The sequence below is a fragment of the Acidimicrobiia bacterium genome, assembly GCA_040880805.1.
GTDB lineage: Bacteria > Actinomycetota > Acidimicrobiia > IMCC26256 > DASPTH01 > DASPTH01.
On the sequence record JBBDHW010000054.1, the window covers coordinates 1 to 57,671 of the forward strand.

Here is a 57,671-nt window from a genome sequence, read left to right on the forward strand (position 1 = left end):
AGCTGTCGGCGCCCGTGCTGCTCGAGTCGCCCACGGTGGCAGGCCTCGCACCTCGCCTCGTGAGTCAACGCGAGCGGAGCGCGCCCACCGTGGTGCAGCTCCGCACCGGCTCTCCGCTCGGGCACGGAGCCGACGCCGGAACTCCCTTCTTCTGCGTCGCCGGCGGTGGCTCGCCCGCGACATCGCTCCGAGCGCTCGCCGAGCTCATCGAGGATCGCCCCTGTTACGGCATCCAGGCACGCGGGCTCGAGGAGCGCGCGCTGCCGGACCGCAGCGTCGAAGCGTGCGCGCGCCGCTACCTCGCCGAGATCCGCGCCATCCAGCTTTCGGGGCCGTATCTCATCGGTGGGTTCTCGTTCGGCGGGCTGGTCGCGTTCGAGATGGCCTGCCAGCTGCAGGCTGCGGGTGAGCAGATCACGCTGCTTGCGATCATCGACACGACCGCGCCCGGCCGGAGGCCGAACGCCGCTGCGCGCCGAGCCGAGCGGCTCGAAGGAACCTCGCTCGCAGCCAAGCTCCGCAAGGTGCCGCGAGCGATCACCGGACGCGCGCAGTTGAGCTTCGAGCTCGCGAGTGCGGGGCTCCTCCGCCGTCGCCTCCGTCAGTACCGAGTGTTCTTCCTGCTCTCGCGACGCGCGGGGGAGCGATATCGGCCGTCGGCGCGCTTCGACGGCCCTGCGCTCGTCGTTCACGCGAGCATCCGCGACGCCGACGAGCCCCACCTCGAGGAACCTGATCTCGGCTGGGGGCCGTTCCTGCGCGGCCGGGTAACGACGACCGAGGTCACCGGTGATCACCTCGGGATCATGCGCCGACCCCACGTCGCGACGCTCGGTCGGGAGCTTGGTCGCGCGCTCGACGACCACGGGGCCGGGAGTTGACGGTGGAAGCGCCGCGGCACGTCATCGAGACTGCGCCGTGGCAGCGCACCGTCATGTTTCCCGAACGCCGGGATCGGTCGCTGCGGGGGGCGCTACGTACCCTCGCCGACACGATTCCCGACGAAGTGGCGCTCCGGGAAGACGACCGAACGGTCACCTACGCGGAACTGGCGTGGATGACGGACGCAGTTGCGCATGCAGTGTACGAACCCGTCGGCTCCGGGCCGGTGACCGTGATCGTCGGTCACGGGATCAACGCCGTGGTGATGACCTACGGCGTGATCGCGGCGGGCCAGACGATGGTGCCGCTCGACGGAGAGGATCCCGTCGACCGGCTCGCGCTCGTGCACCGCGAGACCGGCGCGAGCGTCACCGTCACCGATCGTGCCCACCTCGAGACCGCGAAGTCGGCGATTGGCGGGCCGCTCATCGTGCTCGAGGACGTGCTCGCTCGCGGTCAGCAATCCTCGGCGCTGCCAGACCCCGATCCCTACGACCTGGCGTTGGTGCTGTTCACGTCGGGCTCGACCGGAACCCCAAAGGGTGTGATGCGCGACCACGCGACGATCCTGCAACACGGAATGTCGTCGACATACATGAACGGGATCGTCCCCGGCGATGCGATCTCCTTCATCGGTTCGTTCGCGTTCATCGGTGCGTACAGGTCCTCGCTCGGCGTGCTGCTCGGCGGCGCGACGCTCTGCATGCACGACTACCGGACCGATGGCCTCCGGAACCTCCCCGACTGGGTAGTCGCCAACCGCATCGCGGTGATGCAGTTCGCGCCCTCGGTACTGCGCGCGCTGACCGACGCGGCCACCGCGAGCGGCGCGCCCCGTATGGACTGCGTCCGCCTCGTCACACTCGGCGGTGAGGCGCTCTACGGGCGCGACATTCTTCGCGCGCGGCCGATCTTCGGACCCAACACGGTGTTTTGCAATCGCTTCGGTTCCAGCGAGACCGCTTTGATAGCTGGCTGGACCATCCCCCTCGACATCGATCTCGACGAAGACAGCACCCTGCCGATCGGTGAGCCGGAGCCCTGGACCGAGTTGCGGATCGTGGACGAGGACGGGCAACCGGTGGCAGATGGCGAGCCGGGCTTGGCCGACGCGATCAGCGATCACGCTTCGCTCGGCTACTGGCGTGATCCGGAGCTCACCGCCCAGAGGTTCTGGACCCTCCCTGACGGCCGGCGCGGCTTCCATACCAGCGACCGCGTCCGCATGCGTCCCGACGGTCTCCTCGAGCATCTTGGGCGCGCCGACGACCGCGTGAAGGTCCGCGGCGCGATGGTCAGTCCGAGCGAGGTCGAGCGCTTGCTCGTGCGACTTCACGATGTCGTGCACGCCGCGGTGGTACCGGCGCCCGCGCGCGACGGTGGCACGCGCCTCGTCGGGTACGTCGTCCCCGAGGTCGGTGCAACACCGAGCGCGTGGCAGCTCCGACGCGACCTCGCGGGAGGGATGCCGACGACGATGGTGCCCAGCGCGATCGTGCTGCTCGACGAATTGCCGCGAACCCCACGCGGCAAGGTCGATCGCCGTGGACTTCGTCCGCCGCCCGACATCGCGCGCCGTCCGTACCGCGCGCCGGTCGGCCGTGAGCAGATCCTCGCCGACCTGCTGGGCAGTGTGCTCGCGGTGGAGCACGTGGGGCTCGACGACGACTTCTTCGACCTCGGCGGCGACTCGCTCGCCGCGATCGAGCTCATGTCCGCGATCGACGAGCAGTTCGGGATCGACCTACCGCCGTCGACGTTGCTCGAGGCGCCGACCACTGCCGAGCTCGCGCCCCTGCTCAACCATCGGCGCGCGCGCGGCTCCTCCACGGTGGTCGCGCTCCAGACCGGTCCTCCGTTCGGGCCCAGAGCCGGCACCGGCACCAGGACGCCCTTCTTCTGCGTCGCGGGTGCCGGTTCACCCGCGACGTCGTTGCGCGCGCTCGCGCACGCGCTTCCCGGCGATCGCCCGTGCTACGGCATCCAAGCGCGCGGACTCGAGGAACGTGCGCGCCCCGATCGGAGCGTCGAGGCGTGCGCGCGCCGGTACCTGGCCGACCTGCGCGCGGTCCAGCCCAGCGGGCCGTATCTACTCGGGGGACACTCGTTCGGCGGGCTCGTCGCATTCGAGATGGCGTGCCGGCTCGAGGCGGCCGGCGAGCAGGTCGCGCTGCTGACGATGCTCGACGCCCTCCCGCCGGGCTCCCGCCCTCCGATCCCTTCTGTCACCGAACGCTTGCAACGCCCCCGCGAGGAGAAGACCCGCGCTCTGCGCGTGCAGGAGCTCGCCAAGTCGGCGATGGGTCACGCGCAGGTGGAAGTCGAGCTCGCGTGGGCAGGATTGGTCCCGCGGCGGCTTCGGCAGTACCGCGTGTTCTTCCTGCTTGCGCGTCGGATGACGCGCAAGCATCGAACGCAGTCGACCTTCACCGGACCGATGCTGCTCGTCCACGCCACGGTCCCCGACCCCAACCTGCCGAGCCTCGGTTCCCCCAGCTCGGCATGGGCACCGTTCGTCCGCGGACCGATCACTTCGATCGCGATCGCAGGGACGCACACCGGAATCATGCGCCGTCCGCACGTCGCCGAGCTGGCGAGCACGATCGACGCCGCGCTCGACGCTGCCGACCACGCCCAACCCTCAACAACCTTCGGCGCCGCGCATCCGCTCGCGTCAACGTAGGCTCACGCGTGTGACGGAGAGCACACTCGAGTACCCGCCGTTCGAGTATCGGCCGTTCGGGCGCGACACGTGGCGTGATCCGTACCCGCTCTACCGCCGCCTGCGCGACGAGGACCCCGTGCACCGGACGTCTCGCGGCTACTGGGTGCTCACGCGGTTCCAGCACGTGTTCGACGCCGCGCGCGACACCGGCACGTTCTCGTCCGCGCACGGGCTCACCTTCGACGACGAGGGCGCCAACCTCGGTGTTCAGACGATGGTGTTCATGGACCCGCCCGACCACACGCGGTACCGGCGGCTCGTGAGCCGTGGCTTCACGCCGCGCAACGTCGCAGCGCTCGAACCCGCGCTGCGCGCGCAGGTGCGCTCTCACGTGCAGGCGCTGCGGGAGGGCAGGCGCGGCGACTTCATTACCGGCCTGGCGCGTCCGATCCCGAGCTGGGTGGTGGCGCATTACCTCGGCGTACCCGAGGAAGATCGCTTCCGCTTCGACGAGTGGACCCAGGCGATCGTGCAGGCGAGCTACGACGCGGGCATGACCGCGGCCACCGCCGTCGCCGACCTGTCCGCCTACTTCATGGGACTGATCGAGGTGAAGCGCCGCTCGCCGGCCGACGACGTCGTGTCCGACCTGATCCGCGCCGACAACGAGGGGCACGGCATCGGGCTCGAGGGAATCCTCGGCATGGCGTTCGTGATGATCGCCGGCGGCAACGACACCACCACCGGGCTGCTCGGCGGCGCTGCCGAGCTGCTCACCACCTATCCCGACCAGCGGCAGCGCCTGCTCGATGACCCGTCGTTGATCCCGAACGCGGTCGACGAGCTGCTCCGGCTCACATCACCGGTGCAAGGGTTGTGCCGCGTGGTATTGCGCGACGCGGAGATCGACGGCACCGCGATCGCTTCGGGCGACCGGGTGCTGCTGTGTTACGCGTCGGCCAACCGCGACGAGCGCGAGTTCGGTGACGACGCGGCAGAGCTCGACGTCGGTCGTTCGATCGAGCGGTTCGTCGCGTTCAGCGTTGGCTCGCATTTCTGTCTCGGCGCTGCCGCGACCCGGTTACAGGGAAGCGTCGTACTCGAAGAGCTGCTGCGCGCGTGCCCCGCCTTTACTGTCGACGCCGACGCGGGTGTGTTCGCCGACGGTGGCTTCACCCGTCGCTACGAGTCGCTGCCGTTCGATGCCGGCGCGCCGTAGCCATACCGAATCGCTGAGATCGGTTCAGATGGGCCAGGAAAGCATCAGGTCCTTGACCGACCGGAGGCCGGGGGGATACACGAGCTCTTCGTGGCCGGGCTTCAACCCGTACACCGGGATGCGGCGGTGCCACTCGCGCAGCGTGAGGCGCAGCTCGCGGCGGGCGAGGTGCGAACCGAGGCACCGGTGGATGCCGGCGCCGAAGGCGATATGCGGGTTCGATTCCCGGTCGAAACGCACCTCGAACCCGTCGGGGAACTCGGCAGGGTCGACGTTGGCCGTGCCGTAGCCGGGGAGCACCATCGTGCCCGCCTCGATCGCGAAACCGCACACCTCGGTGTCCTTCAGCGCCTTCCGCGGTACGCCGCCGGGGACGGGCGTCTCCCACCGGAGGAGCTCCTCGACCGCGTTCGGGATGATCGACGCGTCGTCGACGATCAGCTGTCGCTGCTCGGGATGCTGGGCCAGGTACGCGAAGAAGCACGTGAGCGAGTCGCTCACGGTGTCGAGGCCGGCGATGAGGAAGAGGAAGCAGATGTCGAGGATGTCCTCGCGGGTGAGCCGGTCGCCGTCGACGTCGGCCTGCAGGAAGTGGGTGAGGATGTCGTCCTGCGGGTTCCGCTCGCGGTCGTCGAGGAACTGCCCGAAGTACTCGTAGATCTCCTTGCCGGTCTCCTTCTGCTTGGCGAGCATCTCCTCGAGGGTGAGGTCGACGCCGGCGACGCGCAGGATGCCGTCACGGAGCCGCAGGAACGTGTCGAGCTCTTCCCACGGCAGGCCCATCAAACCGAGGAACACGGCCGAAGGGAACAGCTCCGCGAACTCGTCGGTGAAGTTGCACTCGCCGCGGTCGATGAACTTGTCGATGAAGTAGTTGATCCGCTGCGTGAGATCGGCCTCGGCTGCGTCCATTACCTTCGGGGCGAACAGCGGGTCGAGCAGCTTCCGGAACTTCGAATGCTCGGGCGGATCGATCTGCAACGGGATCATCGGGCGGATGTTGCCGAGCTCCATGGTGCCGGCACTGGAGAAGTTCTGCCGGTCGCCGAGCACCGTGACCACGGCCTCGCGACTGACGGCCTGGACGAAGCCCGGGAACGGACACGAGATCCCGCCACTCTCCTCGAGCAACTGGAGGTAGCCGGGCTGCGGCCCCGACCGGTCGGCGGCCGACATCATCTCGTTTCGATACAGACCGACCATTGTCGCGGTCTCGTCGCTCATCGGGTCGGTCGCCTCGTCAGTCATCGGCCCCCACTCCTCAACATCACTCGATCCATTCCGGGTGCCCAGGATACGGGCACTCGGCGGTACCGTCGCACCCGCTGGACTGCAGGTTCGGACGGGCGGGAGACCGTGCAAGACGACGAGTGCTCTCGAGCGCGGCGACCGGATACACGCGAGCGAGTGAGGTGCTCCGGTGAGCCCCGTTCGGGCTCACCGCTATCGTGACCGCCATGAATCGCTGGGGCCGAGCGGCGCGGTCCCTCGTCCGGCGCCCCCAGCTCTTCGGCCGGCTCGGGCTCTACGCAGGCAACGACGACAGCGCGGGAGTCGCCTGGGCGCTCCGGCGACTCCTCAGTCCGGCGAGTCGGCACCGGCTTGCAGCAACGCTGCTGTTCGACGCCACGGTCATCATGGACTTCGAGGCCGGCGGGTTCCGCTGGCTGGTCCCGACCGGCGACGAGATCACCGCGGAGCTGCTGGCCCACGGCGAATACTCCGCGACCGCGGTCCGTTCCCTCACGCGATGGGTCCGGGCCCACCCGCGCACACGCGGTTCGCTCGTGATCGAGGTCGGCGCCAACGTCGGCACGAGCACATTGCCGCTCACGCGGGAGGGTTGGAACGTGCTCGCCATCGAGCCGGTGCCCACCACCTTCTCGTTCCTCGAGACAAACGTCGAACGCAACGGTCTCTCGGATCAGGTCACCTGCGTGCAGGCCGCGGTCGCCGAGCACGACGGAGAGGTCTTGATGCAGGTCTCACGCGCCCACGGCGCGAGCCGTGTCGTGGACCACGGGCCCGGCGCCATCCCAGTCCCCGCTCGGCGTCTCGACGGTTTGCTCGCAAGCTGCGGCGTGCCCGAGACGGACGTCGCGTTCGTTTGGTGCGACGCGGAGGGGAGCGAGGCGGCGGTCGTCGCGAGCGGAATGGCACTGTGGGCGGCCGGTGTTCCGCTGTACGCCGAGATCGACTCGACGACCGACGCCGCGGCCGTCCAGCACGTCTTCTCACATTTCGTCGTCGCACACGATGAGATGCCGTACACCGCCGTCGCTCGACCCGTCGGCGAGCTCGCCGAGCACATCTCCCGCCTCGAGCGCCAGGACAACGTGTTGCTCCTCCCCGCCGGCTGAAGGGGGCTCCTCTCCGCGACGCGACAGCGCTGGCGAGTTCCCGTCCGCAGATAACACCAGACGGCCCGGCGCCGGGCTCGAGTCTTCAGTCGGCGGCGTCGATCGGATTGGCGACGTGCAAGCCGCGACGACCGGCGGCGCCGCACAGATCCGAGTCCGCGCTGGTCAGCAGATCTGCACCGAGCTGCAGCGCCGCGGCGAGGTGGATCGCGTCGTACCCGCGGAGACCCTCCTGCTCCGCGAGATCCCCGGCCGCGTCCACGAGTTCTGCTGTGATTTCCACAATCGTGAACTGCTGCCACAGGCCCGCGAGCTCGGTTGTCGTGCGTCGCACTTGCGCGCGAGAGAGTCGCCCTCCGCGATCGGCGGCCGCCAGCGCGGCGCGCGCCTCGACGTGCAAGACGCGGGCAGCGGCAACGACGTCAGCGCTGTCCCAGATGACGGCGGCGCTCGCTGACCCCGGTTCTTCGATCAGCAACTTCAGCAGCGTCGAGGTATCGACGTACGTGATCACCGCCGCTGTTCACGCACCAGATCACTGATCGTCGTTGTGGCACGGACACGACGCGCCGGTCGGTGTCGCGTGCTGTCCTTGGGTGCCTGTACGACACCCGCCGCAACGAGCGCGGCCAAGCGATCAGTGCCCACATCTATTGACGTGAGCCGAGCCACCGGGCGGCCGTGATCCGTCACCACGACCTGATCACCAGCACGCACTCTCTCGAGATAGCGGCTCAAGTTGTTCTTCAACTCCCTCACCCCGACCTCGACCGACACACCACTTGTAGCTACCGTCATGCATTAAGTGTAGCCACAATCCGAGCGGATACACGAGCTGGCCTCGAGCAAGTGACGGGCGATCCGACGACGGGCCTTCGTAGACGCCATCCGTGATACATCGGCTTTCCAACGAGCGAGGCTCCGCTGGAAGCCGAAGTGGAGACGATGGGACTCGAACCCACGACCCCCTGCTTGCAAAGCAGGTGCTCTAGCCGGACTGAGCTACGTCCCCAGAAGACCCGCAAGCGTAGCGCCGGCAGTGTGCAAGTTCAGCCGTCCTTACCGCGGTCATCGAGCGTCGCCGCCACCCGCTTCGGTGCCTTGCGCAGCCATGCCTCCATGATCAGCTCGCGCACGCGCGCAGGTTTCGCGCCCTCGAGGTCGACCCGCAGGCACAGGCTTTTCCCGGTCCACCACTCCTCGAACGCGTCTGGATCCTCGGCGACACATGCCCTCGTCTCGTCGTCATCGACGGCGAGGTGGAGGGAGCGCTCATCGGGCGTGGCGGACGCGAACCGCTTGCCGCGCACTTTGAACGACGTCCAGTCATCGTGCGGTTCGTCGGCCGACTCGGGAAGAAACCGAACGAGCTTCGTGACGGAGTCGAGCCTCACGACCCTGACCCGTCACCGAGGGTGTGCGGGATCCATTCTTGGGGATCGACGTCGGCGACGGACTGCGTGAACGTCCAGGCGTGACGGCCGACGTCGCGCGCCGAGTACTGCCGCTCACCGAATCCGTAGGTCTCCACTGGCAGCAGGATCTCGGCCCCGCAGCCCATCGCGTGGTCGTGATGCCGGTCGACGTCCTCGACCTGCACCATCAGGGTGTGGCTGAGCTCGTCGGGGCGGGGCGCCCGGAACGTCAAGCGCTCAGCCGTTCCATGACCAGTTCGCGGGCCGCGTACGAAGATCGAACCGCCACCCACGTCGAGCTGCGCGGTGAAGTCATCGGGTGGTCCCCAGCGAAGACGCTCGCTGAAGCCGAAGACCTCGCAGAGCCACTCGACCGCCGCGGCGACGTCGTCGTACACGAGGCTCGGCACGATCGGCCCGGGCGGTGCCGACCGGTTCTCGATCACGGTTCCCCCGTTGCGTCCCGATCGGCAGGACGTGCGCCGGTCGCCAAAGCCGCCGCGGCGCGCGCGTGTTCGTCGACGTGGCCTCGCACCACGTCGAGGCTCGCGGCCCAGAAGGCGCCGTCGTGTACGTCGACGCCGAACCGTGCCGCGAGCGCGGCCGCGTCGGCCATCCCCGTCGCGGACAACAGCGCGTCGTATCCGTTGCGGAAGCGTTCGGGATCGTCGACGTAGCGCGCGTAGAGACCGATGCCGAAGAGGAGCCCGAAGGTATACGGCCAGTTGTAGAACGGCGTGAAATAGTGCGGCTTCACCGCCCACATGTACGCATGACGAGCGTCCGGGTCGAGGCCGTCGCCGTACGCACACTCCTGCGCGTCGAGCATCGTGGTGCACAGTTCCGACACCGAGAGGGCAGTGCGTTGCCGGCGCCGGCACAGCTCGCTCTCGAAGAGGAACCGGCTGTGGATGTCGACGACGACCTGCGTGGCCCCGACGAGGTACGTGTCGAGCAGCGCCAACCGCTCGGTCACGTCGGTCGTGTGGGCGAGTGCAGTCTCGAAGAGCAGCGTCTCGCAGAAGATCGACGCGGTCTCCGCGAGCGCCATCGGCGTGGTGCGTTGGATGGGCGTGCGGTCGGCGAGCGCGACGTTGTGGTACGCGTGACCCAGCTCGTGCGCGAGCGTCGACACCGAGTCGTGACTGCCGTCGAAGTTCATCATCACGCGACTGACATCGTCACCCACCGACATGCAGTACGCGCCGCCGCGCTTGCCGTCGCGGATCTCGGCGTCGACCCACCGCTCCGAGAACGCGCGTTGCGCCAGTGCCGCGAGCTGCGGCGAGTAGCCATCGAACGCGGCGTGAACCAACTCGGTCGCCCGGGGCCATGCGACCTCCCCCGCGTCACCGAGCGGTGCGAACAGATCCCACCACGGGAGCCCGCCGTCGTGGCCGAGCACACGTGCCTTGGTGCGCAGGTAGCCGCGAAAGCTCGGGAGCGAGGCGACAACGGCTTCCGTCATCGCGTCGAGCGTGCTGCGGTCGACATTGTTGAACCTGAGCGCAGGCTCGAGATCGTCGGCGTACTCGCGGCGCTTGTTCAGCACCGCCAGCGCTCCCTTGGCGCCGTTGAGCGCCGCCGCGAGCGGCACCGCAGCACTCTCCCACGCGGCCAGTTCGCCCTCGTACGCGGCGCGCCGGCGTGCCCCGTCGGGATGCGTCGCGAGCCCTCGGGCCAAGGCCATGGGCGCCCGTTCGACCGTGCCGCCAGGCACTGCGATCTCGACGACGAGCTGCGAGGACACATCGCCATGCAGCCGTTGCCACGCGAGCACGCCCGACGGCCCGAGCTCTGCGGCGAGCGATTCCTCCGCCTCGCCCATCTGGAACTGCGCGTCGGCGGCCGCTTTCTCGAGCGCGAACACATGATCGGCCGCCGCGTCGCCGCCGGCCGCAAGTTGCTCGACGCCGAGCGCTGCCAGCCACGCGCCCAAACGCTTGCTCAGCGGTCCGAGCGCAGCCGTGCGGGTCTGCAACTCGACGGACAGCGCCATGGCGCGCTCGTTCCGGCTGTCGGTCGTCACCAGCCCGTGGAGGTACGCGCTGACTGGCCGGAGCTCCGTGTGAGCTTCGTTCGTCGCGTTCAGGACCTCGTCGAGGGCGGCGATGTCGGCGGCGGTCGGCTCGCGGCACTCCACGTTTCGGATGCCGAGCTCGTCGTAGAGCGCGCCGAGCCGGTCGACGTTCGCGAAGATGCTCTCGAGTGCGTCGGTGAACGCGCGATCGTCGAGGGCGGGAAAGATTGGCGTGAGGTCCCAGCGCGGCGCTGGATCGGTCTCAGCCACGCGAGGGCTCTACCGGCGGAAACTCTACCGGCGGAAACTCGACGGGCCGAAACTCGACGGGCCGAAACTCGACGGGCCGAAACTCGACGGGAAGGTGCGCGACCTCACAGCTGCCCACGGCGGTCTTCAGGCGCACGCCGGTTCCGAGACGAGGTTGGACCCAGCGCGTGGTCACGGCGCGCAGCACCTCCTGGATCTCCATTCGGGCCAGCGCGGCCCCGATGCAGTAGTGCCGTCCGATCCCGAAGATGAGCTGCGGTTGCGGAAGCCGACGGGTCACGTCGAAGCGATCGGGATCCTCGTACACATCGGGGTCGCGGTGCGCGGCGTCGAGGTACGCGGTCACCAGCGTTCCCGCGGGAACCGCAACACCGAGCAGCTCCGCGTCGTGTTCGTTGAAGTGCTTACCGTGGCGGATCACCGGTTCGAAGCGCGCGCACTCCTCGACCGCTCGCTCGACGAGCTCACCGTCGTCCGCGACGAGCCGCCACTGCTCAGGGTGCTCGCAGAGGAGCCAGACCACGAGACCCATCGAATGCGTGGTGTTGTCGACCGACGCACTCAGCACCTCGGTGAGGAGCGATCGCGCATCCCCGTGCGTCAGGACACCGTCCTCGATACCCCTCACGAGAGCACTCGTGATGTCGTCTCCCGGTGCGCGTTGCTTGGATTCGAGGAGGTCGTCGGCGAAGTGCCGCAGGACCCGGAGCGCCTCGCGCACGTCGTCCATGACCGCGGGGTCGCCGGAGAACGCCTGCAGCGCGATCGCCGACCAGTGCGCGAGCTCCGGCCCGCGCTCGACGTCGCATCCGACCATCCAGCAGAAGATCGTCGGTGGGATCCGAGTCGCGACGTCGGTCATGAACTCGCAGCCCCCCGCGTGGGCCACGCTGTCGAGGAGCTCGCTGACCAGGTTCGCGGTGTGCTCACGGAGTGTCTCGATCCGTCGCGGAGTGAACCAGGGCATCACGACGCGGCGCAGATCCTGGTGGTCGCGGCCTTCCGAGCCGAGCAGGGTCCGAGGACCTTCCACCGCACCACCTTCGCGACTGGCTTCGCGACTGGCTTCGCGACCGGCATCGGGAGCCGCACGGCGCATCATCTCGAAGATGCCCGGCCGGAACGCGGCGTCGAGCAGCAGCGCGTTGCATCCGGCATACGAGAGCACGCCGAGCCCGGTCGGTGTGCGGACGATCCACGACTCCTCACGCGCGGTTCGCAACTGCCCGTGGGGATCGGCGGCGAAGGCGTCGGTCGTGTGGTCGAGGAACGGCAGCACGCGGCAGCAGCGTATCGGGCAGCTATGACGGCCGGCCCGGGGTGGTTTACGCTTGCGCCAGCCAGAGAGACGGGGGAAGCAATGAGCGCTCAGCGACCGGTCATCATCTCGTGCGACGGCCACGCCACGGGGCGTCCCGAGGACTATGTGCCCTATATCGAACCCGCGTACCACGAGCAGTACGACGAGTTCGTTCGCGTGCTCGAAGCGGCACGAGCGGCGCGTACGAAGGCCACCGAAGAGGATCGCTCGTTGTTCTCCAAGGAGGGCTCCGAAGCATTCGAGGCCGAGACCGGCAACGCTCGGGACGGCGAGTGGAACTCACCGCTGCGCACCGAGGTGCTCGAGGGTGAAGGCGTCGTCGCCGAAGTGCTGTTTCCCAACGGTGGCGTGCCGTTCGGGGGGTTCGGCGAGTCGGCCCAGCACGAGCTCCGTGGTGCGGGCAACCGCGCGTACGACCGCTGGCTGCTCGACTTCGCGAACGACACACCCGGTCGGCGCGCCGCGCTCGCGATGGTCACCGTGCACGATCTCGATGCAACCGTCGCCGAGATCAAGTGGGCGCGTGAGAACGGGATGAAGGGCGTGATCATCCCCACCCTTCCGGGTGAGGGGCTGCCTCCGTACTACGACGAGTGCTACGACCCGCTGTGGGCAGCGTGCCAAGACTACGACATGCCGGCGCACATCCATGGCGGGAGCGGCACACCGAACTACGGCGACTATGGCGCCGTGAGCATGTTGATCTATGCCACGGAGACCGTGTACTTCGCGCACCGCCCGCTGTGGTTCCTGATCTGGGGTGGTGTCTTCGAACGGTTCCCGCGCATGAAGTTCGTGTTCACCGAATCGCGCTCCGACTGGGTACCGAGCACGCTCACGTACCTCGATGGCATCTACTCGCAGCGGTTCTTCAGCCATATTCGCCAAACGGTGAAGCTGAAGCCGAGCGAGTACTGGGAGCGGCAGTGCTACGTGGCCGCGTCGTTCATGGGTCCCGACGAGTCGGCGATGCGCCACGAGATCGGCCTCGAGAAGCTGATGTGGGGCGCCGACTACCCGCACGTCGAGGGCACGTGGCCGCGCACTCGCAAGTCGCTCGCGCGGTGCTTCCATGGTGTCCCGCTCGACGAAGCACGCGCGATCCTCACCGACAATCCGGCGAAGCTCTACGGGTTCGACGTCGACGCACTGCAGCCCGTCGCCGACCGCGTCTGCCCCTCCGTGCAGGAGTTGACCGGCGTCGCCTGAGAAGCCTCGTCCTTCTCGCGCATTGCCAGACGAGCCTCGCTCCTACAACGGATGCGTGGGGCCGTCGACCGCGTTGCTGTCGATGTTGATGGTCACGCCGCCCCAGGTCTCGTTGTGGCCACCCTTGAACTGGTGCACGCGCTGGTGGTTCGCCCACAAGCTGTCTGACAGCGGGCAGGTCGACGTGTTGAACCCGAAGATGTTCGGCGTGTTGTTCCACGCCGCGATCCAGATCGCGTTGAGCTTGTACGTCGCGGTCGGATATCCGGCGGCTGAGTCGACGATGCCGGAGCAGAGGCTGCTGTACAGGCCGGCGAGGTACCCCCGGGTGTTGAGCCCTCGAGTCCAACCGTTGTCGAACGCCAGGATCGCCTTCGTGCAAGCGGCGTTCTTCGGGTAGGCCTCGAGGTCGTAGTAGACCGGAGTGAGCCAACCGAAGCCGAGCGAGGACAAGCGGGTGGCCGCGGCCAGCCCTTCGTTGTATCCGGCGGTGAATGCGGCAGACTCAGTGGCCGGGAGCTTCGTCACGCTGCTCAGCGCGGTGCACGGTGCCTGCGGGCCGACCCAGAGCGGCAACAGCTTCCAACCGTACTCCTCCACCAGGCTGATCCACCGAGCGGTGAGGTTGGGTTGCGCGCATCCTCGGTTCGCGCCGCCGACGTAGACGCCGATGCTGGTGAACGGCGAGAACGTCCACCAGTTCTGCATGGTCGCGGACGACGGCGCCGCGCACGCATCGAATCCCTGTGGCGGGGTGGGTGGCGAGGTTCGCGGCTTCGGCGGGAAGCAACCCGCGAGCGCGAGTGCCAGCACCACCGCGAGCAGCGGCAGTGCGCGCTTCACGCTGCCGCTTTGAAGGTTTGGAGGAGCTGTTGCCCCGCGGCTTCGTCGTTGAACGAGATGGTGACGGCGACACCCGCGCCGGGGAGCGCGGCGCGCACCTCGTGCTCGATCGCGGCGCGCGGATCCGTCGCGACTGCGAGGCCGTGCGCGTTGGCCGTACCGACGGTGTCGGCGGCCGTTACCGTCGCACCGTCGAGGGGTTCGACGAGCACGGCCTCGGACCGCCCGAACACATTCGCCGGGCACTGCATGTCCTCGCCCGGATGACCGAGGTAGACCGCGTGCACGTCGAAGCGCACGCAGGTGCTGGGGTCGGCGTCAAGGTCGTAGACCGGCCAGTCGCCCGGAACCGTGAACTCGACGCCGCGGTACCGCACCGTCTGCGTACCCGCAGCCGCCGTGGGCTCCGCTTGTGGGCGTGCGTTGCGAGCGCTGACCTCGGGACCCGCCGAGCCGCAGCCGAACGCCGCGACCGCGACGAACGCGGCCAACGCGACAGTGACCCATCGGGGATTCCTCAACGTGCGGTTCATTTGGGCTCTCCTCAGCGCTCGCGCTGGCCAACGAGGATACAGCGTGCGTTCAGGCGACCGCGACCCCCTCGAACACGGCTGCCTTCACACCCCGTCGCGCGAGTTCGGCAAGGAACGGCGCCGGCTTGACCGCGGTTCCGAGCCCGAACGCCCCGGGCACCGCCTCACCTACGTCGGGGAGCGCGCCCGCCAGCCACGCCGTCGCGACGCCGAGCACAGTGCCTGCCGCGACCGCCGTGCGCTCGATCACGCCGTAGACGACCGTTGCCCGCTCGCGACCCCGCCATCCCCAAACCTCTGCGCGTACCGCTCCGAACCCCGCAGCCGGATCGCGGCGGCCCGGCGGCGTGAAGCGCCGCACCACGGGAACACCAAGGCGCACCGTCACGCGTGCCACGCCGGGAGATGCGGCCGCGAGCAGTTCGACGCCAGTCGCGACAAGCTCGCACTCGCGCGCACCGACCGGGTCCGGGAACCAGATGAGCTCGGCGCTGCGGTGACGGCCGATCTCGACGGGTCGGTCGCGCCACTCGACGCTCGGCTCGCGTTGCGTGCGACGCGCGAGGCCCGCGCACGCGGGGCCACCGATGCCGAAGCGGGCGACGTGGACCTCGTCGACTGAGTCGAGCACTCCCGCCGCGTGTCGCACCAGCACGTCGGCCAGCCCGGGTGCGAGACCACAACCGGCGACGACGAGTGTGCCCCGAGCGCGCGCCGGCTCGTCGAGCGCAAGCAGCGCGGTGAGCGCAGCATCGTGGTCCGCAACCGAGGCGAACGGCACCCCGCGTTCGACCGCCGCGCGCGCGAGCGCGGCGTCCGCACCTGCGGGCACCGCCGAGGCGATCGCCTCGATCGACGGTGGGAACACCGCCTCGTCGGAGAGCACCCATGCGTCGGCACCGTCGTGCAACGCGTCGGCGACGGCACGGGCGCGCGCCTCGGTTCGAGCTGCAACCACGACGCGGTCGATGCCAGGCGTGTCGAGCAATTGACGCGCCGCGCGCACACCGGTCTCGCCGAGACCGGCGACCAACACGGAGGTCACCGGAAGTCGGGTCCCTGCAGCTCCCGCCAACCGCCGCTCGTGGGCGGCACCCGGCCTTTCCCCCGTACCTTCACGACGACGCTCACCGCGACCGCGATCGCCCCAACCAAGAGGCCGCGCTGGTAGGCCTTCATCAGACGCGGGAGTCTACCGACCTGCCCCAGACCGCGAACAGGGGGTCCCCCCGATGGGCGGGCGGTGTCCGGCGATCGATGGCCGGCTCCGCGAAGCCGCCGGACCGGCGGAAGTACTCGGCCACGATGACACAGTGCTCCTCGTCCGACGCGGCGAGCCAGCCGCGGATCGCCTTGGTCGGGAAGCACCGATTCGAGAAGGTGCACACGAAAGGGCCACCCGGGCGGAGCACGCGGGCCACGTCGCGGAACACCTCGATCGGGCGAACGAGATAGTCGACCGACACGCAGCACACCACCGCGTCGAACGACGCGTCGGAGAACGGCAACTCGGGCTGCGCGTTGAGGTCGTGCACGATGCGCGCCGCAGCCTGCGGGTTCTCGGCCAGCTCCGAGGGATTCATGCCGAGCACGGTGAGCCGAGCGGGCGCATTGCTGAAGTGGGACACCCACGAGCTCATGAGATCGAGCACCTCGCCGTTGATCCCCAGCTCGTCGTAGAGCGCACCTACCGCGGCGATCGCGCTGTCGTCGATATGGGTGACGAGGCGTGGCCACGAGTAGAAGTGCGCGTCGTTGCTCGCGTCGGCTCGGTCGAAAAAACCGGGTGGGGACGGCTCGTTCACCTGAGATTGGGCAGACTGGTGGCACGATGTCCCACTATTTCGACAAGCGTCCCGACGTCGGCTCCGATCGCGCCACGGTAACGCTCGCCGTGGACGACCGGGTGCTCACGCTCGCCACCGACCGTGGGGTGTTCTCGCGCGGTCAGATCGACGCGGGCACCGCCGTGCTGCTGCGGAAGGGGCCGGCGGCGCCCACCGGCCGGCTGCTCGACCTCGGCTGCGGGTACGGACCGCTCGCGCTGGCGCTCGCCGCTCAGTCCCCTGATGCCGAGGTGTGGGCGGTCGACGTCAACGAGCGCGCCCTCGAATTGGTTGCGGAGAACGCGGCGGCGAACGAGCTCACGAACATCACGGTCGCGGCAGCCGACGCGGTGCCCGACGAGCTCACGTTCGACGCCATTTACAGCAACCCGCCGGTTCGCATCGGCAAGGAGGCGTTGCACGACCTCCTCAGGTCGTGGTTGGGGCGGCTGACCAGCTCGGGCGCGGCGTATCTTGTGGTGCAACGGCACCTCGGGGCGGACTCGTTGCACGCATGGCTCGAACGCGAGGACTACCCCACGAGCCGCCTCGCGTCGAGCAAGGGATACCGCGTCTTGGAAGTCCACCGGCTCCGTGCCGGAACGGCGGAGGGCCGATAAGGGGTGGAGAGTCGGTGAAGCAGCTCAGGAGCGTCGAGCAAAAGCGCCTGCACCGCTCGTGGCAGCGTCGCACCGAGCAACGCGTCGCGCTGTTGCTCGACGGCGTGCAGGACCCGTTCAACGTGGGAAGCATCGTGCGCACGGCTGCCGCGCTCCGCGTGGAGCGCCTGTATCTCTCCGCGCACGCAACCACACCCGCGCACCCGAAGGTCGGGAAGACCGCGCTCGGCACCGAGCGCTACCTCGAGTGGACGGAGTACGACCGAGTTGCCGGCGCGGCGGCGGCCGCGCGCGAAGACGGGTTCGTGATCGTCGGTCTGGAGCTCGCCGACGAGGCGGTGCCGTTCTTCGAGCTCGACCTCGCCGGTGACGTGTGCATCGCGCTCGGGAACGAGAGCAACGGTCTCGACGATGCGGCGCTCGAGTGTTGTGACGCCGTTGGCTACATTCCCCAACTCGGCCGTGTCGGTTCGCTCAACGTGGCCGCTGCGACCGCCGTCGCGTTGTACGAGGCGCGCCGGCAGGGCTGGCAGACGAGTTGACGCCTGGCCTCGCTCATCAGGACCCAGCCGAGGTGGTTGCGTACAAGCGCGCCCGGTGGTGGGGAGACACGACCGTCGGTGACTACGTCGCCCGGTGGGCAGGCGAGCAGCCGGATGCCACCGCGTTCGCGGCCGGGAACCACAGGATGTCCTGGGCCGAGTACGACACGCGCACGACTCGACTCGGTGGAGCGTTGATGGCCACCGGGATGCGACGCGACGCGCGTGTGGCGGTGCTGCTCCCCGACGGTGCCGCCGTCCACGTTGCGTTCGTCGCCGCCGAGCGCGCGGGCCTCACCGTGGTCGGTATCGGCCACCGCGCCGGCGAGGCCGAGCTCCGCCACCTACTTGGGGCGACCGGCGCGGAGGCGATCGTCGTGCATGCCGACGACGAGAATCGTGTGCCGGCTGCGACCGACCTCGCCCGGCTCGTCGTCGACCGTGACGGCCGGTGCGAGTACGCCACACCGAGCGTCGACGCACAAGCCCTGGCTACGAGGAGCCTGGGCGCGGATGAGCTGTTCCTCGTGAATTCCACGTCGGGCACGACCGGGCTCCCCAAGTGCGTGATGCACAACCAGAACCGGTGGATGTACTTCCACCAGCTCGCGGCCGCCGCCGGAAAGTTCACGAGCGACGACGTATTCTTCAGCGCGCTCCCCGCGCCGTTCGGGTTCGGGTTGTGGACCTCGCACGTCACGCCCACGGTGCTCGGGTGCACCACCGTCGTCCAGGAACGCTTCGACGCCGACGAAGCGCTGCGCGCGATCGAGCGCGAGCACGTCAGCGTGCTCGCGTGTGTGAGCACGCAGTTCCTGATGATGCTGAACTCGCCCGAGCTCGAACGACTCGACCTCAGCTCACTGCGATGCATGTTCACGGGTGGGGAAGCCGTTCCCGAGGAGCGCGCCGCGCGCTTCGAGGACGTCACCGGTGCGCGGGTTCTGCAGTTCTACGGTTCGAACGAGACTGGCGCGCTCAGCCGCACGACTATGGACGACGACCGCGAGCACCGGTTGCACACGGCGGGGCGGGTCATTCCCGAGATGCAGGTGCGGCTGATCGACGACGACGGGCGCGACATCACCGAGCCCGACGTTCCCGGCAACCCGGTCTGCAAGGGCCCCGCGACGTGCTTCGGCTACCTCGACGACGACCGCGCCAACGACGAGCTCTTCACCAACGACGGGTGGATGCGAATCGGTGACGTGTGCGAGATCGACGCCGACGGCTACCTGCGCGTGGTCGGCCGCACCTCCGACATCATCATCCGGGGTGGCAAGAACCTCAGTGCGCCCGCGATCGAGGCCGCGGCGGCTGAGCACCCGGCGATCGCGGTCGCGGCGGTCGTGGCGATGCCCGACGAGATCTTCGGCGAGCGGGTCTGTCTGTACGCGGAGCTCCGAACCGACACCGCGCTCGAGCTCGCCGACGTCGTGGAGTTCCTCGCCGAGCGCGGTGTGTCGCGCGAATGGCTCCCCGAACGGCTCGTGGTGCTCGACGCGCTCCCCCGCGCGTCCGGAGGCAAGGTCGCCAAAGGCGAGCTCCGCGCCCGGCGGGGCAGGTAGGTCCGCACCGCGCGAGAGTCCGCCGTCTCTGAATCCAGCCCAAGGATGATCCGATCCACTACCTCGCCCTACTTGTCGGGACGCTGCTCACACTGACGAGCGGTTGGTGTCTGTCGTCGACACTCGACTCTCGTTTGGAGAGGCTGCTCGCGACGCTCGTGGCTGCCGTAGCTCAGATCGTGGCCACGCTGCTGTTCGCGGGGCTCGTGCTCCGCTCTCTGTCGACGGCGACCGTCCTCCTCGTGAACGGTGTCGTGACCGGCGCGGCGATCTCCATCGCGGCGCGCTCCGCCGACCTTCCGCGGCGCGTGTACCGCGAGTGGGCGGCGATGCGCAACGTCAGGGTGAGGCCCACCTCTCTTCGCGACGCCTGGGCGTGGGTGCTCGGCGTGGCGGTCGTCATCGAGACGGCGTACCTCGCGCTCGCCGCGTATGTGTTGCCGTCCGCGGCCTGGGACGCCATGACGTATCACCTCGTCGCGGTCGCATCGTGGATCCGCGGCGACAGAATCTTGATCACGCCACTGCGGTTGTTTGCGAACGTCTATCCGATGAATGGCGAGCTGACCTTTCTCTGGGTGGCATCACTGACCCGGAGCGACTTGCTCGTCGACTTGCCCCAGCTCGCGTTCGCGATCATCGGCGCGATCGCGGTGGCCGCCATCGCGCGCACGGTTGGCGTGTCGAAGTCCGGCGCCATTGTGGCGGCAAGCCTGTACCTGCTCACGCCGATCGTGCTCGCTCAAGCCACCAGTGATTATGTCGATCTCGTGCTACCCGGCTTGTTCCTCGCCGGCTTCGCGTTTCTCCTGCGCTACCTGCTCGCGGAGAACCAGGACGGTGACATGCAAGCCGCTCTCGCGCGTCGCCCTGCCACCCAACTGGTCTTCGCAGGTGTCGCGTGCGGACTGGCAGTTGGCTCCAAGTCGACCGGCGCGCTGTACGGCGCAGTGGCGGCGCTCGTCCTGGTCGGCAATCTCGTGTGGTGGCGGCGCCGGCGGCAACTGTCGTGGCGCGCGTGCGGCATTCGGTTGACGGCGTTCCTGTTGCCGATCGTCGCGCTGGGGTCGTTCTGGTACGTACGCACCTGGGTCGAATACGGAACTCCCACCTACCCGTACAGCGTCTCGGTGGCAGGCGTCGAAGTGTTCAGCGGCGTCGACCCGTCGTCGGTGAACGTGCCTCCGGACGCGATCCGCAAGTATTCGGGCCCTCTTCGCACACTCGCGTCGTGGGCTCACCTGACCAGTGGCTACACGTACGACCAGCGGCTCGACGGCTTGGGTCCGCAGTGGCTCCTCTTGGAATTGCCTGCGCTCGTGCTCTTCGCGGTCTACTGCGCGTTGCGCCGACGGTTGCTCTTCTTCAACTTCGTGTTGCCGTTCACGGTGATCGTTGCGCTGACGCCGTCGAATTGGTGGTCGCGGCTCACCGTGCTCCTCGTTGCCCCCGGAGCCGTTGCCCTGGTGTTCCTCATCGAGCAGATACGGCGACGGTCGATTGTCCTCCTGCTGGAGGCAGCCACCATTGTGCTGGTCGTGGCAGGCTGTGCGCTCTCCGCCAAACGCATCACGGTCCTCCAGCACTCGTTCCCGGCGGCAACCGTGCTCCCCGATGCAACCAAACCTCGGAGCGAGCGGACGCTGGGCAAGCTCGTCTTGCCGGAGTACGGATGGACCGACACCGTGCCCCGCAACTCGCGCATCGGCGTCGATCCGATCGACGTGCCGAACAACTTCCTGTTCCCGCTGTTCGGCACCGACTTCCGAAATGAAGTGATCGCGCTCTCGACTCGAGATCTCACCTCCGACTCTCTGCGAACCACGTTGCAGCGCTCACACATCGACTACTTCGTCACGCGCAAACACAGCCCACGCGACGACATCGCGAAGGCGAATCCCCAAGCATTGGAGCCGGTCTCGGCGGTTGGCGACCTGCGGGTGTACCGGGTACGCGTCTAGTCGGCTGCTCGATCTACCCCGCCGCTCGCCGCGCTTGTCGGCTGGGCGCAGCCGTCGTCGTATCCTTGCGGTTCACGAACGACCGGGGGGCAAGCGATGCCGGCACGGGAAACGGTAAGCCCACGAATCGGCGACCTTGCCGCGTCGCTCGGGTGGGATCGCAATCACCTGCTGCCCCACGTGGACTTCACGATCCCGGAGGCGATGACCGAGATCGCCCGTCAAATCCCCGACCGGATCGCGATCGAGACCGGCGACGAGCGCGTCACCTACGCCGACGTCGTGGCACGCGCCAACCAGGTCGCCAACGCTCTCCTCGACCGCGAGCCCGACCCCACCACGCCCATCGCGCTGCTCTGCGGTCACGGCGTCGAGCCCATCGTCGCCATCTGCGGCGTGCTCCACGCCGGGCTCATCGGCGCGCCGACCGACGCACGCGAACCTGCAGAGCGTCTCCAACGTCTGATCGACGCGAGCGGCGCCCAGCTCGTGGTCACCGCCCGCGAGCACGTCGAGCTCGCGAGCGGCCTCGTCGGGAACGACAAGGTCGTCGTGCTCGACGAGATCGACCCTTACGGCACCGATGCACCAAGCGTCGAGGTCCCCGACGACCACCCGGGGCTCGTGCTGTTCACATCAGGCTCCACCGGCATACCCAAGGGCGTGATCGGCGGCCACCGCGACATCGTGGCGCGCTCGGTCCGCACGGGCGTGCGCGACGGCGTGAGGCTCGGCGAACGGCACGCGCTCACCACGTCGTTCGGCTTCACCGCGGCCGAGTTCCGCATCTTCGCGGTGTTCCTCAATGGCGCGACGTTGTGCACGTACGACCTCCGCACCCGCGGCCCGCGCGAGCTCCCGGACTGGGTGCGCCGGGAGCAGATCGCCGTGGTCTCGTTCGTGCCGTCCACCCTGCGGACGCTCGCCGACGTCATACCGCCGGGCACGATGGGCTGCGTCCGCAAGGTCGGGTTCAGTGCGGAGACGCTGTACTTCCGCGACGTCCGCATCGCCCGCCCGTTGTTCGGCCCGGACACCGTCCTGCGCAACTCCCTCGGGTCGACGGAGGCGGGTTCGCTCGCGCGTTACGACATTCCGGCCGACGCCGACTCCCAAGAGGGCCCCGTACCCGTGGGCACCGTTGCCGACGACGTCGAGGTGCGCGTCGTCGACGAGGACGACCAGCCGGTAGCCGACGGCGAGATCGGCCGCCTCGTCGTCCTGCGCTGGGGCCGCTTGGCGCTCGGCTACTGGAACGATCCGGAGCTGACCCGCCGGTACTTCTTCAACGAGCCCGACGGCCGTCGCGGCTTCCGTACGCCCGATTCCGGTCGCTGGCGCGACGACGGGCTGCTCGAGCACGTCGGCCGCATGGACTCGCGCGTGAAGGTGCACGGTGCGATGGTCGCGACGAGCGAGGTCGAGGTGGCGCTCATCTCCCTGCCCGACGTGGCCGACGCCGCGGTGATCGCGGTTCCGGGTGACGACGGCGGAACGCGACTCGTCGCCTACGTGGTCGCACGCCGCGGTGCCGCACTGAGCGCCTGGAAGCTCCGGCGCGACCTCGCGGAGCGCCTTTCGAGCACGTCGGTGCCCAGCGCGTTCGTCGCCGTCGACGTCCTGCCCCGGACCGTGCGCGACAAGATCGACCGGACGGCGCTGCCGGCGCCGCCACCCACCGTGCGGCCGCGGCCCTACCGCGAGCCCACCAGCGACGGCCAGGACCTCGCCGCCATCTTCGCGGGCATCCTGGGTGTCGAGCGGGTGGGTCTCGACGACGACTTCTTCGACCTCGGTGGCGATTCGCTGGGGGTTGTCGAGCTCCTCGCCGCGATCGCCGAGCGTTTCTCGGTCGACATCCCCGCGTCCACCATCCTGGAGGCGCCCACGGTCGCGAAGCTGTCGCTACGACTGTCGTACCGACGACCGTCCGACGCGTCACCGGTGGTCACGTTGCGGTCGGACGCTCCGGGTAGCCCCTTCTTCTGTGTCGCCGGCGCGGGATCGCCCGCGATCGGGCTGCGCGGTCTGTCTCGAGCGATGAGCAACCACAACTTCTCCGCGATCCAGGCGCGAGGCCTCGAGGAACGCGCTATCCCCGATCACAGCATTCGTGCCGCCGCCCGTCGCAACATCGCGGCGATGCGCGCAGCACAACCGACCGGGCCGTACGCCATTGGCGGCTACTCCTACGGTGGTCTCGTCGCGTTCGAGATGGCGTGCCAGCTGCGAGCAGCACGCCAAGACGTGTCGCTCCTCGTGGTCCTCGACACGAGCGCGCCGATCAGCGTGCACAGCGTCACGAACCGCGTGCGGGCCCGCAGCACCGCGCTGAAAGCCGCCGCGCCGTCTCCACCCTTGCGGCGTGCCGCGGTGGTCGCCGTTCGCGGCGCCCGGTTCGCGGTCAAGTCCGCGTATGCGCACGCCGAGCGACGGATCTCGCTCACGAGCGCGGGCTGGCTGCCGCGCCGCGGCTACCACCAGTACAACTTGTTCCTGCGGCTCAACGCTCGCATGGCACACGAGTACAAGCCGTCCGGCATCTTCGACGGTCCGGCGCTGATCGTGCGTGGCGACATCCCCGACGGTATTCCGGCCGGCTTGGAGTTGGAGGAGAAGCCGGACCCGGGGCGTCGAGCGCTACCCGACCTCGGGTGGTCGAAGCTCGTCACCGGTCCGATCACCGTCGCCGAAGTGTCCGCCGACCACCAGGGCCTCACGCGAGAACCCGCGGTAAACCAGGTTGCTGCACACATCGCCGCCGCGGTCGGCTCACAGGGAGAGCACTATGGATGACCCATTCTTCGGGCCCGCGTTTGTCGATGTCGACGAGTGGCGCGACACGCCGGTGCGGCACCGTCACGTGCACGGCGGCTTCGACGGCACCGACACCCGCTTCTCCTTCTACTTCCCACCGGCCGAACAGTGGGAGGGCCGGCTGCTCCAGACCCTCGAAGGTGGCAACGGCGGTCACGAGAACACCGCCGCTTCGCCGTTCGGGCACGGCGCCGGGGGTGGGATCGGCTTCGCTTTGGCGAGCGGCTGCTATCTGGTCGAGTCCAACCAGGGACACTTCGGCGACGACATGCGGATCCTGCTCCGCGAGCCGACCGTCGGCGCCTACCGCGCCAGCGCTCAGTCGGCGCGCTACTCGTGGGTGATCGCGGAGGAGATGTACGGCTCCGCGCCACACCACGGCTACGTCTTCGGCGGCAGCGGTGGCTCCGCGCGGTGTCTGCTCTGCCTCGAGAACTGCCCCGACGTGTGGCAGGGCGCGGTGCCGTTCATCATGGGCCACTCCACCTCGTGGTCGTTGGGGTTCTCCGTGCAAGCTCATGCCGCGCGCGTGCTCGGTACGAAGATGGCCGACGTGATCGACGCGGTCGAGCCCGGCGGGAGCGGCACGCCGTTCGACGACCTGAGCACCGAACAGCGCGAGGCACTCGCCGCCATGTACCGCGCCGGCTTCCCGCGCGGCGCCGAGGCGTCGTTCGGTACGTCGGGTTACGCGGGAACGTTCGCGTCGCACATCTCCGCGCTCGAGAAACACGACCCCACGTACATCGACGACTTCTGGAGCGTGCCCGGGTACATGGGCGCCGACGGCCAGCTCGCCACGAGCCTCATCGAGGAGAAGACCACCGTCACTCGCGTCGTGACCGCGGCGGACCTCGCGGCCACCGGTGATCCGCGCGGCCGCATGCTCCTGATGTTCTCCGGCTCCGTGCCCGAACGGCAAGCGGGTGGCGGCGCGGGTGACGCGCGGGCAGGCGTGGTGCTCGACGGGATGGAACCCTCGGTGATGGTGGGCGCGGCCATGCAGTTCGTGACCGGGAACGCCGCCGGCCGCAAGCTGTTCTGCACCGGCGCGGTGGGCGACATGCTGCTCGGCGGTGCGGGGACCGGTGAGCGCTTCGAGGGCGTGGCACCCGGCGACGAGGTGCTCGTCGACAACCGCGAGTACCTCGCGTACACCTACTTCCACCGGCACCAGGTAGACGCGAACGCGCCCGAGTACGCACAATTCCGCGTCGACGGCCGCCCGTTGTACCCGCAGCGGGAGAAGAACTTCGCGCGTTCGGGGCTCCTGTCGGGTGGGACGCCGCGCGGTACCTTCACCGGCAAGATGATCGTGGTGCAGAACGCGCACGACGCCGCCTGCTGGCCGAACGCGGCGATCTCGTACCGCCGCGCGGTGGAGCGCAACGTGGGCGCTGCTCTCAGCGACCATTACCGCCTGTGGTTCAACGAGCACGCCGCGCACCTGCCGGCCTCGTTCAACCCCGTCGGTGAGCCGCCGGTACCCACGACACGGCTGATCGACTACGGCGGATCGCTCGAACAGGCGCTGCGCGACCTCATGGAGTGGGTCGAGGACGGCACCCCACCGCCGGCCGAGACCGGCTACATCCTCGACACCGATCAGCGCCTCACGCTCGCGCCCTCGGCCGCCGAGCGCGGCGGCGTACAGCCGGTCGTGCGCGCGTCGGCGAACGGGGCCGTGGGGGCGAACGTGGCGGTCGGCGAGCCGGTCACGCTCGCAGTCGTTGCCGACGCGCCTCCGGGTGGCGGCACGATCATCCGCGCCGAGTGGGACTTCGACGGCACCGGTGCGTTCGGGTTCGTGCACGACGAGGTCGACGGTTCGCGCGCGTCTCTGCAGCTCGCGACCACACACGCGTTCGACGCGCCGGGCACCTACTTCCCGTCGGTGCGCGTCACCGCGCACCGCGACGGCAACGTCGACGCTCCGCACTGCCGCCTGGTGAACCTCGGACGCGTCCGCGTCGTCGTGCGCTGATCGTGGCGCGCCCGCTTCGTCGCCCTGCGTTTCTCGGCAACACTGCGATTACGGGTGTGGGGTTCACCGAGCTCACGAAGGCATCAGGCCGCAGCGTGCTCGACCTCGCCAGCGAAGCGTGTGCGCGCGCGATCGCCGACTCGGGACTGTCTGCGCACGAAGTCGACGGTGTCGCGAGCTTCCGTTTCCTCGAGGACTCGGTGCCGGCGCAGGCCGTCGCCACCGCGCTCGGCGCGCCGGGGAGCAACTGGCTGCTCGACCTCAACCTGGGCGGGCAGGCCCCGTGCTACCTGGTCACGCAAGCGGCGATGGCGGTGCACCTCGGTCTGGCGCGCCACGTCGTCGTGTACCGGGCGCTCAACGGTCGGAGCGGTGCCCGCGTCGGGACCAACCGCGCCCCGGGTCCCGCCACCGACTTCCGCTACCCGGTCGGACTCACCGCGTACGTGCACTACGTCTCGCTGTGGGCGCGTCGCTTCCTGATCGAGACCGGACAATCCGAGGTCGACCTCGCTGCGGTTGCCGTCGCGCAGCGCGCCTGGGCCGAGCAGAACGACCGCGCATATCTGCGCGCGCCGCACTCGGTCGAAGCGCACCTCGCGGCCCCGTACGTTGCCGAGCCGTTCCGCGTGCCCGACTGCACGATCGAGGTCGATGGTGCCTGCGCGATGGTGGTTACCAATCTTGACGCCGCGCGCGACCTGGCGCGTCCACCCGTGGTGTTGGAGGGAACGGCCTACGCCGCCGGCCGCGGCGCCGGTCTCGACATGGGCGACTCGCTGTTCTGGGAGGACCTGTCGCGCAACTACACGTCGCTGCTCGCCGACGACCTCTGGGGTTCGGCAGGGCTCACGCCGTCCGACGTCGATCTCGCCCAGATCTACGACTGCTTCACGAGCACGGTGCTGATGGGGCTCGAGGGGCTCGGCCTCGCCGAGCGCGGCGGTGCGGGCGACTTCGTGAGGCGCGGCGCGCTGCCGGTGAACACCAACGGGGGCCTGCTCTCGGAGGGCTACCTGCACGGCATGAACAGCGTCGCCGAGGCGGTGCTGCAACTGCAGGGCCGCGGCGGGTCGCGCACCGTGGAAGGCGCGGAGACGTGCGTGGTCACGTCGGGCGCGCTGATGGACGGCTCCGCGCTCGTCCTGGCCATCGATCGATGATTCCTCCTGCCCGCGACGTCGACGCGGCCGAGTTCTGGTCCGCGCTGGAAGAAGGGCAACTGCTGGTGTCGGTGTGCGGCGCGTGCGGCAACCGCTGGCTGCCGCCGCTCGCCACCTGTCCTCGCTGCGCGTCGCGCGAGGTGACGAGCGCGCCGTCTGCCACGACCGGCGCGCTCTACTCGTGGACTGTGATCCACATGGCGGCCGATCCCGCGTACGCGGCGGAAACCCCGTACACCGTCGGCCTGGTCGAGCTCGACGACGGCGCTCGCCTGTACGGGCGCGTCGTCGGTGTCGACCACGACGCCCTGCGCGACGGCTTGCGGCTTCGAGTCGAGATCGACACAGCTCGTGGCCGACCGATCTGGCACTTCGAACGCGAACCATGATCAGCGAGGCGCGCGCACAGCAGTACGTCGAGCAGGGCTGGTGGGATGGGTCGACGCTCGCGGCACGCGTGCACCAGTTCGCCCTGGACCAACCCGAGTCGATCGCCGTCGTCGACGAGACCACCGATTCGCGTGTCACGTACAGCCAGCTCTGGGACGACGCGTGCAGGGTCGCCGCGTTCCTCGGTGAGCACCGCGTGTGGCCCGGCGACGTGGTGTCGGTACAACTGCCCAACTGGTACGAGACCGTGGCCGTCGACCTCGGCGTGCTCGCACACGGCGCGGTGCTCAACCCGCTGCTGCCGAACTACCGAGCGCGTGAACTGCACCACATCCTCGGCACCGCGCGCACGAAATTGCTCTTCACCCCGGATGAGTTCCGCGGCTTCGACCACGCCGCGCTCGGCCGCCACCTGCACGAGTCGCTCGACACGCTGGGCACCCATGTGATCGTGCGCGGTCGCGGTGACTTCTGGCAGCACGTACTCGGACGGCCGTCCGAGCACGTCGAGCCGTCGGCCGATCCCGCCGCGCTCTCCGAGGTGATCTTCACTTCCGGCACCGAGGCAACGCCGAAGGGCGTGATGCACACCGAGCACACCACGAACTGCAACGTGCGCTCGGCGTACGCGGTGAACAAGCTCACCGCTGACGACGTCGTGTGGGTGCCGAGCCCGATCGGTCACTCGACCGGCCTCAACTTCGGTGTCCGCCTCGCCCTCTATTTCGGGATGAAGCTGGTGCTCCAGGACCGTTGGGACGCGGACCGGGCCGTCGAGCTGATCGAACGGGAGCGGTGCTCGTACACGCTCGCGGCCACCACGTTCCTCACCGACCTCGTGAACGCGGCGGCGCGTTCGGATCGCGACGTGTCGACGCTCACCCGTTTCGGCTGCGGGGGCGCGCCGGTCCCGCCCGAGATCGTGCGCGCGGGCGCCGACACGGGCATCAACGTGCTGCGCATCTACGGATTGACCGAAGCGTTGGTCGTGAGCTGGAACCGCGCCGGTTCGCCCCTCGAGAAGCGCATGCACACCGACGGGTTGGCGTTGCCCGAGGTGGAGCTCGAGGTTCGTGAGGGCGAAGTAATGGTGCGCGGCCCGAACGTGTGCGTCGGCCTGTTCGACGACCCCGAGCGCGAGCGGAACATCTTCACCGACGACGAGTGGCTGCACACCGGCGACGCCGGCGTGCTCGACGACGAGGGCTACCTCTCGATCGTCGGGCGCAAGAAGGAAATCATCATCCGCGGCGGTCTCAACATCGCGCCGCGCGAGATCGAAGACCTGCTCTGCGAGATGCCCGAGGTGCGCGCCGCCGCGGTGATCGGCGTCCCCGACGAACGGCTCGGCGAAATCACCTGCGCGTGCGTCGTCGTCAACGGGCCACTCGAGCTCGACGTCGTCGTCGCGTTCCTCACCGACCGCGACCTCGCGACGTACAAGCTGCCGCAGATGTTGCGGATCGTGACCGCGCTGCCCACGACGCCTTCCGGCAAGATTCGCAAGAACGAGCTCCGTGACCAGATCCTCGAGGAGACAGCATGAGCGCACCGCCGGACCAGACCCGATCGGTGCAGGTCGAAGACGTTCCGCTTCCCCACGGCGTCGCCCGGGTGTTGACGCTGAAGCGCCCCGACGCGCGCAATCCACTCGACTACGAAACCGTGACGCGCCTGCGCGCGCTCGCGGAAGAGGCCGACGCCGATCCGCTCGCACGCGTGGTGATCGTCACCGGCAGCGGCTCCGCGTTCTCGGCCGGTGGCGATTTGCGCGCCTACATCGAGCTCTACCGAGCCGAGTTCGCGTTTCGCGCGTTCCTCGACGAGTTCCGTCTGCTGAACGCGCGCATGGAGCACGGCCGCTTCGTGAGCATCGCGATGGTCAACGGCGCGTGCGTGGCCGGCGGGTTGGAGCTCGCGCTCGCCTGCGACCTGATCACCGTGGCCGACGGCGCTCCGATCGGCGACGGTCACCTCGCAACCGGCCAGATCGACGGCGCGGGAGGAAGCCAGCGGCTGGTGCGGGCCATCGGGATGCAGCGCGCCACGCAGCTCCTGCTCACCGGTCGTCTGTGGACCGGCGTTGAGGCCGCAGCCGCGGGTCTGGCGGTCTTCAGCGTCCCGGCCGCCGAGCTCCGCGAGCGGACGCTGGCGCTCGCCGCCGAGCTCGCGGCCCACAGCCCGATCGCGGTGAAGCACATGAAGACGCTCCTCGGCTACTCCGACCACCTCCCGTTCGAAGACGCCCTCTCCGCAGAACAGGAGCTGGTGCTGGGATACGCGACGCAGTCGCACGACGCGACCGAGGGCCTGCTCGCCTTCCTCGAGCGGCGGCCGGCGCGGTACACGGGCTCATGACCGAGAAGTCTGGACGGATCGACCGTTCCACGCTGCTCGCGCTGGTGGCAATGGCGCTCGGTGTCTTCGTGATTGCCAATGACTTCACCGCGTTGAGCGTCGCCATCCCCACGATCGAGAGCGATCTCCACACCACGCTCACGAAGTCGCAGTGGGTCATCAACGGCTACGCGTTGGTCTTCGGAGTGCTCATCGTCACCGGTGGCCGCCTCGCCGACCTCTTCGGCCGCAAGCGGATCTTCATGGTGGGCGCGACGATCTTCGCCGGCTTCTCGTTGCTGGCCGGGCTGATGCCGAGCGTCGTGCCGCTGATCCTGTGTCGCGGGCTGATGGGCATCGGCGGTGCGCTCATGTGGCCGGCGATCCTCGGGATGACCTACGCATTGCTTCCCGACGACAAGGCAGGCCTGGCCGGAGGACTCATCATCGGTGTCGCGGGAATCGGCAACGCGGTCGGCCCGTTGCTCGGTGGGTTCCTGACCGAGGAACTGAGTTGGCGCTGGGTGTTCTTCCTCAACCTGCCGGTCACCGCGTTCGCGGTGCTCGTCACGTACCGGTTGGTGCAGGAGAGCACGGTCGACACGACCGAACGCCACATCGACTACGTAGGAATCGCGGTCCTGTCCTCGGGAATCGTGGCAATCCTGCTCGCGCTCGACCAGGGTCCCGACGAGGGATTCGGCGACCCGGCGATCCTCGCGCTCTTCACCGCGGGCGCGGTGCTACTCGGCTCGTTCGCCGCCGTCGAACGCCGCCAGGGCGCGGGCGCGCTGGTGCCGAGCGATGTGTTGCGCAACCGCGTGTTCACCGCGTCATGTGCCGCGGTGCTCTTGATGTCGGCGATCTTCTTCGCCTCACTGCTCTACCTGCCACAGTTCATGGAGAAGGTTCTCGACTTCTCGGCGCTGCGGTCCGGCGCGGGGCTCCTGCCCCTGATGGTCGTGTTCGCGATCACGTCGTTCGTGGCCGGACCGCTCTACGGCCGACTGGGCGCGCGCGCGGTCGTATCTGTCGGAGCGGCGTGTCTCGGGATCGGCATCTTTCTGTTGTCGCTCGTGGACGACGGCTCTTCGTACGCCTCGCTCGTGCCCGGCATGATCGTGCTCGGTGTCGGTGTCGGGCTCTTCTACTCGTCGATCACGACCGTGGCGGTCACCTCACTCGACCCTTCGCGATCGAGCCTGGCGGGCGGGATCGTGTACATGTGCCAGATCGCGGGCGGCGCCGTCGGCCTCGGGTTGAACACCGCGATCGTCACGTCGGCATCGAGCCTCAGCGACGGCATCAGCGTCGCCTTCAAGGTCGACGCCGGACTCGCGGTACTGGGCTTCCTCGTCGTGCTCTCCGTGATCGGCCGCCACGAAGAGGTCACACCGCGCAGCGCGCTCCGCCACCACCACCGCGCCCACGCGTAGCGGCGCGGTCACGTTGCGGGGAGGATGCCCGTCCAGGTGCCGATCTCCTTCCAGGGGTTCCCGCACGCGAAGTTGACCGTGCCGGAGTCCTTAGATTCGCAGCGGACGCACCCGGGGCGTCTCCATCGAAGAAACGAGTCGTGACATTGGTGCTCGGGGCGTTCGCGCACGCGTTCCCGTCGGAATGCAGGTACGCCCCCTGATCGCCCCCGTTGTACCCCATCCGCCCCGACCGCCACCACGGCCCCAGCAGCAACGCTCTCGCTCAGGCGACCTTCATGAGACGGGCGAGGTTTCCGCCCATGACCAGTTCCTGGTCCTCGATGGGCATCGTGGCGATGTCATCCGAGAAGCCGAGCGGGTCACGGAGACCCTCGGGATGCGGGAAGTCGGAGCCGAACATGCTGTTGGCACTGCCGAGCATCGAGATGAGCTCGACCGGGTTCGCGTCACGGAAGATGTGGATCCAGAAGTTGCGCCGCAGGACCTCGAGCGGATCCTCGTCGAACAGGACGGGCGCGCGCTCGTACGCGTCGGCGAACTGGCGAAGCATCGGGCGGGTCCATTCGTTGAAGTGCTCGACGATCACGACCTTCAGGCGCGGGAAGCGAGTGAGCATGCCGTGCCCGATCATCGATGCGATGAGATCGCTCGTCTGCGAGCGTGGCGTCGCCAACGCGCGAACCGCCGACGCGCCGAAAGGCCTCTCGAAGTAGCCGCCGGCCTCGGGCGTGCCGTCGAGCTCGGCGAGGTCGACGGGGTAGCGCCGGTTCACGGTGTTGTGCAGCCCTACGACGATGTCGTGCTCCTGCATGGCCTCCCAGAAGGGGTCGAACTCCGGCAGTGCGAACGAGCGCGGCCCCGTGGGCCCGAACACCGGGGCCGGCCGGATGTAGACGATCCTGGCTCCGCGCTCGACCACCCACTCGAGCTCCTTGATCGCCCGATCGACGATCGCCATACCGATCGCCGGTGTGGGGAAGATCGTGTCCTCGTAGCCGAACGTCCAGTGCTCGTACATCCACTCGTTGAGCGCGTGCAGGACGGCGTGAGTCGCGAGCGGGTCTTCGGGCATCGCCTGCTCGATGACGCTGGCGAGCGTCGGCCACATCAGCGACCGGGTGATGCCGAACTCCTGCATCAGCTTGTACCGAGGCTCGACATCGAAGAAGGCGTCGAGGCCGGCGATCGAGCGGCGGTTGAGTGGGTCGTCCTGTTGGCCACCGGGGGGCGCTACCCGCGCAAAGGTCGGATTCGGAATGGCGCGGCTGATCCGGTCCTTCACGGCGAGCTTCGTGCGACGGTCGTACTCGACGTACTTGATGATGCCTTCGTATTCGGGCGGGATGAACTTCGTGAAGGCGTCGGGGTTCTCGTACATGTGGTTGTCGGAGTCGAAGACCGGGTAGTCCAGGTTCCGGTCCCGTACGAAGAACAGCTCGTCATCGCTCATCGCATCCCTCCTCGCCGTCGTCACGCTGGTACCGCTGCCGCCTCGCCGAGTTCGAAGGCGACGCGGTCGAACTGCGGCGCCAGGGCCGCGAGGTCGAGGTGGTACACCTCAGCGGCGTTCTCGTAGAGCACCTTCCGGGCGTCCGCCTCGGTCACGGTCGGCATCGCGGCGAGCAGCCGCGCGTTCTCGATCACTCGAGGGAAGATGGACTCCGGGTGCGGGTAATCGACGCCGAACATCGCGTTGTCGCTGTGGATCCGGAATCGCTCCCCGGCACCGCGGGCGCCGCTCAGGTCACCGGCCGACAGCTGCGCGGGGTGAAACGGCGAGATGCCCGCGTAGCAGTTCGACTCCCAGTACTCGCTGGGCAGCCGAGAGTACGGCTTGGCCTGGCGGAGCGACTCCGCGAAGTCCGTCCAGTCGTCGGCCATGCGCTCTCGCCCGTCCAGCATCTCGATCATCGGCGCGATCCACCACGCCTCGGTCTCGATGAAGGCGATCTTCAGATCCGGGAAGCGATCGAACACGCCACCCAGGATGAGCTGCCACAGCGATCGGCCCGAGAAGAACGAGTGCTCGGCGGCGAGCACCATGAACGCGGCGAAGATCTGGGGCTGGTAGTCCGGTGCGCCGGTGCCGCCGTGCTGGCTGAGCGGCAGGCAGACGTCCTGGCACGCAGCCCAGATCGGGTCGAGCGCGGGATCGAAGAAAAACTTCGAGCCCGGGTAGAGGGGAGGCATCAGGATGCCGACGAGGCCCTGCTCCTTGGCCCAACGGATGTCCTTCACGGCCTGGTCGACGTCGTCGAAGGACACCAGCGCCTGCCCGTGCAACCGGTCCGGCGCCTCGGAGCAGAAGTCGATCACCCAGCGATTGAACGCCATGTTGGCCTGACGGGTCTGCTCCGGGTCGGGCGCGAAATCGACGCGCCCGGCCGCGAACGGCGCACCATTCGTGAAGAGGATCTCGGCCGCCACTCCCTGGGTCTCGAGGTCGGCGAGCCGCCGCTTGGGGTTCCACTGCGCGTCCTCGCCGAACTCGGGTCGAACGAACCCGTCGGGCATGCCCTCGAAGCTCTTGACCCAGTCGTCGAACGCGTCGCGCCACTTCGGGTCGATGTAGTCGCGGTAGCCCTCACGCGGCGCCTTGACATGGCCGTCGACCGAGATAATCGCCACTCGCCCCATCGCCCACCCCTCGACCATCGAACACGAACACGCAACCCCGGACAGGGGCAGTATGACGCCCGGCGGGCGCGGCGGCAACAACAGGGCGCTGCCACAAGCGGCAGTGTCTGGGTGGCGAGCACTGACCGATCGACGCGAGAGTGACGTTCGAGGGCTTCGGTCCGTCCGGCAAGTCGGGTCGTCCTGCCTGCCCCGCGCGCGTCACACCAGGTTCATGATCGCTACGCATAGCCGCACCCCACAGTTCGTCGGGCGCGCTGAATGCGCACGCTCGGATTGCGAACGACGTGTTCGTGGCTGCGACCGAAGCCGGTCATCAACGCGTCGCCACGGTCGCAGCCGGAACGGCTGCGTACGCGCTCGGCCTCCAAGCGCGATTCGACGACGCCGATGCGCTCTTCGTTCGAAGCGTGGAGCTGGCAGAGCAGGACGCGAACTCTTACCGGCTGGCATGGTCGCGAGCGCAACGCGGCGTGATCCTCGGGCTCTCGGGCCGTCTCGCCGACGCGTTCACCTCTCTCGAGCTCGCGCTCGACACCAGCGTCTGGGCTCCGGACGCGCTCGCCTTCGAGGACCTCGTGCAGTGCTGTTGGCTCGCTGGGCGGCTGGAGACCGGCCTCGCGTGGCTCGAGCGCTCGCTCGTGCGGCGAACGCTGCACGGGAGTCGACGGCGGGCGTGGGCGTTGGCGATCGGTGCTCGGATCTCCGGGGCAGGCCAACCGCGGTCGCGGCCAGCTCGACGCCGCGGTCGCCACGTATGAGGGCCGGGAGATCATGGCCTGGAGTTGTTGGTGTCTGTGGTCTGAAGGCGCGCTCGCCTGGTCGCAGGGAGACTCCGTGGGCGCGTTGCGCGCCTTTGACGAAGCCCTCGCGCGGATCCGGCGGCTCGGCGCCGTCGCGCTCGAAGCCCTGTGCCTCACAGACGTGTCCGAAGTCGTCGCCGATATTGGTGACGATCGGCGCGGCGGCCAGATTGCGGCGCGCGCGCTCGTCCTGGCGGACGCGGCGGCGGGATCGCTGCCGGAGCATCTTGCGCATCTCTCCGTGGCGTGGAGCGAGATCGCCTTCCGCCGACCGGAAGCGGCCATCGAGCCGGCGCAGCAGGCAGCACAGAAGCTCCGTGAGGCCGGTTATCGGCTGCACGCGGCCATTGCCCTCGATGTCGAGGCGCGCGCGTTGGAGGCAGTGGAGCGAACGGCGGCGATCAGCGTTGCCGGTGCCGCCGCCGAGGCGTTCCATTCTTGTGGTGCGAGCTGGCGCCGTGATCGGGTCCTCGGGCGACTTACGCGACTCGGGAGTCGCGGACGGCGGACGGCGGCATCAGTGCGCGGACCGGACACGCTGACGGAACGCGAGCGCGAGGTCGCGCATCTCGCTGCGCGTGGTTTCACGGCGAAGGAGATCAGCGAGCGGCTGTACATCGGCCGCCGCACCGTCGAAACCCACCTCCAGATCATCTACGCGAAGCTTGGCGTCGGTTCCAAGCGCGAACTCGTGGGGCACGCGGAGCGGTTCCGCGATGCGGCGTCGCCCTGGCCGGTTCCGTAGTCGGTTCCGTAGTTGGTACGGGTGTCGCGGAGCCCTCCTACTCGTACGCTCGTCGCACCATTGCGAGGAGGTCCCGATGAGCTTGTATGAGGAGCTTGGTGGTGACGAGGCGATCAGCGCGGCACTCGACGCCTTCTACGTGAAGATCTTCGCCGACCCACGCGTCAGCGGGTACTTCGTGGATGTCGACATGCCGAAGCTCAAGGGCCACGCTCGCGCGTTCCTCGCACTGGCTTTCGGCGGTCCTGACCGGTACATGGGCCGCGACCTCCGAACGGTGCACGAGCGTCCGCGCTCCATGGGGCTCGATGATTCGGACACCGACGTGTTCTTTTCGCACTTTCGCGAGGTGCTCGAAGAGTTCGGCGTAGACGAGGGACGGATCGCCGCCGTCATGGACATCGCCGAGGGCGGTAGGAGCGAGGTGCTCGCCGTGATCGGACGGCCTCGAACGTTACGAGGGCACCCGACTCGGCGCGCAGGAACTACTCGCCCAACTGGGCCACCTGGTCGACGACCAGCGGTGCGGCGACCGTGCGCCGACTCGGCCGACCGCGACCAGCGGTACACGAAGGTGCGCGGCCCCGCCTCGAGCGTGCCGACGAGGCCGTGGACCGACGCGACTCCATCGAGGCCCGCGCGCATCAGAGCACCCTTCGGAGGGTCGGGCCATCGACGGGTTCAACAAGACCGCGATGGAACGCGATCCGTCGACGGCCGAGGAGCAGGCGTATCCACTCGCGTTCCTCAACAGCGACGCCGCGGGGCACCTGAACGGACAGGTGGTCAGCGTCGACTACGGCTACACGCGAGCTCTTCGGCGACGCTCACGGCTGCGGTGCCGGCTTGCTGACGAGTGGTTCGCGACCAGCGGGCACTCGACAACACCGAGCAGGCCGCACTTGTTGTTCGAAGCGGGCTTGGCGGACGCGCACAACAGGTCTCCGAACATCTGCCACCCGGGCGTCGCGTCCATCAGCGGCGTCCTGGTCGGGCCGGGCGCGGTCGCATTGATCCGGATCCCCTGCTTGCCGAACGGAACGGCGCAGAGCTGCACGTAGACATCGATCGCCTGCTTCGAGAAGACGTAGTTCGCCTCGGCCTGCGTCACTGCGTCTTCTTCGTCGGCATCGAGATGCTCGACGCACCAGTCACGCGCCGTTGCGAAGTCCGGCGTCGAGAGGAACCCGACGAGCTCGTCGATCCGTTGCTCCCAACCCAGGCCGCCGATCGACGAGATGAAGGCGATCGCGGATCCGGCCGGCATGAGCTCGTTCGCCGCGCGCTCGACGAGGTGGCGCGCGCCCACGAAGTTGATCAGCATCACGTCGACGGGAGAAAACGGCGATCCCGAGACACCCGCGCACGAGAAGAGCGCGTCGATCGGGCCGCCGATCGTGGCCAGCACGGCGTCGATCGAGCCGGGCTCACGCAGGTCGAGCGTCCAGGCGCCGTCGACCGGGAGCGAGACTTCGGCGACGTCGGCGACGTGCACCTCGCCGCCCAGCTCCGACACGAGTCGCGCGATGGCCGCGCCCATTCCTGAGGCACCGCCGACCACGAGCACTCGCTTGCCCTCGTACCGGAACTTCTCGACGCCCATTCGACCCTCCCGTCGTCGTCTCGGTTCAGGACAGCAGCGCGGCAGCGACCTTCTGCTGGCCCCGCATCCACGTGTCGATGTCGCCGCGGTCGGGCGCGACGAGCAGCGATCCCACGCCCGCCTCCCGGAACGCCGCCCCCAGGTCGCGCATGGCGCCGGGCTCCATCGACGTCACGTCCCACGCGACGCGCAAGGAGATCACGAAGTCGTCGTCGGGTCGGTGCTCGCGGAGCTGCTTCACGATCGTCGCCATCTCGTCGGGGCTCGGGCCCATCGCGTGGTAGCCGTCGTTGCGCAACGCTCGCTCGACCGCGGTCGGCGCGGCGCCGCCGATCCAGATCGGGATCCGGTGCGCGGGTGGTGGGAGGACGCGGATCTGGTCGAAGCTCGGGTAGTACTCGCCCTCGAAGTCCGCGGTGCTGTTCTCCCAGACCAACCGGAACATGCGGATCAGCTCGTCGAGGCGCGCGCCGCGGTGATCGAAGTGACCGCCGAGTGCGTCGTACTCGCGCTTCGACCAGCCGATACCCAAGCCGACCGTAAGGCGGCCATTGCTCATCGTGTCGAGCGACGCGAGCGAATTCGCCAACGCGAGCGGGCTCGAGTACTGCGGACCGACGAGCACGCTCGTGCCGAGACCAATGGTCTCGGTGACCGCGGCCGCGAACGCGAGTGTCTGGAGCGGGTCGAGGATGTAGGGCGCCGGGTACGGCTGCTCCTTCGGGATCACGAGGTGGTCGCTCACGCACACGGCGTCGAAGCCCTGTTGCTCGGCTTCGCGAGCGGCGCGCTGCGCACCTCCCGCCACGATCGCCTTGCCGAACTGCGGGAGGTGGATTCCGACCTTCATGGGTGTGAACCTATGCGTGACGCCCGGCCGCGGCCGCTGCTGGTGGACAACCGAGCCCGGCAGGCCGGGCTCGAAGGCGCTACGGTAGCGTCCAAATGAGGCCGGCGCCTCAAATCAGGATCGACCGGAGGGAGCCAGCATGTTCGAGCAGCATCTCGACTATCCGGTATTCGACGCCGACAACCACCTCTTCGACAGCGTGATGCTGTGGCGCGGATACGCCGAGTCGAAGTACTCGGAGCTCTTCGAGGACGACATCTGGCTGTCGGACCGCGAGCGGTTCCTGTCGAGTGCGATCGGTCGCCGAGCGAGCCGGTTCGGAGAAGGCAACGAGGTGCAGGCCCTGGAGGAGTCGGCCGTCTTCCGCCCGGGCGCCAGCCTCAACAAGCTGAACCCGTACAAGAACGCCAACTCGCCGGAAGAGCGTGAGGCGATCATCAAGGAGTTTCAGGCGCTCGCGCCCGGCTTCCAGAACCGCGACCGCCGCCTCGAGGTCATGGACATCCAGGGCATCGAGGGGGCGATCATGTTCCCGCAGGCCGACGCGCTCGTGATCCACAGCGCGTTCTCGGAGAGCGCGGAGAGGAGCATGGCCGCGGTGCGTGCGTACAACCGCTGGGTCGACGCGGAGTGGGGCTTCAGCTACCAGCACCGCATCTTCGTGCCTGCCGCGATCTCACTCATGGACGTGGACCTCGCCCTCGCCGAGGTCGACTGGGCACTCGAGCACGGCGCGCGCGGGTTCCTACTGCCGCCGGGGCCGCTGCACGGCCGATCGCCGGCCGACCCGATGTACGACCCATTCTGGGCACGCCTGAACGAGGCGAAGGTCGGGGCGATGATCCACCTCAACTACACCGACTACGCGCAGCAGGGCGCGCGGTTCAGCGAGGACCCCGACTCCCACTTCATCGACGGCAACAAGTCGTTCACCGCGTTCCAGTGGTTCTCGTACTGGGGAGACCGCCCGGTCATGGAGACCACAGCCGCGCTGATCTTCCACGGGCTCTTCGAGCGCTTCCCTGACGTGCGGATCGCGCTCTCGGAGCAGGGCACGGTGTGGCTCCCCTATACGCTGCGCAAGATGGACCACGCGTTCATGATGGGGCGCAAGGGAACGTTCGACGCGATCAAGTCTCGGCCGAGCGATACGTTCCGCAAGCACTTCCTCGTCGCGCCGTACCCCGAGGAGATCGTCTCGCGGCCGATGGAGGTCGTCGGGGACACATGCCTGACGTTCGGATCCGACTTCCCGCACGGTGAGGGACTTGCGGACCCCGCCGAGTATGCGAACGCAATCCTCGGCGACCTCACAGAGGAGCAGCGCCGCAAGATCATGCGCGACAACCTCGCGAACTTCCTCTTGCCCGCGGGTGCGTGACGACGTCGCCCGCCTGAACGATCCAACCGGTGCCGGCGTCACCCGGGGCGGTTACGGGTTTTCGTCGAGGCCTCCGGTGTCGAGGCCGCCGGACAACGACGGCCGCTCGACGAAGAAGTTGGTCGACCAGGAGTCCTCACCGACACGTCGCCCCGCGCCGTCGACGATCACGATCGTCGCAGCATGGAGCCCGTACAGGTCGTTCACGGGAAACGGACCGTTGAACGGCAGCACCGGAACGGTCACGTTGTGTCCTCGCGTCACGAAGATGAAGTGCGCCGCCAGGTACAACTCATCGGGACAGCCCGGGGTTGCCTTGCACGTGTCATCGGCCAAGCTCTCCAACGACTCGCCAGGTGCCATGGGCTGCTGGTCGACGAAGACCGCGAAGCGCTGCCGCGGCGCCAACGGCCGCGCGTCCCAGGTGATGCGCGCCGGCGCCTCCGTCGTGGTCAGGTCGCGTGGGCGCACGACTTGCACGCGATCGGATTGCTTCACCGCCAGCCCCTGGGTGCTGCACCCGAACGCGACGATGCCGACTGCGAGCGCGGGCAGGAGGACCCGTCGTCCGCGCCCGCGTCTCATGTGGCGGCCCGCATCGTCGAGCGGTCGATCGCGCTGGTGTCCGCGCCCAGATAGGACTCGATGACGCGCGGGTTGGAGCGGATCTCTGCTGCATCGCCGACCGCGATCACCTGACCCGACTCCATGGCCACGACGCGGTCGCACAGCCCGAGGACGAGCGGGATGTCGTGCTCGATGAGGACGATGGTCAGATCGAGCTGTTCCTTCAAGGGCGTCAGGATCTCGCCGAGCATCTCCGTCTCGCGCTGGGCCATGCCCGACGACGGCTCGTCCAGCAACAGCAACTGCGGATCAAGAGTGATCATGCACGTGAGGTCGACCACGCGCCGCGTCCCCGTCGAAAGCTCCGCGACCGGACGGTCACGCCACCGGTCGAGTCCCATCATCGCGGCCAGCTCCCGCGCGCGTTGCCGCTTCCCTCGCCGCGTTGTGTTGAAGCCGGCGAACGACCGGACGAAGCGCGTCGGGTCCTCGCGCTCGAGCGCGAGCTCGATGCAGTCGAGCACCGAAAGTGTCGGGAACAGCGCGGCATCCTGGAACGAGCGGATGAGCCCGAGCTGGGCACGGGACGACGGGCTCAGGCCGGTGATGTCGCGTCCGAGGAATTCGACGGTGCCGCTGTTCGCGCGCGTGAAGCCACTGATCAGCTCGAAGAGCGTGGTCTTCCCGGCGCCGTTGGGACCGATCAGGCCGAGTGTCTCACCAGCGTGGACCTCGAGGTCGACACCGCTCACCGCGACGACCCCGCCGTACGCCTTGGTGACCTCTCGGGTGCTGAGGATCACGTCGCCAGGCGCGTACGAACGAGACGGCGTAGTCGGGAGTGCGAGCTGCACCTCGATGTCGGGGGGCTGGGTGGAGCGCCTGTCCTCGTCCCACTCGACCGCGGGATCGAGCCCGTGACGACGCGCGATCGCGTCGGCGATCCGCTTCCGGACGTTGCCGACTCCGACCGCGAAGCCGCCCGGGTATTGCACGATGATGATCAACCACCCGGCCGCGGTCGCGAGGAGCTGGAGCGAGTCCAGCGGCGCGATGTGGAAGATGTTGGGGATCTCGGGGATCCCCACGATGAACAACGAGCCCATCAACGGGCCGATGAGCAACCCGAGGCCGCCGAGCACCGCCACGGCGGCTGCCTCGATGCTGCGCTGCACTCCAAATGCTTCCGAGGTGAGCAGGCTGATGCCACCTCCGTAGACAGCGCCGCCGAGTCCCGCGAGGAACCCGGCGACGCCGAACGCCTGGAGCTTGACCGACGTCGGGTTGACGCCGAACGCGCGGGCGGCGTCCTCGTTGTCGCGGACTGCGCGCATGCGGAGGCCGAGGCCTCCCGTCCAGACATTGCGAGCGAAGAACACCGCGACGAGGAGGACGACGAGGCCGAGCAAGTAGTACGACTTCGCCGTTCGGATCGTGTAGCCGGCAATGGTGCGGTCACCGTGTGACTTGCCCGCGCCCAACAGCCACGGTTGCTGCAACGCCCACGTCGTGCAGACGACTGCGAAGCCGAGCGTGGTCACCGCGAGCATCGGCCCCCGGATCCGGAGCGCGGGCAGTCCGATCAGCAGCGCCGCTCCCGCGGCGGCGACTCCCCCGGCGACGAAGCCGAGGACGAAGGTGCCGGTCGCGTCCGTGACGTAGTACGAGATCGCTCCGCCGATTCCCGCGAGCGCGAACTGCCCGAGTGAGAGTTGACCGCTGAGACCGGCGACGACTCCGACGGAGAGCCCGACAATGGTCATCACTTCGATCATCGTGAACGAGGTCGCACTCGAGTTACTGATGACGAGCGGCAACGCGAGCCCGGCCGCGAGCAGGACCGTGAACACGACCCAGCGGAGGTTCCGGATCCAGAAGATGTCCCGGTAGCTGTCGGGCAACGGCGCCCACTCGCGGATCGCCGTCCAGGTGCCTTTCGCGTCGCGCCGGTCGTACCGGGCGCGCTGGATCAGCAACGTGCCAAGGATGATGACGAAGAGCACCGCCTCCACGAGCGAACCGTTGGGATAGTTCCAGAGCAGGAGGCCCTCGATCACGCCCACGCCGACCCCCGCGATCATCGCGACCCAGAGGTTGGTCATGCGGGCGATCACCGCGGCGGTCAGGGCGCGGAGCAGGAGCCCCGGCCCGAGGAAGTCGCCGCTCGCGAACCCGCGCGTCGGCAGGATCAGGATCGCGGTGTAGGCGGCGACGACGCCCGAGAGCGCCCACGCGAGCGACACCATGCCGCCCGCGTTCACCCCGACGAGCTCGGCCGCCTCCTGGTTGGTCGACGACGCGCGCATCGCGAGGCCGAACCATCCGCGCCGGAAGTAGTACACGAGCGCGGCCACGACGATCGGCGTGAAGATGAGCATCCCCGAATACGCCTGCGTCACGCGCAACGGGCCGACGTCGAAGTCGGGCATGCCCGGTGGCAGCGGGAATTGGGCGCCCACGCCCACACTCGAGTTGATGATCCCCGCGAGGATCAGGATCACCGATCCGAGCCCGAGCGTCGCGACGACTCCGACGACCGTCGGCGTGTTCCGCAGCCGTCGCATGACGCCCGCTTCGCATCCCGCGCCCAGCAGACCCGAGGCGATCAGCGCGACAGGCACTGCGATCCAGTAGTTGACGTTCCACTCGACCACAGCGACGCCCGCGATCGCGGCGCCGAACGCGCCGATCGCCCCCTGGGCGAAGTTGATGATGCGGCTGGCCCGGTAGACGAGGACGAGGCCGACGGCGATCATGCCGTAGACCATCCCCGTGATGGCCCCGAGCAGGAGCGACGGGCCGGTCACCTCGAAGTGCGTGAACCAGTCCATCAACTCCCGCCGGCGTTCGACCCGTCCGCGGGCCCCGGGGCCATCGTCCCGATCCCCTTGGACGCACCCTCGAGGAACACCGACCGCAGGAGATCGGGTCGTGCGACGAGGTCACGGGCGTCGCCGTCGAAGCGCATCTGGCCGCGCTCCATGAAGTAGGCGTGATCGACGAGCGTGAGCGCGATGTTGACCGACTGCTCGACGACGACGACCGCGGTGCCGGTCGCGTTGATCCGCCTCACCATCTCGATGAGCTGACCGACGATGAGCGGCGCGAGACCGAGGGAGAGCTCGTCGATCAGCAAGAGCCGAGGTTGGAGGATGAAGGCTCGCCCCAAGGCGAGCATCTGCTGTTCCCCGCCCGACAGCGTGTCGGCGCCCTGGTTCCGGCGCGCCGTGAGGGCCGGGAACGCGTCGAACGTCGCGTCGATGCCGCGCTCGACCGCCTTCGACGACCTCCGCAGCGTGAACGCGCACATGCGCAGGTTCTCGACGACCGACATGCCCGGGAAGACCGATCGGCCTCCCGGCATCTGTGCGATCCCGTGACGGACGCGCCGAGCCGGATCGACGTAGGTGATGTCGGCACCCCGGAAGTGGACGGTTCCCCGCGTCGGCTTCCCGATGCCGGAGATCACCTTCAGCAACGTCGACTTCCCGGCGCCGTTCGTGCCGAGCAGGGCGACGATCTCGCCGTCGTCGACGGTGAAGTCGACGCCGAACAGCACCTGGAGCTTGCCGTAGCTGAAGTCGAGGTTGCGGACGCCGAGGAGCGGGAAGTGCTGCCCGCTCGAGACGCGTACGAGCAGTTCCTCGCGCTCCGTCTCCTTCTCGACCAGCCGCGCCACGTCACCAGCCATCTCGCGGCTCGAGACGCGCGTCGCGCCGGACACCCCGAGGTAGTTAAGCGCGAAGAACACCATGGCGGTCGTGATCCCGTAATGGTCTGACAGCTGCCCCGCGAGCACGCCACCGGCGAGTGCCGCCGACGCGATCAGCAGCCCGGCGATCGCAGCAGTATGGGAGCGGAGACGAGGATCCACCACCGAGAGCCACACGAGGTAGGCGACGGCGACGCTGAAGTAGAGCCCGAGATACGCGAGCGCGAGCGTCACGATCGTGACGACCTCGTTCGCCCAGAACGCCATGACAACGAGGCTCACTGCGCCCAGGAGCGCGAGGCGCGCAACAGCCGTGAGCAGCTTCGCGGGCGACGCCCGGAACCATGCGTCTCCCCGCGCCCGCAGGACGAACAACGGGATCATCCCGATCGTGCCGAGGAGCACGAAGAGCCACTGCCGGTCCGTGAACTCCCACTGGTAGCGCGCTACCACGAACTGCGATACGAACGCCTGCATCGGAACGGCGATCGTGCCGGCAAGCACGAATACGATCGGCATCGACGCGCCGGACCGAGCCGCCAACGTGGCGCGCATCTGCTCGCCGAACTTGACCGCGACGTCGGCTTCGGAGAGCTCGGCGTGCTCGCTGCCACGTTCACCGACGCGCTCACGAACGATGCTGCCGATGCGGTCGACGTCGTAAGTCCCGACACCGGGGTCGCGGATACCGAGGGACGCGAGCGCGGCGACGGTCGCGACGCCGGCAAGGACCATCAGGCATCCACGCCACGTGAGGCCGAAGCGATCGAATCCCACCAAGATCGCTACGTTGGCGATCACGGTGCCCGCCGCCAACCCGAACACCAGAAGCGTGATGACGCGCGCACGGACGTCAGGCGGATACGCATCCATCACCAACGAGAACGCCGCGGTGAAGATGCAGCCGGCGCCGGCGGCCGTGATCGCCACTGCGGCGACGAGTCCGACTTCGTTGGTGGCGAACGACGCAAACCACATTCCTCCGGCGAGCGCGACGCTGCCGACGAGGAGCACTCGACCGCGAATCACGTGGTGCGACATGACCCTTGCACCGACGAGCGCCGCGACCGCGAACGCGGCGACGAAGACCGGGATGATGAGCGAGTTCAGGAGCCCGGGGTACTCGTAGCCGAGCGGATCGAGGCCGAGCGTGTCCGCGATCGACGAGTCGAAACGCAACAGGAGGAACGTCAGGAACATCACCGGGACGATCACGAGCGTCGCCCGGATGACCGTCGCCGGCGTCGCACCCGCGCGCCGGATCCCATCGCGAAGCTTTGGCACCGCCTCGTTGCTGCCGAACCCGAGCGCGGCGAGGCTGCGCCCGGTCAGCTCGTGCGCTTCTTGTTCGATTAGTTCGATGCTGTCCAATGCGACGCCTTCGGCGTCACGTTCCGTCGAGCGGAACCGGCTTCGTCCCCGGGATCTTTACGAAGGTCTTGGTGGCAGGGTCGTACTGCAACATCTGGACCTCGTCGATGTTCCCGCCGTTCACCTTCGCGCCGAACTTAAGGTCGCCGTTGTACGTGGTCGTCGCCTTGAACTTCGTGCCCTGCGCGTCGATGCCCTTGCGAAGGGTCGCCGGCTTGACGTCCTTCGCCTTGCCGAGGCTCGCCTGCAACAGGTTGAGGAAGTCGCAGTACCCCGACACGCCGGTCAACGTCGTGGTCGACGGCGCCGTCCAGGTTGCGCACTCGGTGATCGCCGGGTTCGCCGGCAGCGCCTGCTGCGCCTGGAGCGGGAGGTCCGTGATCTGCCACGAGACCGCGATCGCCTTCGTCTTCATCGCCTCGGCGCCGAGCTGTGCCTTGAGCGCGAGCGCATCCGACGTGTTGAGGCCATACGCAGGATAGAAGCCCTGGCTATTGGCGGACGTGAGGAACGCGACGGTGGTCGCACCACCCGGAGTAAAGATGACCACGTTCACGCCATCGTTCTTGAACTTCAAGATCGCCGCGTTCATCGTCACCGTGGTGTTCGACAGATCGCTCGCGCTCGCGGTCTGGTGGTACGAAGCGACCTCGTACGGGATCTTGAGCTTCTTCAGGGCGGGACCGTAGGCCTTGTTCGCGACGTAGTCGCCCTGCCCGGTGCCGTCGTCCGCGGCCATGATCCCGACCTTGGCGTCCTTCGGGAACAGACCCGCCTTGTTCCACAACGTGACCAGCTGGTTGAAGCGGCAGGACGCAACGCCGTTCACGTAGTAGAGGTACGGCGCGCCCTTCTTCAGGTCGTCACAGGTGGGCTGGTACTTCCCACCGGAGACGAAGAACGGCAGCTTGGCCTTCGTGAAGCACTCGACGCCCACGTGGTTCTCGTAGGACCCCGCTGAGAACACGGCGAACACCTTGACGTCCTGCGTGAAGGCCGTGCACTCCTGCTGTGACTGCTGGCCCCAGTCGGGAGTCGACGCGGGATAGCGGTACGTGACGAGATTCACGTCGCATCCCGCGAGCCCACCCGCGGCGTTGAGCTGTGTGACGCCCGCCTTGAGGCCGTCGACGATCGCCTGGTCAGCCGGCACGTTCGAGGTGTCCGCGCCGATGGCGTTCTGCGCGACCGACGCGGCGTTGCTGAAGTACGACACCCCGAGATTCACCTTGCCCGAGGGATCCGCGCACTTCGTCGCCGCCGTGGACGAACTGCCGTCTGCCGCCGTTGCGACCGACTGCCAGACGAACACGACCGCGAGCGCGGTCGCTGCGACCAGCAGCCCTTTCGTCACTCGATGAACGCGCCGCGCGGGGCGCTGCGAACGAACGACCGACGCTTGCACCGACATCGCTTCCCCCCAATGGCCAGCTCGGCTGGATGCCTCTCCAGATGTGAGGCATGTGCCTCAACACAGGGCGGACATTAGCGGGCACTGGCTTGGATGTCAGGTCGGAGCCTCAATGTGCTCGCCCCGGGTCACCGCGTTCGGCCGCGTCAGCACTTCTTCGGCCAGTTGTAGATGCGACGCGCGTTGCCGTTCGTCATGAGGTCGACCTCGTCGTCGGGCACCTCGTGCATCATGCGCTTCATGACGTCCTGCGAGTGCGGCCACGGCGTCTCGACGTGTGGGAAGTCGCTCTCCCACATGATGCGGGCCACGCCGATGTGGTGACGTAGCTCGATGCCGATCTGGTCGTCGACGAACGTGCCGAGGATGTTGCGCTTGAAGATGTCGCTCGGAAGCAGGTCGTCGAGGCGCGACCAGTGCCGATGCCGCTCCCACATCCGGTCGCAGCGCTCGAGCTGTGCGGGGATCCACCCGAGTCCGCCCTCGGAGAAGCAGAACTGCAGCTTCGGGTAGTCGCGCAGCGTCGGGCTCTCGATCAGGTTCACCATGCCGATCGCCGCGGTGACCTGGGCGAGCATGATCGAGACGTGGAACTTCGACCCTGACGGGAACGGGATGTTGCCCGCCGTGCCGATGTGGCAGTTCACGACCATGCCGGTCTCGGAGAGCGCCTCCCACAGCGGGTTCCACTCACCGTTCCAGAGGTTCCCGAGCCCGAGGCCGCCCGGGTCCTCCGGGAACGTGATGCAGCGCGCCCCCTTGACCGCGGTGCGTCGCACCTCGTCGGCGCAGAGCTGCACATCCCACAGCGGCATCACCATCATCGGGATGTAGAGGTCCGGCGCCGCAGAGCACCACCCCTCGAAGACCCAGTCGTTGTAGGCCCGGCAGAGGAGCAGCGCGAGATCCTTGTCTTGGAACATCATCAGACCGCTGCCCGAGAAGCCGAGCAGCGAGGGAAAGCAGATGCTGCCGACCACACCGTCGACCGCGAGATCCTTGGCCCGCTGCGTCGGGTTGTAACAGGCCTCGATCATCTCGGCGTAGCTCACCGGATCGAGGTCCCACTGTTCCTGGGGGCGACCCGCGACCGCGTTGAGCCCCATCGTCGGCTGCTGCATGCCGTTCACAATCCATGCTTCGCCGTTGTCGGTCGCCACGACGTGCGGGGCGTCGTCCTGGTACTTCGCCGGCAGGCGGTCCGTCCAGACGTTGGGCGGCTCGATGATGTGGTCGTCGACGCTGATCAGCTCGTACCGCATGGCTGCTCCTGGGCTCCGGTCCGCTGCTGCAGGTTATCAGTCACTGGACTCAAAAAGACGAGGCGGTCCCGCGTGCGTACGCCTTCGCCGGCAGACGGCGCGGCTGGTGCCCCCGTCGGTCAGTCGAGCAGAGGTGCCGCGAGCCCGGCCGCCATCATCTCGACGATCTCGTCCGCCACCGCGGTGAGGCGGGTGCTGTCGGACGCGTCGCCGAAGCGCTTGTGGGTCGCGAGCGCGGTGATCGCGAACGTGATGAGGAGGCCGTAGCGCAGGTCGAAAACATCGTCGGAGACGTAGCGGTCGGCCTCGCGAATCCGGCGGCGGATCTCGTTGTGCGCGCCCATGAACGGCTCGGCTGCGAGCGAGCTCTCGTTCGCGATCCCGCCGACGTCGATCACGAGCCGGGCGAGAAACGGCAGGAAGTAGTTGTCGGGATCGGCAATCGACTCGACATATGGCTCCACGAGGATGCGCAAGAGCAACTTGGGAGAATCGGGCTCGCCCGACTCGTCGTGAGCCTCGAGCGATGCCGTCCTCCGGGTATCGAGCTGCTCGCTTCGATAGGCGTAGATCGCGCTGACCAGCGCGGCACGGTCGCCGAAGTGGTACTGCACCGCGGTCTTGTTGCGTTGCCCAGCAGCCTCGCCGATCGCCCGGAGTGATGCTCCCTCGATGCCGCGCTCGGCGAACATCCGCTCGGCGAGCAGGATCAGGCGCTCCCGGGTGGCTCGACCGCTCGCGTTCCCGCGGTCCAGTGTCTGCGCGGGTGGGCGCACGATCACGAGTGCGGGAGGCGCGTCGTCGCTGAGTGGCTGCCTCGTCACCACTGCATTGTGCCATTACGGGCGGCCGACACCCGGATGACGAGTGGCCGCATTGCACGCTTCGACACCGCGCCGTATATTGCGGAGTTGCCAGATTCAGGCGTTGGCCTGATTCCGGGGTCGCCGCGCGTGGGGAGGACGATTGAGGCGCGAAGCACCATGACCGGCCTGCTCGAGGGTGTGAACGTCGTCGAGACCGGCGTGCTGATGACCGTCGACTTCCTCGGCCGGTTGCTCGGTGACGAGGGTGCGGACGTCGTGAAGGTCGAGACGCCGCAGTTGGGCGACTACCTGCGCAACATCATGATGCGGTTCGCGCCCGACTGGTCGACGTTCCACCTGACGCTCAACCGCAACAAGCGGAGCCTCACGTGCGACGCGCGCACGCCCGAAGGCCGGGAGGTGCTCGCGCGACTGCTCGCGCGCGCCGACATCTTCATCACCGGCAACATCGGTGATACCAACCGCAAACTCGGGCTCGACTACGACTCCGTGCGCGCGATCCGTCCGGAGATCGTGTACTGCCAGGCGACCGGGTTCGGCGCGAGCGGGCCGTACGCCGAAGTACCGACGCACGGGCAGATGATGGACGCACTCGGCGGTGGAGCGGCCCAGATGGCGCTCGACGACAACGGATTCGTCACCCCCATCGGCGATGCGATCGGCGGGAGTGGTGGCGTCGTGATCGGCCCGCTGTACGCGGCGTTCGGTGTTGCCGCCGGGCTCGCACGCGCGCGGACGACAGGCGAAGGCTGCTACATCGACGTCTCGTGCGCCGACGCCGTGCTCGCGGCCAAGTGGCTCGGTGCCATCCCGATGCTCAACCCGGAGAAGCTCGACCAGTCATGGGGCGGCGGGGGTGGCGGGGGCGCGTCTGCGAAGTACCAGCACTACGAGACATCCGACGGCAAGTTCGTGCTGTTCTGCGCGATCGAGCCGAAGTTCTGGGACCACTGGTGCCGCGCGGTCGGGCGCGAGGACCTGCTCACGTCGCACCGCGACGACCTCGTGGTCGACTTCGGCGGCGGCGAGGACGACCTTCGTCGAGAGATCCAGCGCGTTTTCCACACGCGCACGCAGGCCGAGTGGATGCAGGTCGCCGTCGACGCCGACATCGCGATGGGTCCGGCACTCCGATTCGACGAGATCCAGGACGATCCGCATCTCGCGGCGCGCGATCAGTTAGTGGTGGAACACCATCCGTTGTTCGGCGAGGTCATCACACTCGGCAATCCGATCGTGGTGCCGGGCAAGACCTTCAGCGTCCGTTCCGCGCCCGCGCTCGGCCAACACACCGACGAAGTGCTTGCCGAGCTCGGGTACTCGGAGCCCGAACGCGACGCGCTTCATGGCGCAGGAGCTGTGTGACCCGCGCCGCTACGACGAGAGGAGTCGCCCATGCGTGACTACGAGATCGTGTCGACGGACTCACACCTCGAGGTGTCGCCCGACCAGTGGCGACCCTACGTGGATCCCGAGTTCCGGGAGTACGTGCCGAAGGTCGTGGAGCTGCCGGGCGGCGGCGACGCGTGGCTCATGCCCGGAAAGAGCCAGCCGGTACCACTCGGGTTGAACTTCTCCGCAGGACGCGGCTGGGAGAACCTCAAGGTTTCCGGCCTCTCTTATTCCGAAGAGCTTGTGGGAGCGGGCGACGCGAAGCAGCGGCTCGCAGAGATGGACCAGGACGGCGTCGACGCCGAGATCCTGTTCCCCGCCGTCTCGGGTCAGCGCACACTCGACATCGCAGCGATCCCTCCCGAGGCCTACATCGCGGTCGCGCGTGGGTACAACGACTGGCTCTCGCAGGAGTACACCGTCGAAGACGTCGACCGACTCCTCGGGCTCGCGATCCTGCCGTGCGCCACGATCGATGACTCGATCGCGGAGCTCGAGCGTGTGGCGACGATGCCCGGCGTCCGCGGCGTCGTGCTGCACCAGTGGCCCAACGGATCGCCCGTGCCGAAGCCCGAGGAAGACGACCGGTTCTGGGCTCGCGCGATCGAGCTCGAGGTGCCGCTCACCGCGCACGTCGGCTTCGGTGGCGGCGCGATGGCGGAGGAACAGGCGCGCGCCGAAGCGGCGGCCGGTGGCGCCACGCTCATCAACTTCGCGCCGATGACCATGATGCTGTCGAAGACCGTGACGCGCGGCGGTCTCGTCGTCCAGTTCATCCAGTACGGCACGCTCGACCGATTCCCCGACCTGCAGGTGTTCTTCGCCGAGACCCAGATCGGCTGGATCCCGGAGTTCAAGGAGGACGCCGACGAGAACTGGCGCCGGCACAAGTACTGGAGCGGCGCCGACCGGTGGGCACACGAGCCGAGCTGGTACATGGACCACCACTTCCACTGGGGCTTCCAGGTGGACCGCTTTGGCTTGAAGGTGCGCCACGACATCGGGGTCGATCGCATCCAGTGGTCCACCGACTTCCCACACGTGCAGTGCGACTGGCCGGAGTCGCGCCGGATCGTCGCCGAACAGTTCGCCGACATCCCCGACGACGAGACGCGCATGATCGTCTGCGACAACGCGGTGCAGTACTTCCACCTCGACCGCGAGCCGGCCTGGAGCTGATCGGATGGCCGGGCCCATCGAAGGACTGCGCGTCGTCGACTGCTCACGCGGCACGGCGGGCCCGCGCGCGACGGGCATCCTCGCCGACTACGGCGCCGACGTCGTCTGGGTCGAGCCACCGGGCGGAGATCCGTGCCGCGACCAAGTGCCGGCATCGGCGGCGGTGTTCAACCGCGGGAAGCGCAGCATCGAGCTCGACGTGACGGATCCGGACGCGCGCGCACAGTTGCTCGCTTTGATCGACCGTGCCGAGGTGTTCGTCGAGAGTTGGCGGCCCGGCGTCGCCCAGCAACTCGGCCTCGACTACGAGACGCTGCACGAACGCAACCCCGCTCTCGTCTACGTGTCGATCTCGGGCTTCGGCGAAGGCGATGGTGACGACGAGCTCCCGGGATACGAACCAATCGTCCAGGCCGTGCTCGGCAGCATGGCCGAGCAGGTCGGCCACCGCGAAGCGCCGATCTTCCTCGGGTTCCCGTTCGCGTCGGCCGGCGCGGCGTCGCTTGCGGTCATCGGCGCGCTCGCCGCGCTGCGTCGCGCGCGCGAAGACGGTCACGGCCGGCACGTCTCGACGTCATTGTTCGACGGCGCACTCGCCTACCACTCGATGCTGTGGGGCGAGACCGACGCGTCGGTCGAGGCGTTGACGAACGCGCCACTCGTCATGACCGCGCCCCCCGCGATCCGGCTCCTCACGCGCTCTTTCGAATGCGCCGACGGTGAGTACCTCGGCATCCACACCGGCGCGGTCGGCGCGTTCGGGCGGGCGATGAAGGTGCTCGGCCTCGATGACCGCATCCCGCCGAGCGAGGACGGCATGGACATCGGCGTGCCGCTCACTCCCGAGCAGGTGCCGATCCTCTACAACGAGACCGTCGACATCTTCAAGACGCGACCGCGAGCGGAGTGGGTGGAGCGGTTCCTCGAGGCCGACGTGTGCGCGGTCGAGCACCTCCGGCCGACCGAGGTGTACGACACGCCACAGGCGCGGCACAACGAGATGGTCGTCACCGTCAACGACCCGGTGCTCGGCCCGGTCGAGCAGGTCGCGCCGGCCGCCAAGTTCACCGCGACCCCCGGTGACGTACGAGGCGCCGCACCCAGTGTCGGTGAGCACACCGTCGAGGTTCTTGGGACGATGGCTGGGTGGCCGGACCCGGCGGACAAGCCGCCCGCGGGCGCGATCGACACCAGGCCGCTCCTCGAAGGCTTGCGGATCCTCGACCTTGGCGCGTACTACGCCGGCCCTTACTCATCGCGGCTCCTTGCCGATCTCGGTGCCGAGGTGCTGAAGGTGGAGCCGCTTCTCGGCGACCAGCTCCGCGGGATCGAACGGCCCTTCTTCTCCGCGCAGGCGGGGAAGCGCGCAATGGCGGCCAACCTCAAAGACCCCGCGCTCACTGGAGTGGCTCAGGAACTACTACGGAGCGCCGATGTCGTGCACCACAACCTGCGCCCCGGTGCAGCAGAGCGCCTCGGCCTCGACTACGCATCGGTCAGCGAAGTGAACGGCGGCATCATCTACCTCCACGCGCCCGGGTGGGGATCCACCGGTCCGTTCACAATGCGACAGAGCTTCGCACCGATGCAGTCGGGTTATGTCGGCGTCACCTACGAGATTGCGGGTCGCTTCAACCCACCGATGCCGCCGACCGCAAACGAGGATCCTGGAAACGGGCTGTTGGGCGCGATCGCAATTCTCCTCGCGTTATTGCACCGCGATCGCACCGGTGACGGACAAGCGGTCGAGAACGCGCAGCTGAACGCGACCATGACGCACATGGCCCACGTCGTCCGAACGGTCGACGGCGATGTGATCGGCGCGGATCAGCTGGATCCGCTGCAGTTCGGTTTCGGGCCGTTCGAACGGTTATACGAGACCGCCGACGGCTGGGTCTGCGTCGTGGCGTACACCGATGCGGATCGCGAAGCGCTGTTGAAGATCCTCGGCGTCGACCGGGTTGCAAGCGACGATCACCAGGCCGACCTCATCGCCGCCGCGTTCGCAGAGCGAGAAACCGCGGTCGCCGTCGACGAAGTTGGCAACACCGGAGTTGCAATCGTCGAGCCGGCAGGTCGATCGATGCACCGCCTCATGAACGACTCCGAACAGCGACGCATCGGTCGCGTCGCCGAAGTCGCGCATCCCGCGAAAGGGAACGTGCGGGAGCTCCACGTATTGCTCCGGGTCAGCGACGCAGAGCAAGTCCCGCATCGGCTTGCACCGGAACTTGGCGAGCACACCGACGAGGTGCTCCGTGAACTGGGATGCGACGCCGACGAGATCGCGTCGCTGCGCGCGAGCGGGGCCGTGCGGTGACCGGCCCCCTCGACGGCTTCAAGGTGCTCGAGATCGGCGGGCCACCCGGCGCGTTCGCAGGCATGATGCTCGCTGACCACGGCGCCGACGTGTTGAAGATCAGCCGGCCCGGCGGTGGTGGCTCGATTGGCGCCGGCATCAGACATTCGGTGGACCCGATGGGTCGCGGACGGCGTTCTGTGGCGATCGACCTTCGCCACGACCAGGGTCCCGAGACACTCCTCCGCCTCGTCCGCGAGGCGGACGCGTTGATCGAAGGATTTCGACCGGGGGTCATGGAGCGGCTCGGAATCGGGCCGGCAGCATGCTTGGCTGAGTCGCCGCACCTGGTCTACGCGCGACTGACGGGGTGGGGACAGGACGGTCCGTGGGCACAGCACGCGGGACACGACGTTGACTACGTCGCGCTCAGCGGCACGCTCGACGCAATCGGGGAACGCGGTGGACCACCGATCATGCCGCTCAACCTCCTTGGCGACTGGGCGGGCGGATTGCTCTGCGCGTTCGGCGTCGTCAGCGCGCTGCACCTAGCCGCGCGCACAGGCCGCGGTGTGGTCGTCGATGCCGCGATGCTCGACACCGCGGCGCTCCTCGCTGCGGTGCCTCACGCGATGTCGAGTCGCGGCGCGTGGCGCGAAGGTCGCGCAGCGAACATTGGTCGACGGTGGGCATCCGTACTACTCGATTTACCGCACGAAGGACGACGGGCACATCGCAGTCGGCGCGATCGAGCCGCAGTTCTACGCGCAGCTGATCGAGCGTCTGGGCCTCTCCGAGGCCGACCTCCCGCACCAGATGGACGCAACGCGGTGGGACGAGACGCGCACTGCGATCGCCGAAGCATTCGCGACAAGGACTCGCGACGAATGGTGTGACGTCATGCAGGGCGCCAACGCATGCTGCGCGCCGGTCCTCGACTTTGCGGAGGCGCGCGATCACCCGCACAACGTCGCCCGAGGTGTCTTCGTCGACTTCGGCGGCGTGGTTCAACCTGCTCCCGCGCCACGCTTCGACGGCGCGGTCTCAGTCATCCGGTCGTGGACTGAATGCGATGTCCCCGACGAGCAGGTGCTCTCCGACTGGGGTCTCGAGACGGATGAAGTCACGGAACTGTTGGCCTGCGGCGCGGTCGCGGTGTCGGCATAGAGGAGGGAAACATGGAGTCCGTCGAGCGCTACTCACCTGTCGACTCGTTCTTCGGGAAGCCCTATGTCGACGTCGACGAGGAGCGCGAACAACCGCTGCCGCACCGCTACCTGCACGGCGGGTTCGAAGGCACCGACACGCGCTTCTCCTTCTATTTCCCACCGCGAGGGCAGTGCGAGGGTCGGATGGTTCAGACGTTCGGCGGCGCGTCCGGCGGTAACGAGATGTCCGCACAGACCGTCGGGATGTTGAACGCACATCACATCGCGTTCTCGAACGGCGCGTACCTCATCGAGTCGAACCAGGGGCACATCGGACCGAGCATGGAGGGGCTCGACGGAGACCTCTCCATCCTGTGTGGGCGCGCCGACGTCGAGACGGCGCGGTTGTCGCACGCGGTCGCCGAGGAGCTCTACGGAGCCCAGCCGCACCACAGCTACTGCTACGGCGGGAGCGGAGGCGGCAACTTCACCATCTGGGCGATGGAGCGTGCTCCTGATCTCTACGACGGTGGCGTCCCGTTCATGTTCGGCGGTTCATCGTTCTCGATGACACTCAACGCGGTGCGCGTCCTCGATCCCGTGATCGAGTCGGTGATCGACGCGATGGCGCCCGGAGGCAGCGGCAACCCGTTCGAGGGCCTGAGCACCTTGCAGCGCGAGGCCCTCGCAGCGCTGTACCGGGGCGGCTTCCAGAGGGGCGCCGAGCACCAGCTCCGGTTGCCCATGCCCGAGATCGGATGGCCTGGCATGCGCGGTGTGGACGCCATGCGGCTCGCCGATCCGGAGTACTTCGAGGCCTTCTGGACCGAGCCCGGATACGCCGGAGCCGATGGTGTGCTCGAAGCAGAGATCATCCACGAGAAGACCGCCGTCGACGCGGTTGTGACTGCGGAGGAGATGGCGTCGGCGAACAGGGACGGGTCAGTGGCCGGCGGGCCGATGATGTCGATGCTCCTCCAGATGCTCGGCTTGAGCGGCGACGTGCCGCTCGGAATCCGCGTCGCCGGGCTCGACGCCGCCACGCTCACCGGCGCGAAGGTCACCGTTGACGCGGGCGGTGCCGCTGGGCGCGAGTGGTACTGCTTCATGGTCGTCGGCGACGTATTGATCCCCACCGGGGAGGGTTCCTTCTTCGATCCAGCCCTCGTCGCGGACATCGCGCAGGGCGACGCGATCACCGTCGACAACCGCGACTTCCTGGCGTACTGCTACTCGGACCGGCACGAAGCACGGGACCCGTTGTCATTCGCGCAGTTCACCGTTGTCGGAACACCCATTTACCCGCAGCGTCCCGAAGTTCCGAGCCACCTCGCTTGGACGGGCGCCTTCGGCGGCAAGATGATCCTTCAGCAACACCTGATGGATCGTCCGTGCTGGCCTCCGGTAGCCATCCGCTACCACCGTTCGGTCCTGGAGCACCTTGGCGACGGAACAGACGACCAGTTTCGGATCTGGTGGACCGACAAGGCTCAGCATGTGCCGCCGGCACCCGGCACGCCGGACGCGACGCTCTCCATTTGGTACGTCGGAATCGTCAGTCAGGGCGTTCGGGACGTGATCGCGTGGGCAGAGGACGAGACACCTCCCGGTCGCACGATGGACTACGACTACGTCGACGGCCAGGTGCTCCTGCCGACGGCCGCGGACGATCGCGGCGGTATCCAGCCCGTCGTGACCGCCACCGCCAACGGCGCCGTTGTCGCGAAGGCCGCGCCGGGCGAGGACGTCGAGCTCGCGTTCACAGCGGAGGTTCCCACCGGTTGGGGAACGGTGATCGCGGCCGAATGGGACTTCGACGGAAGCGGCGCGTTCGCGAACCCGGTCGAGGGGATCGATGGACGAGGGCGAGTCGTGGAACGGTCGGTGTCACATCGCTTCGACGTCGCCGGTACGCACTTCGCGACGGTACGAGTGACGTCGCACCGCGACGGCGACGTCGCGGCACGAACCGAACGAATCGAGAATCTGGCGCGTGTGCGCATCGTCGTCGCCTGACGACGAACGACGCTGCTCGCACGAACAAGGGGGAAGAACCGCCATGCGGCATCGACGGTCACATCATCGAAGGCTCGGTCTGGTGGTCGGGTTGGCGCTCACGGTTTCGGCCGGAGTCCTGGCTCCGCCGGGGGCGTCCGCCGCAAGCCAGAAGTACGGCTATCCGACGATCGGAGCCAAGGCCGCATTGGCCAACCCGAACTGTGACGCCGAGGCCGAGCGCGTCAAGCAACCATTCCCGCCGCAGAAGTACGCGGGGATCGTCGGCGGATTTCCCTGCGTCACCGCATTTCCGAACAGCGCCGACAACGGTGGTGCAACCTCACCCGGCGTGGCCGGCGACACGGTGAAGGTCGTCTACTTCAACAGCACCACCGACCAGGGTGGGATGAACGCCGCCGACAGCTTCCGCGACTGGGTCGACACGTACGCGAGCCTCCACACCGAGACCTATGGACGCAAGATCGAGGTCACCGATCTACGCGCGTCCGGTACCAGCGAGGCAGAGCAGCGCGCCGACGCGATTCGCGTAGCGCAACTCAAGCCCTTCATCGTGGTCGACGGCCCCGGGTCCGGCGGCGTCTTCTTCGACGCCGACCTCGCCAAACGCAAGATCATCAGCTTCGGATATTCCGTGACCCCCGAGAGCGGCGAGAAGCAGCAGCCGTACCGATACGGACTCAACCCCGACGCCGACGCGCTCCAAGCGAACGTGGCCTCCGTCGCCGTTCCCCTCGTCGGCCAGAACGCGAAGTGGGCCGGTGACGATCTGAAGTCGCGAACGCGGAAGTTCGCGGTCGTTGCTCCGGACTCGATCGGGGGCGGCAAGGTGTTCGTCGAGCAGTTCAAGAAGGTCGGCGGTCAGGCGACCGCCTTCGAGTACCCGTACACGCCGTCGTCCTTCGTGTCGTCCCCGGACTCGTACGCCGAGCAGATCCCCACGATCATCAGCAGGATGCGTTCGGCCGGAGTCACGACCGTCGTGACCTTCGGCGACCTGAACTTCCTGCCCGTGATCACCAAGACGGCGACCGCCCAGGACTTCTTCCCCGAGTGGCTGATGACGGGGTTCCAGTACCAGGAC

The 57,671-nt window shown here is 68.2% G+C and carries 48 protein-coding genes, 1 tRNA gene and 1 pseudogene (1 of these 50 running past the window's edge); 27 read left to right on the forward strand and 23 right to left on the reverse strand.

Annotated features, from left to right (window positions below; all coding sequences use genetic code 11):
* From WD271_14065 to WD271_14075, 3 genes are all read left to right on the forward strand, one after another.
* On the forward strand, positions 1–881 hold an 881-nt coding region (locus tag WD271_14065; GenBank protein ID MEX1008955.1), incomplete at its 5' end, for an alpha/beta fold hydrolase.
* 2 nt (positions 882–883) lie between these two features.
* Positions 884–3,565, forward strand: a complete 2,682-nt coding sequence (locus WD271_14070; GenBank protein ID MEX1008956.1) for a non-ribosomal peptide synthetase — start codon at positions 884–886, stop codon at positions 3,563–3,565.
* Positions 3,566–3,575: 10 nt separating this feature from the next.
* The gene (locus WD271_14075; protein ID MEX1008957.1) at positions 3,576–4,766 is read left to right on the forward strand and encodes a cytochrome P450; all 1,191 of its coding nucleotides are present in this window, start codon (positions 3,576–3,578) and stop codon (positions 4,764–4,766) included.
* A 24-nt stretch (positions 4,767–4,790) separates the two neighbouring features.
* Here WD271_14075 and WD271_14080 read toward each other — a convergent pair whose 3' ends face one another.
* Positions 4,791–6,014: a cytochrome P450 gene (locus WD271_14080; protein ID MEX1008958.1), complete on the reverse strand. Its 1,224-nt coding sequence runs from the start codon at positions 6,012–6,014 to the stop codon at positions 4,791–4,793.
* A gap of 209 nt (positions 6,015–6,223) precedes the next feature.
* Here WD271_14080 and WD271_14085 point away from each other — a divergent pair, with 209 nt between their 5' ends.
* A complete protein-coding gene (locus WD271_14085; protein ID MEX1008959.1) occupies positions 6,224–7,126 on the forward strand; it encodes an FkbM family methyltransferase in 903 nt (300 codons plus the stop codon).
* 85 nt (positions 7,127–7,211) lie between these two features.
* Here the strand turns inward: WD271_14085 and WD271_14090 are convergent, their stop codons facing one another.
* The 7 genes from WD271_14090 to WD271_14120 form a co-directional block, all read right to left on the reverse strand.
* Positions 7,212–7,640 (reverse strand): type II toxin-antitoxin system VapC family toxin, encoded by a 429-nt coding sequence (locus WD271_14090; GenBank protein ID MEX1008960.1) that lies wholly within the window; start codon positions 7,638–7,640, stop codon positions 7,212–7,214.
* The gene (locus tag WD271_14095) at positions 7,637–7,924 is read right to left on the reverse strand and encodes a type II toxin-antitoxin system prevent-host-death family antitoxin (GenBank protein ID MEX1008961.1); all 288 of its coding nucleotides are present in this window, start codon (positions 7,922–7,924) and stop codon (positions 7,637–7,639) included. Before WD271_14095 ends, WD271_14090 begins: the two co-directional genes overlap by 4 nt.
* A 139-nt stretch (positions 7,925–8,063) precedes the next feature.
* Positions 8,064–8,138: transfer RNA gene (locus WD271_14100), tRNA-Ala, on the reverse strand.
* Positions 8,139–8,175: 37 nt separating this feature from the next.
* The gene (locus tag WD271_14105) at positions 8,176–8,520 is read right to left on the reverse strand and encodes an MmcQ/YjbR family DNA-binding protein (GenBank protein ID MEX1008962.1); all 345 of its coding nucleotides are present in this window, start codon (positions 8,518–8,520) and stop codon (positions 8,176–8,178) included.
* Positions 8,517–8,987 (reverse strand): VOC family protein, encoded by a 471-nt coding sequence (locus tag WD271_14110; GenBank protein ID MEX1008963.1) that lies wholly within the window; start codon positions 8,985–8,987, stop codon positions 8,517–8,519. Before WD271_14110 ends, WD271_14105 begins: the two co-directional genes overlap by 4 nt.
* The gene (locus tag WD271_14115; GenBank protein MEX1008964.1) at positions 8,984–10,831 is read right to left on the reverse strand and encodes a M3 family oligoendopeptidase; all 1,848 of its coding nucleotides are present in this window, start codon (positions 10,829–10,831) and stop codon (positions 8,984–8,986) included. Before WD271_14115 ends, WD271_14110 begins: the two co-directional genes overlap by 4 nt.
* Positions 10,824–12,110: a cytochrome P450 gene (locus tag WD271_14120; protein ID MEX1008965.1), complete on the reverse strand. Its 1,287-nt coding sequence runs from the start codon at positions 12,108–12,110 to the stop codon at positions 10,824–10,826. The genes WD271_14115 and WD271_14120 overlap by 8 nt, the downstream gene beginning before the upstream one ends.
* 81 nt (positions 12,111–12,191) lie before the next feature.
* Between WD271_14120 and WD271_14125 the strand changes: the two genes are divergently transcribed.
* Positions 12,192–13,361: an amidohydrolase family protein gene (locus WD271_14125; protein MEX1008966.1), complete on the forward strand. Its 1,170-nt coding sequence runs from the start codon at positions 12,192–12,194 to the stop codon at positions 13,359–13,361.
* A gap of 42 nt (positions 13,362–13,403) precedes the next feature.
* Here the strand turns inward: WD271_14125 and WD271_14130 are convergent, their stop codons facing one another.
* From WD271_14130 to WD271_14150, 5 genes are read right to left on the reverse strand one after another with little or no spacing between them, the layout of a single operon-like run.
* Positions 13,404–14,204 (reverse strand): DUF1906 domain-containing protein, encoded by an 801-nt coding sequence (locus WD271_14130; GenBank protein MEX1008967.1) that lies wholly within the window; start codon positions 14,202–14,204, stop codon positions 13,404–13,406.
* Positions 14,201–14,737 carry a hypothetical protein gene (locus WD271_14135; GenBank protein ID MEX1008968.1) on the reverse strand — a complete coding sequence of 179 codons (537 nt, stop codon included), beginning with the start codon at positions 14,735–14,737 and terminating at the stop codon, positions 14,201–14,203. Before WD271_14135 ends, WD271_14130 begins: the two co-directional genes overlap by 4 nt.
* Positions 14,738–14,786: 49 nt before the next feature.
* Entirely contained in the window at positions 14,787–15,782 is a 996-nt protein-coding gene (locus WD271_14140; GenBank protein MEX1008969.1) for a hypothetical protein, read from the reverse strand.
* A complete protein-coding gene (locus WD271_14145; protein MEX1008970.1) occupies positions 15,779–15,916 on the reverse strand; it encodes a hypothetical protein in 138 nt (45 codons plus the stop codon). The genes WD271_14140 and WD271_14145 overlap by 4 nt, the downstream gene beginning before the upstream one ends.
* Positions 15,916–16,542, reverse strand: coding sequence for a class I SAM-dependent methyltransferase (locus WD271_14150; protein MEX1008971.1), 627 nt, complete (start codon positions 16,540–16,542; stop codon positions 15,916–15,918). The genes WD271_14145 and WD271_14150 overlap by 1 nt, the downstream gene beginning before the upstream one ends.
* Positions 16,543–16,568: 26 nt before the next feature.
* Here WD271_14150 and WD271_14155 point away from each other — a divergent pair, with 26 nt between their 5' ends.
* The 11 genes from WD271_14155 (at position 16,569) to WD271_14205 (ending at position 31,381) form a co-directional block, all read left to right on the forward strand.
* A complete protein-coding gene (locus WD271_14155) occupies positions 16,569–17,183 on the forward strand; it encodes a methyltransferase (protein ID MEX1008972.1) in 615 nt (204 codons plus the stop codon).
* A 14-nt stretch (positions 17,184–17,197) separates the two neighbouring features.
* A complete protein-coding gene (locus WD271_14160) occupies positions 17,198–17,725 on the forward strand; it encodes a TrmH family RNA methyltransferase (protein MEX1008973.1) in 528 nt (175 codons plus the stop codon).
* A gap of 32 nt (positions 17,726–17,757) precedes the next feature.
* On the forward strand, positions 17,758–19,293 hold the full coding sequence (locus tag WD271_14165) for a class I adenylate-forming enzyme family protein (GenBank protein MEX1008974.1): 1,536 nt from the start codon (positions 17,758–17,760) through the stop codon (positions 19,291–19,293).
* A 134-nt stretch (positions 19,294–19,427) separates the two neighbouring features.
* Complete coding sequence (locus WD271_14170; protein MEX1008975.1) at positions 19,428–21,254, forward strand: phospholipid carrier-dependent glycosyltransferase; 1,827 nt, start codon at positions 19,428–19,430, stop codon at positions 21,252–21,254.
* 96 nt (positions 21,255–21,350) lie between these two features.
* Positions 21,351–24,050, forward strand: a complete 2,700-nt coding sequence (locus WD271_14175) for an AMP-binding protein (protein MEX1008976.1) — start codon at positions 21,351–21,353, stop codon at positions 24,048–24,050.
* Positions 24,043–26,055, forward strand: coding sequence for a hypothetical protein (locus WD271_14180; GenBank protein ID MEX1008977.1), 2,013 nt, complete (start codon positions 24,043–24,045; stop codon positions 26,053–26,055). The genes WD271_14175 and WD271_14180 overlap by 8 nt, the downstream gene beginning before the upstream one ends.
* A gap of 56 nt (positions 26,056–26,111) precedes the next feature.
* Positions 26,112–27,218, forward strand: a complete 1,107-nt coding sequence (locus WD271_14185; GenBank protein ID MEX1008978.1) for an acetyl-CoA acetyltransferase — start codon at positions 26,112–26,114, stop codon at positions 27,216–27,218.
* The gene (locus WD271_14190; GenBank protein ID MEX1008979.1) at positions 27,215–27,607 is read left to right on the forward strand and encodes a Zn-ribbon domain-containing OB-fold protein; all 393 of its coding nucleotides are present in this window, start codon (positions 27,215–27,217) and stop codon (positions 27,605–27,607) included. Before WD271_14185 ends, WD271_14190 begins: the two co-directional genes overlap by 4 nt.
* Entirely contained in the window at positions 27,604–29,154 is a 1,551-nt protein-coding gene (locus WD271_14195; protein MEX1008980.1) for an AMP-binding protein, read from the forward strand. The genes WD271_14190 and WD271_14195 overlap by 4 nt, the downstream gene beginning before the upstream one ends.
* Positions 29,151–29,966: an enoyl-CoA hydratase/isomerase family protein gene (locus WD271_14200; protein ID MEX1008981.1), complete on the forward strand. Its 816-nt coding sequence runs from the start codon at positions 29,151–29,153 to the stop codon at positions 29,964–29,966. The genes WD271_14195 and WD271_14200 overlap by 4 nt, the downstream gene beginning before the upstream one ends.
* A complete protein-coding gene (locus WD271_14205) occupies positions 29,963–31,381 on the forward strand; it encodes an MFS transporter (GenBank protein ID MEX1008982.1) in 1,419 nt (472 codons plus the stop codon). Before WD271_14200 ends, WD271_14205 begins: the two co-directional genes overlap by 4 nt.
* Positions 31,382–31,646: 265 nt before the next feature.
* On the opposite strand, the gene WD271_14210 is transcribed toward WD271_14205, so the two are convergent.
* Both WD271_14210 and WD271_14215 read right to left on the reverse strand, forming a co-directional pair.
* Positions 31,647–32,834, reverse strand: coding sequence for an amidohydrolase family protein (locus WD271_14210; GenBank protein ID MEX1008983.1), 1,188 nt, complete (start codon positions 32,832–32,834; stop codon positions 31,647–31,649).
* A 20-nt stretch (positions 32,835–32,854) separates the two neighbouring features.
* Positions 32,855–34,021 (reverse strand): amidohydrolase family protein, encoded by a 1,167-nt coding sequence (locus WD271_14215; GenBank protein ID MEX1008984.1) that lies wholly within the window; start codon positions 34,019–34,021, stop codon positions 32,855–32,857.
* A 293-nt stretch (positions 34,022–34,314) separates the two neighbouring features.
* Here WD271_14215 and WD271_14220 point away from each other — a divergent pair, with 293 nt between their 5' ends.
* From WD271_14220 to WD271_14230, 3 genes are all read left to right on the forward strand, one after another.
* Positions 34,315–34,782, forward strand: a complete 468-nt coding sequence (locus WD271_14220) for a hypothetical protein (protein MEX1008985.1) — start codon at positions 34,315–34,317, stop codon at positions 34,780–34,782.
* 76 nt (positions 34,783–34,858) lie between these two features.
* Positions 34,859–35,569: a helix-turn-helix transcriptional regulator gene (locus tag WD271_14225; protein ID MEX1008986.1), complete on the forward strand. Its 711-nt coding sequence runs from the start codon at positions 34,859–34,861 to the stop codon at positions 35,567–35,569.
* Positions 35,570–35,645: 76 nt separating this feature from the next.
* Positions 35,646–36,422: a group 1 truncated hemoglobin gene (locus WD271_14230; protein MEX1008987.1), complete on the forward strand. Its 777-nt coding sequence runs from the start codon at positions 35,646–35,648 to the stop codon at positions 36,420–36,422.
* Here the strand turns inward: WD271_14230 and WD271_14235 are convergent.
* The gene (locus tag WD271_14235; GenBank protein MEX1008988.1) at positions 36,372–37,172 is read right to left on the reverse strand and encodes an SDR family oxidoreductase; all 801 of its coding nucleotides are present in this window, start codon (positions 37,170–37,172) and stop codon (positions 36,372–36,374) included. The genes WD271_14230 and WD271_14235 overlap by 51 nt on opposite strands.
* Before the next feature lie 25 nt (positions 37,173–37,197).
* Entirely contained in the window at positions 37,198–38,022 is an 825-nt protein-coding gene (locus WD271_14240) for a TIGR03619 family F420-dependent LLM class oxidoreductase (GenBank protein ID MEX1008989.1), read from the reverse strand.
* 139 nt (positions 38,023–38,161) lie between these two features.
* Between WD271_14240 and WD271_14245 the strand changes: the two genes are divergently transcribed.
* Positions 38,162–39,403 carry an amidohydrolase family protein gene (locus WD271_14245; GenBank protein MEX1008990.1) on the forward strand — a complete coding sequence of 414 codons (1,242 nt, stop codon included), beginning with the start codon at positions 38,162–38,164 and terminating at the stop codon, positions 39,401–39,403.
* A 51-nt stretch (positions 39,404–39,454) separates the two neighbouring features.
* Here WD271_14245 and WD271_14250 read toward each other — a convergent pair whose 3' ends face one another.
* The 6 genes from WD271_14250 to WD271_14275 form a co-directional block, all read right to left on the reverse strand.
* Positions 39,455–39,988, reverse strand: a complete 534-nt coding sequence (locus WD271_14250; protein ID MEX1008991.1) for a hypothetical protein — start codon at positions 39,986–39,988, stop codon at positions 39,455–39,457.
* The gene (locus WD271_14255) at positions 39,985–42,801 is read right to left on the reverse strand and encodes a branched-chain amino acid ABC transporter permease/ATP-binding protein (GenBank protein ID MEX1008992.1); all 2,817 of its coding nucleotides are present in this window, start codon (positions 42,799–42,801) and stop codon (positions 39,985–39,987) included. Before WD271_14255 ends, WD271_14250 begins: the two co-directional genes overlap by 4 nt.
* Positions 42,801–45,053, reverse strand: a complete 2,253-nt coding sequence (locus WD271_14260) for an MFS transporter (protein ID MEX1008993.1) — start codon at positions 45,051–45,053, stop codon at positions 42,801–42,803. The genes WD271_14255 and WD271_14260 overlap by 1 nt, the downstream gene beginning before the upstream one ends.
* 16 nt (positions 45,054–45,069) lie before the next feature.
* A complete protein-coding gene (locus tag WD271_14265) occupies positions 45,070–46,407 on the reverse strand; it encodes an ABC transporter substrate-binding protein (GenBank protein ID MEX1008994.1) in 1,338 nt (445 codons plus the stop codon).
* Positions 46,408–46,610: 203 nt separating this feature from the next.
* Positions 46,611–47,726, reverse strand: a complete 1,116-nt coding sequence (locus WD271_14270) for an amidohydrolase family protein (GenBank protein ID MEX1008995.1) — start codon at positions 47,724–47,726, stop codon at positions 46,611–46,613.
* A gap of 119 nt (positions 47,727–47,845) precedes the next feature.
* Positions 47,846–48,550 carry a TetR/AcrR family transcriptional regulator gene (locus WD271_14275; protein MEX1008996.1) on the reverse strand — a complete coding sequence of 235 codons (705 nt, stop codon included), beginning with the start codon at positions 48,548–48,550 and terminating at the stop codon, positions 47,846–47,848.
* A 159-nt stretch (positions 48,551–48,709) separates the two neighbouring features.
* Between WD271_14275 and WD271_14280 the strand changes: the two genes are divergently transcribed.
* From WD271_14280 to WD271_14310, 7 genes and pseudogenes are all read left to right on the forward strand, one after another.
* The gene (locus WD271_14280; protein MEX1008997.1) at positions 48,710–49,918 is read left to right on the forward strand and encodes a CaiB/BaiF CoA-transferase family protein; all 1,209 of its coding nucleotides are present in this window, start codon (positions 48,710–48,712) and stop codon (positions 49,916–49,918) included.
* Positions 49,919–49,948: 30 nt separating this feature from the next.
* Complete coding sequence (locus WD271_14285) at positions 49,949–51,124, forward strand: amidohydrolase family protein (GenBank protein MEX1008998.1); 1,176 nt, start codon at positions 49,949–49,951, stop codon at positions 51,122–51,124.
* A 4-nt stretch (positions 51,125–51,128) separates the two neighbouring features.
* Positions 51,129–53,444: a CoA transferase gene (locus WD271_14290; GenBank protein ID MEX1008999.1), complete on the forward strand. Its 2,316-nt coding sequence runs from the start codon at positions 51,129–51,131 to the stop codon at positions 53,442–53,444.
* Between the two features lie 65 nt (positions 53,445–53,509).
* Positions 53,510–54,004: pseudogene (locus tag WD271_14295) on the forward strand (CoA transferase).
* Position 54,005: 1 nt separating this feature from the next.
* The gene (locus WD271_14300) at positions 54,006–54,590 is read left to right on the forward strand and encodes a CoA transferase (GenBank protein ID MEX1009000.1); all 585 of its coding nucleotides are present in this window, start codon (positions 54,006–54,008) and stop codon (positions 54,588–54,590) included.
* Between the two features lie 11 nt (positions 54,591–54,601).
* The gene (locus tag WD271_14305) at positions 54,602–56,587 is read left to right on the forward strand and encodes a hypothetical protein (protein ID MEX1009001.1); all 1,986 of its coding nucleotides are present in this window, start codon (positions 54,602–54,604) and stop codon (positions 56,585–56,587) included.
* An 82-nt stretch (positions 56,588–56,669) separates the two neighbouring features.
* Positions 56,670–57,671, forward strand: partial view of a hypothetical protein gene (locus tag WD271_14310; protein MEX1009002.1) — the 5' portion only. Its footprint extends 573 nt past the window's final position; the window shows 1,002 of its 1,575 coding nt (coding positions 1–1,002); its start codon is at positions 56,670–56,672; its stop codon lies beyond the right edge, outside the window.

What these genes read in the sequence shown, in the direction of transcription:
- WD271_14285 (MEX1008998.1), top strand. Translation starts at nt 49,949, where the DNA reads ATGCGTGACTACGAGATCGTGTCGACGGACTCACACCTCGAGGTGTCG.
- WD271_14190 (MEX1008979.1), top strand. Translation starts at nt 27,215, where the DNA reads ATGATTCCTCCTGCCCGCGACGTCGACGCGGCCGAGTTCTGGTCCGCG.
- WD271_14145 (MEX1008970.1), bottom strand. Translation starts at nt 15,916, where the DNA reads ATGAAGGCCTACCAGCGCGGCCTCTTGGTTGGGGCGATCGCGGTCGCG.
- WD271_14250 (MEX1008991.1), bottom strand. Translation starts at nt 39,988, where the DNA reads ATGAGACGCGGGCGCGGACGACGGGTCCTCCTGCCCGCGCTCGCAGTC.
- WD271_14175 (MEX1008976.1), top strand. Translation starts at nt 21,351, where the DNA reads ATGCCGGCACGGGAAACGGTAAGCCCACGAATCGGCGACCTTGCCGCG.
- WD271_14235 (MEX1008988.1), bottom strand. Translation starts at nt 37,172, where the DNA reads ATGGGCGTCGAGAAGTTCCGGTACGAGGGCAAGCGAGTGCTCGTGGTC.
- WD271_14200 (MEX1008981.1), top strand. Translation starts at nt 29,151, where the DNA reads ATGAGCGCACCGCCGGACCAGACCCGATCGGTGCAGGTCGAAGACGTT.
- WD271_14305 (MEX1009001.1), top strand. Translation starts at nt 54,602, where the DNA reads ATGGAGTCCGTCGAGCGCTACTCACCTGTCGACTCGTTCTTCGGGAAG.
- WD271_14255 (MEX1008992.1), bottom strand. Translation starts at nt 42,801, where the DNA reads ATGGACTGGTTCACGCACTTCGAGGTGACCGGCCCGTCGCTCCTGCTC.
- WD271_14245 (MEX1008990.1), top strand. Translation starts at nt 38,162, where the DNA reads ATGTTCGAGCAGCATCTCGACTATCCGGTATTCGACGCCGACAACCAC.
- WD271_14230 (MEX1008987.1), top strand. Translation starts at nt 35,646, where the DNA reads ATGAGCTTGTATGAGGAGCTTGGTGGTGACGAGGCGATCAGCGCGGCA.
- WD271_14215 (MEX1008984.1), bottom strand. Translation starts at nt 34,021, where the DNA reads ATGGGGCGAGTGGCGATTATCTCGGTCGACGGCCATGTCAAGGCGCCG.
- WD271_14180 (MEX1008977.1), top strand. Translation starts at nt 24,043, where the DNA reads ATGGATGACCCATTCTTCGGGCCCGCGTTTGTCGATGTCGACGAGTGG.
- WD271_14290 (MEX1008999.1), top strand. Translation starts at nt 51,129, where the DNA reads ATGGCCGGGCCCATCGAAGGACTGCGCGTCGTCGACTGCTCACGCGGC.
- WD271_14085 (MEX1008959.1), top strand. Translation starts at nt 6,224, where the DNA reads ATGAATCGCTGGGGCCGAGCGGCGCGGTCCCTCGTCCGGCGCCCCCAG.
- WD271_14270 (MEX1008995.1), bottom strand. Translation starts at nt 47,726, where the DNA reads ATGCGGTACGAGCTGATCAGCGTCGACGACCACATCATCGAGCCGCCC.
- WD271_14210 (MEX1008983.1), bottom strand. Translation starts at nt 32,834, where the DNA reads ATGAGCGATGACGAGCTGTTCTTCGTACGGGACCGGAACCTGGACTAC.
- WD271_14135 (MEX1008968.1), bottom strand. Translation starts at nt 14,737, where the DNA reads ATGAACCGCACGTTGAGGAATCCCCGATGGGTCACTGTCGCGTTGGCC.
- WD271_14095 (MEX1008961.1), bottom strand. Translation starts at nt 7,924, where the DNA reads ATGACGGTAGCTACAAGTGGTGTGTCGGTCGAGGTCGGGGTGAGGGAG.
- WD271_14125 (MEX1008966.1), top strand. Translation starts at nt 12,192, where the DNA reads ATGAGCGCTCAGCGACCGGTCATCATCTCGTGCGACGGCCACGCCACG.
- WD271_14195 (MEX1008980.1), top strand. Translation starts at nt 27,604, where the DNA reads ATGATCAGCGAGGCGCGCGCACAGCAGTACGTCGAGCAGGGCTGGTGG.
- WD271_14155 (MEX1008972.1), top strand. Translation starts at nt 16,569, where the DNA reads ATGTCCCACTATTTCGACAAGCGTCCCGACGTCGGCTCCGATCGCGCC.
- WD271_14300 (MEX1009000.1), top strand. Translation starts at nt 54,006, where the DNA reads ATGCCGCGATGCTCGACACCGCGGCGCTCCTCGCTGCGGTGCCTCACG.
- WD271_14280 (MEX1008997.1), top strand. Translation starts at nt 48,710, where the DNA reads ATGACCGGCCTGCTCGAGGGTGTGAACGTCGTCGAGACCGGCGTGCTG.
- WD271_14240 (MEX1008989.1), bottom strand. Translation starts at nt 38,022, where the DNA reads ATGAAGGTCGGAATCCACCTCCCGCAGTTCGGCAAGGCGATCGTGGCG.
- WD271_14205 (MEX1008982.1), top strand. Translation starts at nt 29,963, where the DNA reads ATGACCGAGAAGTCTGGACGGATCGACCGTTCCACGCTGCTCGCGCTG.
- WD271_14080 (MEX1008958.1), bottom strand. Translation starts at nt 6,014, where the DNA reads ATGACTGACGAGGCGACCGACCCGATGAGCGACGAGACCGCGACAATG.